This window comes from Mucilaginibacter sp. KACC 22063, from assembly GCF_028736115.1.
GTDB lineage: Bacteria > Bacteroidota > Bacteroidia > Sphingobacteriales > Sphingobacteriaceae > Mucilaginibacter.
The window spans coordinates 4,035,347-4,093,017 of the sequence record NZ_CP117877.1 but is presented as its reverse complement, the minus strand read 5'-3'; the positions used below and the strand labels follow the sequence as shown (position 1 = coordinate 4,093,017).

Here is a 57,671-nt window from a genome sequence, read left to right as displayed (position 1 = left end):
TATCGTAGCAGGCGCTTTAATTTTAACTCCTGCCCGTACTTTTAACCCTGCTGATTCTAACAACGGCATTCATGCTTCTGCTGCAATTTTCTTCACCGGTACTATTGTTTTTGGTGTAGGCGTGGTTTTGCTGGCTACTGCTGTTGCGCGCAACAAAGCGAGATAATATTATAAAAGAGATACGTAAGGCAATTACAGGCACGCCCATGCCATAGGCTGCCTTTTATTTTTCTGTTATTTTTATTCCTATCTTTTTAAGCAGCATGGATGCATTGAATGTTTTGCATTCTCCGGGCTTAATCTTGTAGTCAAAAATCATTTCGCCGTCCTGCACCTGTATGTCAAAATAAAAGTTGCGTACATAGTCGGGATATTGTTGCTCTAATTGGGATAGTTGCAAATCGTGCGTGGCAACAAGGCCCACGCCATGCTCACTGATCAGTTGCTCAATTACGGCTTTGCTGCCGATGTATTTATCGGCAGAGTTGGTGCCCCGCAACATCTCATCAATCAGGAAGAATATATTATCGCTGTCATTAACTGCTTTTAATAACATTTGCAGGCGGTCAAGTTCGGCCTTAAAGGTAGAAGTGCTTTCGTTAAGCGAGTCTTTGATGCGCATATAGGTAACTACCTGCATTACCGAAATTTCCATTGATTGTGCGCATACCGGTGCTCCGCTGAGCGCAAGTACGGCGTTTATACCCAGCGTACGCAGAAAGGTACTTTTACCCGCCATGTTAGAGCCGGTGATAATATCAATTTTAAACCCGTTAAGCGAGTAATCATTTTCAACACGTATGCCTGGTTTAATCAGCGGGTGGGCTAAATTTTCAGCCTGATATATATAGCCGTTATCTGAAGAAATCTGCGGGAAACACCATTCCGGATAGTTGATGTGTAAACTGGCCAGGCTGCAAAGCGCCTCAAACTCAAATAATACCACGAAAGCCTGTTCAATGCTATCGTGGTATTGCCGTTTCCAGTTTTCAATGGCTATCATTTGCCTGATATCCCATAAGAAAAAAGCATTCAGGAAAAAGCCAACCAGTATATTGTAACGATAGTTAAACTTATCGATCAGCTTGTGCAGCAAATTAATCTTTGCAGAAGTAGAAATGCCGCCAGAACTTGCCACCGCAACCGCCAACCTGATATTTAAATCGGCCTGCCATGTTTCACCCTCTATGGCTGCAAAAGCTTTAGCGTAATTACTTAATGCTGCGCCGGTTTTTTCAACTGCAACATTGGTTTTATTAATAAATTGGTTCTTAGAACCGGCTATCCCCACGTTTATCAAGCCTATTATTACAACGACACTTTTAATGGGAAAAACAAAAGAAAGCGCCAGCAAGCTAAACATTAAAAAAGGGGCTATCCGGGCACAAACAGCCAGCCATTTTTCGCCTGTAAGGTTAAGCGGTGTATGCAGATAACGGAACAACTGGCTTAACTGGCTGCCGTTGTTATCCTTGCTAAATAACAGATGGGCCTGTATATCAAGTTTCCAGTCGTTTTTGTCAGCCAGTTCTTTAACGGCATTTTGCCGGTCAATCACCCTGTTTTTATTTGCAGGGGCGGTTAGCCAGCCAGCCAATTTGTTATTGCCCTCAGCGGTAGCTGCCCTATTCAGTAACTGAAATAAAGAAGCATTGCCGAAGATATCCAGGTCGGCAGCATAATAATGTTTATCATCAGCAAACTCAGCCCCATTATTGTAAATGTTGCCGTGATTTAAAATGCTTTCGATCTCATTTTCATTTACAGCTTTTACAGCTTTATAGTATAGCTTCAAGGTTTCAAATTCGCTTTGGCGTTTTACCAGCCATGCAAACCCTAAACCCAATATGATAAAACTTATCCCAAAAATTACCAGGTCGGCTTGCTTTACAGCCCAGTAAATAGCTGCCACGAGCAGGAAAAATACCGTTAGCCGGATAATAGAGTAAGTATTAATCAGCCTTTCGTACTGCGCATGTTGCTTGTGCGCTTCCGCTGCATTAAGGCGGTATTGTTGTATAATCGGATTGTCCACAACACAAATAAAGGTAATTTGCTGCAGAGTGGACAGATTGCATTTACTTTGTACTATGAAAGTAACCCTGCTTACTGTTGGTAAAACTGAAGATGCTTATATCCGCGAAGGCATTGATAAGTATTTGAAGCGTTTAAAGCATTATCTGAAGGTAGAAATTGTTGACCTGCCCGAACTGAAAAATACCAAAGCGCTTACTGCTGATCAACAGAAAAACCGCGAAGCTGAAATGATATTAAAAAAAGTTGCTGCAACGGATTACCTGGTATTGCTGGACGAGCAGGGAAGCGAATTTACCTCGCAGCAGTTTGCTAACTATATCGATAAAAAAGCAGTTACCTCGGTACAGCACATGGTGTTTGTAGTGGGTGGGCCTTATGGGTTTGATCAAAGCGTATACCAGCGGGCAAATGATAAGGTCTCACTTTCGAGAATGACTTTTTCGCACCAAATGGTACGCCTGTTTTTCATCGAACAATTATACCGGGCATGTACTATTATCAAAGGCGAGCCATATCACCACCAATAAGTAATTATTACGTAAAAAAGAGGTTCATTATTATTGACAGTATTGTAGCAGCTACAGGCGTTAAATAAATTTGATTAACATCAACTTTTCGCCTATGCACGCTTTTGTACATGAACTTTTATCCGTTAAGTTCATCATCCTCTTTAGCCTTATTGCTGCGACCATAATTGTACACTACCGCGGTAAAGTACGTTACAAATTCTTCAGGCAGCTAACAGATCATTCTACCTTTATGGCGCCTATTAATGTGCCGATGTATGCTTTGTCCGGCGTGGAGAATAAGCCCTATATCAACTCATCATACTTCCCGCAGTTGGACCAGTTAAAACAACACTGGGAGACCATAAGGGATGAAGCCATATTACTTGAGCAGGAAGAACTGATCAAAGGTTCGGACAAATACAACGACGTTGGATTTAACTCCTTCTTTCGCCGTGGATGGAAACGTTTTTATTTAAAATGGTATGGCGATTTTCATCCTTCAGCTATAAAATACTGCCCGCAAACCGTTCAGTTTTTAAAGGACACACCTACCATAAAAGCGGCCATGTTTGCCGTATTACCTGCAGGCAGCCAGCTAATGCCCCACCGCGATCCGTATGCGGGTTCATTACGTTATCATCTGGGTTTGATAACACCTAACTCTGCCGATTGCCACATTGTAGTGGATGGGCAAAGTTATGCCTGGAAAGACGGCGAAGATGTGCTTTTTGACGAAACCTACATCCATTATGCGGAGAATAAAACCGATAAAGACAGGTTGATCTTGTTCTGCGATATCGAGCGCCCGGTAAAAACCTTTATAGGCCGCGGCTGGAACAAATTTTTCGGCTGGTTTATCATGGCGTCGGCAGCTTCGCCAAATATGGGAAACGATAAAACCGGTAACCTTAACAAGATATTTAAATATATATATTCGATAAGGCTGGTAGGTAAAAGGCTGAAAGCCTATAACGAACGCTTATATTATGCCGTGAAATACGCACTTATGTTGTTAATTATTTATGCGCTGTTTCTGAGGCATTTCATATAGTTTTAAGTATTCCTTTGCGATATAATAAGTAGTTTTGCGCCATGGGACACGATCACGCGCATCACCATGGGCATCATCACCATGACCATGCCCCCAAGCTTGACCATATTAATAAAGCTTTTATTTGGGGAATTATTTTAAACTCGGCCTTCGTAGTTATTGAGGCTGCGGTAGGCTTTTTGCAAGGATCGCTTTCCCTGCTTACCGATGCGGGCCACAACCTGAGCGACGTTGCCAGCCTTGCCCTTGCACTGCTTGCATTTAAACTGACTAAGGTTAGCTCGAACCAGCGCTATACATACGGCTATAAACGGTCTACCATTATCGTATCGTTGCTTAACGCGGTTATATTATTGGCGGCAATTGCCATTATTGCTTACGAGGCCATTATAAGGTTTATGCACCCACATCCGCTTGAAGGTGGTACCATTGCATGGGTGGCCCTGGTTGGTATCGGTATCAATGCCTTTACCGCTTACCTGTTTGTGAAAGACAAGGATAAAGACCTGAATATTAAAGGTGCCTATATGCACATGGCTGTTGATGCGCTGGTATCTTTAGGTGTAGTGATCTCCGGCGTTATTATCTACTTTACCCACTGGTATGTGATAGACAGTATCGTAAGCTTAATTATAGTAGTGGTAATTATAGCGGGTACATGGAGCCTGCTTACACATAGCATTCGCTTGGAAATGGATGGCGTACCTGTTGATATCGATCTTGATAAGATCAAACAGGAGCTTTTAAAAGCAAAAGGGATTGTGGATGTACATCATATCCATGTATGGGCTTTAAGCACTACCGAAAATGCACTTACAGCGCATTTGGTAATCAGCCCCGATGATATGCCTAAGTTTGATGCCATAAAGCATGACCTTCGACACCGGCTGGAACATATGGAAATTACCCACTGTACCTTTGAGCCTGAACTTTCCACGGAAGATTGTAAACAAGTGATCTGCAAATAAAAAAGGGTTGACTGATCAGTCAACCCTTTTTTGTGCTTTACTCACCGGCTTCTGTTGCAGGTGCTTCGGCTGCTGGCGCTGCCTCGTTAAATTCGGGTTTGTCTTTTAAGATATTGAACCAGGTAATTACCTTTTTAATGTCTGAGCTGTAAACGCGTTCTTCATCATGGTCGGGCGCTACTTCTCTGAAGTATTCGCGTAGTTTTTTACCATCAGCTTTAATGTCTGGCGCAGCTGAAGCCGATTTCATCGCTTCAAATACGTCTGTCAGTTTAATATCGTCTTCAGTACCAAAAATGGTGATCTCGTCTAAGGCAGCAAGTTTAGCAGTTGCTACGTTAACTACCAGCTTTGTTTTTTGCGCGTCAAGGCTTTCCAAAATAAAACCGGTTTTATTTTGAGCTAACGCTTTCCATAAGCCGGGCCTGCCTGATACAGCTACAATTCCGTGTAAGTTCATATGATTTAGTTATCAGTTTTATGATGTAGTTGCCGATTCAATTACCGCCGATTACATCAATAACCTTATTATTCTTCAATTACTTCTATACCGGTGATTTTATCACCCTGGCGGATCTGGTCAACCACGTCAACGTTTTCAACCACTTTACCAAAACAAGTGTGGTGACGGTCTAAGTGAGCAGTATTATCGCGGCTATGGCAGATAAAAAACTGAGAGCTGCCAGTATCGCGGCCAGCGTGTGCCATTGAAAGTACGCCACGGTCATGGTATTGGTTACCGCCGGTAAGCTCACATTTAATGCGTTTGCCTGAACCACCAGCACCGGTACCGGTTGGGTCGCCGCCTTGTACAACGAAGTTAGGGATTACGCGGTGAAAAGTAACGCCGTCGTAAAAACCAGATTTTGCCAATTCTAAAAAGTTGGCTACAGTATTTGGTGCATCCTGATCGTAGAACTGAACGGTCATGTCGCCTTTTTCAGTTTTGATTATTGCTTTGCTCATCTTTAACTTTCTTTTAAGGGATGGCAAATTTACATAATTGTAAGCACAATATTTAAGTGCAGGTTTGCAAATATGCAGATGGTGGAATGTGCCCTCGTTTTTGTAACCGTTTACATGTCTGATAGTAAGCAATAGCATTTCTTTTTATTCGTTACATTTGAACAAACCGCTTAATAAGTGAAGTATTTAAAGCTTACGTTATTCATTCTGTTATTTTCTTTGCCATCATTGCTGCGTGCCGCATCTATTTTGATCCCTATGGATGAAGCGCAAAAAGATCATCTGAAATCTTATGGTATTGCTTACTGGGTTTTAAAAAATGGGCAAAGTATAAACTGGTTGCTTAATTACCGCGGCGGAAGTTTTATGCTGCCTTATAGTAACAATACTGAACAAGAGTGCAAGATACGCGGCGTTAGTTACGAAGTATTGGCTGATGCCAAGGCAAATGCCATACTGGCAGAGATCAGCGACCCATCGGTAAATATGGATGTGGTAAAATTGGAAAAGGCACCGCACATGGCGGTGTATTCGCCTAAAAATAAGTTGCCATGGGACGATGCCGTTACTTTGGTGCTTAAATATGCCGAGATACCTTATGATGTTCTGTATGATGAAGAAGTGATAACCGGGGATCTGTCTAAATACGACTGGCTGCACCTGCACCACGAAGACTTTACCGGGCAGTTCAGTAAGTTTTACGGTGCTTACAAATATGCCCCTTGGTACATTGACGATGTAAAATCGCAGGAGGCATTGGCACATAAGCTTGGCTTTAAGAAAGTATCGCAAATGAAACTGGCAGTTGCCCAGCACATCCGTGATTTTTGTGCTAACGGTGGTTTCCTGTTTGCCATGTGTTCGGGAACAGATACGTTTGATATTGCGCTGGCTGCATCGGGTACGGATATTTGCGAAAGCATGTTCGACGGCGACCCTGCCGATCCGCAAGCGCAAAGCAAATTAGGTTTTAGTCAGACTTTTGCATTCAAAAACTTCAGGTTGGACATGAATCCGAATTCGCACTCGTTCAGCAATATTGATGTGACGACCACCCGCCAGGTAGACCGTACGAATGACTTTTTTACCCTATTTGATTTTTCTGCTAAGTGGGATGTGGTACCAAGTATGCTTACCCAGGATCATGACCGTGTTATCAAAGGCTTTATGGGATTAACCACTGCTTTTAATAAGAATATGTTGAAGCCTGATGTTACCGTAATGGGTGAAATGAAAACGGCTAATGAGGCAAGATACATACATGGCGAGTATGGCAAAGGTCAGTGGACATTTTACGGCGGCCACGACCCGGAAGATTATCAGCACGCCGTTGGCGACCCGCCCACAGATCTAAAACTACACCCTAATTCGCCAGGATATCGGTTGATCTTAAATAATGTACTGTTTCCCGCTGCCAAGAAAAAGAAGCAGAAGACGTAAATTTGAGGTGCGAGTTTCTGTGTTACCAGTTGCGGGTTTCTATGGTGTTTCTGTGTCGGAGTTCCGGGTGTGTGAGGTGTGTTTAAAAGTTGCGGTTTTTCAGTTACCAGGTTCGGGTTAGTTAGTTTGCGTGAAATTGGGAACGTGTTGCGTGTGATTAATTAGCTATACAATTATCTGACAATCCAGAAACAGAAAACCCAGAATCAAAACTAACTCGCAACTAAATTACCCGTACCTCACAACTCGTAACCCAGACACCCGGAACTAATATCAATTGTAGAACGTCCATGACACGCCAAAACGTAAACCAGCGTTAGGCATAGGGTAGCGGTTTACGGTGTAATATCCATTGCTGAATAAGCCCTGGTTTACATAATCATACAATACAAACAGATTAGTTTTATACAGCGTTGCTTTGGCAAATAAGGTTGCAACAGGGTAGGATGTAAATCTCACATCAGCACCGTTGTAAAACTGGCCAAGGCCAACCGCATAAGACGGGGCGGTATAACGCGTATTGTAACGTACGTTTATGCCCAGGTCAGAGTTAAGCACCGTGAAAAATAACTTGGCATAGTGCAAGCTGCTGTAAATGTAGAAGTCGGGGGTACGCAAAACATCCTGGTTGTCTGTTTTCTGATATACAGCAAAGTTGTCGAAGTGCCAGTGGCCTAAAGTAAGGTTCTTGCCAACGCTTATTTTTAGTAAACTGATAGGCGCACCAGCCTGTATAGGGTGCGCATCTATGCCGTTTGGCTGTGCCGCAAAGTACAGGTAATTATTCAGCAGGAAATACTCTGCTTTTACATCAAAACGCAGTTTTTCGTTGATGTAATTAAACGCCAGGCTGGTGGTGCGCTGCTTACTGAAATCGTTACCTGTAAATATAAAGTGGTTGGATATCCAATTGGTATAAATCAGCGGAGCCCGATTACTTTGAGTATATGCTTCTAAAAATAACTTGCCTGTAGCGCTGTTGCCCGATAGATTCAGTTTGGCATCATACAGATAATCGCCAAAATTATAACCCTGCACTATTTGCTGAAAATTGGTTTCAAGGCCGATCTTATCACTGAAACGATAGCCTAAACGCGCCTTAAGTGTAATATTCTGAAAGCTGTTTTTGTCTTTATTTATCCGTAGCGGAACTTTCTGGTTAAGGTTGTTAATCACAGAATCAAGCACATTCATACTATAACTATACAGGTCCTGGGTTAGGCCCAGGTCAACCTTTAACTCATTTTTAACAACAGTATTTGATTTTGCCCGGAGATAAAATGTATAGTTAAAGTCGTTTTGTAAATGACTAACCGCTAACGAGTCGCGCGAGTTTGTGGAACTGAAATACCAGTCGGGGAACACGCGGTAATTGTCTACGTCGTTCTGCAAAAACTTGTACTGGTCAACGTTGTAATAAAACGTGTAAGCAATACGGTTGGTAGGTAATACCTTTGATGAGTCAGATCCTTTTTTAAGGCTGTCTATCCGGCCTATGTAGTAAAACTGTTTTAGGTACAGCCCTTTGGTGATACGCGCATCTGATGATCCCTGCAACCTGACATTATAAGACGCATTATTTAAAACAGAACCAGACTGATTAGTACCAAAAATATTATCCTCTGTAATTGAACCATTTTCAGGTGCTTTAAGCGTGTTGAAAATCAGGTTCCCAAGCAAATTATAACGCTTGCTGCGGGACTCGTACCATGTAAAAAGCGCAGCATTAACATCGCTTACGTTTTGCCGGTTATAAGTACCTTTTGAGCCTATGGTATTAAAGTTAAACCCGACGTTTAACCTCGGGTTTATATTTTGCGAATGCACCGCTTTAAATATCTGCTCGGTTTTGCCCCCGGTGTATAAGGTAAGGTTGGTATAGGCCACCCTGGCACGGTAGTATTGTATATCTTCCGGCTTTAAAAGGTAAAGGTCAAGCGTGTGCTGGCCAACATCAAACCCAATGGATTTGGTCGGCTCAAAAAGCAATGGGTGCTGTGCCAAGCCGGTATTACCTAAGTTGATACGCGGGCTGCGGGGTTGTGTTAGCGGGTTGTAGTTTTCAAAGTTCCTGGTGGTGGTATCTATAGGGAAAACCTGTGTACTGTCATTCAGCAGGCTTTCTTTAGTAACCTTTATAAACTTTGATGAAAAAACTACCGTGTCCTTTTTATGCTCTTCACGCTTGCGCAGCGTGTCAATCATCTGGTCGTCTGTAAGCTTTGGTGCCGTCTTTACTGTATCGCGCGTGTTATATCCCCGCGTCGCCGGGCTGGCATAAGGGTTTTGTGCCATTGCAGCGGTAGCTGCAAGGCATATCAAAAAAGTAAAAAAGTATTTTAGCTTGTTACCCATTAAGGCCGGCAATCAATTCTTTAAGTATCAGGGTTAATTTGGGTTCTGCCGCTTGGGCAACTGCCAAAATATCTTCTATGTCAACAGGTTTTAGCGTTTCAGGGAAACCTTCGTCAGTTAATACAGACATTGCAAAAACAGGTAGGCCCATGTGGTTGGCTGCAATAACCTCTGGCACGGTACTCATGCCAACGGCATCGCCGCCAATAATGCGCAAATATTTGTATTCTGCTCTGGTTTCCAGGCTTGGGCCTGTTACGGCAACATAAACGCCCCGGTGGCAGGTAATATTATTAGCTGCGGCAATATCAAGCGCTTTTTCTATCAACCCCAGTTTGTAAGGCTCGCTCATGTCCGGGAAACGTGGGCCAAGCTCATCTTCATTACTGCCCACCAGTGGGTTAGGCTGTAAATTGATATGATCCTCAATGATCATCAGGTCCCCTTTAGCAAACGACGGATTTAAAGCACCGCTTGCATTTGAAACAAACAAGGTTTTAATGCCCAGCTGGCGCATTACCCTTACCGGGAAAATGATCTGTTCCATGCTATAGCCTTCATAATAATGCAAACGGCCCTGCATGGCAACTACCTTTTTACCGGCCAGTATGCCAAATATTAATTTACCCGAATGGAACTCAAGCGTTGAGATCGGAAAGTCGGGGATGTTTGCGTAAAGCAGTTGTTTCTCTACTTCAATTTCTTTAACAAGTCCGCCTAAGCCTGTACCCAAAATGATACCTGCCTCAGGCTCAAAATCGCCAATGCGGTTTTTAATGTACGCTGCTGTGCGTTGTATATTCTCTAACATAAGATGTAATCAATTGATCAAAATTGCTGCCGCCGTTGATAAATTTAACGCTGATAGGTAGTACCAGCACCGGCAAAGTTTGTAAAATGCTAAACAATGCAGGTTGTTTTAAACGTTCGGCATCTTTTTCTGTTGTAACAATCGCTTTATTTTTTGTTGTATCGGCAGAAAAAGCCTCAGCAAGTTTAGTAATATTTTTTAAGGTGTATTGATGATGGTCAGGATATTTATGATGTATGATATCCTTACTGATGCTTTTAAGATATTTCTCCAGCGGTTGTGTGCCCGCTAAACCTGTAAGCAAGTATATGCGTGTGTCGCTGTTAACCGTTGCGCTCTGGCCAAAAACCTCCAATGGCAGGTAATTAATTGATGTGAAAAGCAGGTGCTGATAGGGGTATGGGTTTAATTTTGCAGCTATGTTTTCCTGCTCATCAGTTGATAAGTTATCAGGGCATTTACTTACCACCATGATATCGGCACGCATCTTTCCGCTTATAGGTTCGCGCATGTTACCCGCAGGCAATAGGAAATCTATTTTGTTCAGCTTGTTGTAGTCAAACAGCAAAATGCTTAGTCCCGGTTTTACCGCCCGATGCTGATAAGCATCATCCATCAATATCAGGTTATGGTCGGCTTTCAATTTTTCAATACCTGCAACCCTGTCTTCACATACCGCCACGGTAATGTCTGGAAACTTCTGTTTAAACTGGGCAGGTTCATCGCCAACTTGCTGTGCTGTGGTAGTAGCATCTGCTACTAAAAAGCCTTTGGTTTCGCGGCCATATCCCCGGCTTAATGTTGCCACTTTATAATCCTGTTTTAACAGGCGGATCAGGTACTCCGTCATGGGTGATTTACCTGCACCACCAACTGCCAGGTTACCAACCGAAATTACGGGTAAGTTGAACGAGGTGCTTTTAAACCAGCCCACATCATAACACCAGTTGCGTATCAGCACAACCAAGCCGTATAAAAGCGAGAAGGGTAAAAGCAGCCAGCGCAAGTATTTCATCTGCCACAAAGATAGGAAACTATGTGAGCTTGAAGTTGCCGTAAATAAAGAAGCCCCATCATAAATGATGAGGCTTCCGGGTGTTATAATCAATCAAAATTTTAGTTTCTGCCACCACCGGCTGGGGCACCGCTGCCCATGCCGCCACCATTCTGATCGCCTTGCATTAAGTCGTCATTATTGATGGTTTTCTTTTGCTGCTGGCCATAAGTGATCTTACCAAAGTTATAGATAACTGATATACCGAATGAACGCAGAGGATATGATATTTTCTGAGATTGGGTGAAGCCGTTACCCGCGATATCTGAATTTAAGTGCAGGTATTTCTGGAACGGAGAAAGTGCGTTTAAGCCCAAAGTAAGTTTCTTAGGTAATACTTCTTTCTTCACACCAAAGCCAAACAGGTTGAATGATGGATTCTTACCCTGAATGGTACGGCGTGGCGAGTTGAATACACCAAAGCCTTCAATAGATAAGCCATGCTGTAATGCCAGTGATGCGCTCATGAAGGCATTGTACTGGAAGAATGTACCGTTGCTTGTTTGCTGTATAGATTGCAAACCTGCAGTAGGGTTGTAGGTATAGCCGTTGATACTACCGCGGATGGTAAGGATCTTGATCGGGTTAACCGAACCGAAGAAACTTGCGCCTACAGAGTTGTTGGTACCAATGTTCTGATAATCGGTACGGGTAATGTTACGGCCCAGATCCGGGTCGAAAATGTTGGTAGCTATACCCTCAATAAGGTCGGTGGTGTGTTTGTAATAAACCGAAAAGTTAATTACCGAACTTTTGATGAAGGTAGTATAGCCTAACTCGATGCTCTGTGTAATCTCAGGCGATAGGTTAGGGTTACCTTCCGACTGGTTATCAGGGTTGGCCTTGTTAATAAACGGATTTAAGAACTGAAGGCTTGGGCGCTGAATACGTTTGTTATAAGTAAGCTTTAAAGTTTGTGTAGCGGTAATCTGTTTTGACAAGATAAAGCTTGGAATAAATGTAGTGTATGAGTTGCTGAACGGTTTTAAGCTTGGCTGAGTAGCGTTGTTAGGATCGCCGTCAATCTGGGTGTTCTCCACACGTGCACCTACCTGTAACGAATAGTTTTTAGGTAAGGTGAAGCTTAATACAGTATAGCCTGCGTAAACGTCCTGGTTGTAATCATACAGGTATGATGCTGTATCATTCAATAAGAATGGGCCTGCATTTCCCGGCTGCCTGAAAACTTCTGAATTACTGTTCAGCCTGCGGAAAATGCTTTTGCCGCCTGCTTCCAGTTTAATGCTTTTACCAATTGGTAGGGCATAGTCAGCCTGGATGGTATACTCATCGTTTTTACCATCGTTGCTGCCCATTTGATTAGGGGTTTGGTTAAGATAAGCCGCTGCAACATTGCTATACATGGTATTGTAATCGCTGGTTACTGAGCTATGGCTCCATTGCCCTGCAAAGTCAAGTTCCTCATCTTTCTTTTTGAACTTATGGGTATAACCCGCATTCCAGTCGAAACCAGAGAAGGTACCTTTGCTGTAGTTGGTGCTGTTATAAGTAGGGCTGGTAGCAAAGCTGCTGTTGGTGTTGATCGAAGTACCATCATTACGCATACCACCGCCATTTAAACGGAAAGTAGTGTTGATGCTGTTAAACTCGTTAAAGTCATAATTACCATTTACAGAACCGATAGTACCGTAGCGTTTAGTTTTTGACTGTGACTCTTGTGTACGTACCAGCGAACCTGCTGTGCTGTTGAAATCAACCAGTGAAGTTTGCGGCCAAGAATAGTTGCTACCAACGTTGGCTGATAAGCTTAAACGGTTATGTTTATAGTTTAAGTTGACGTTACCGTTGTTTTGGCGTGTACCTACACCACCGCTTACAGAACCGTTAAGACCTGATACATCACGAGTTTTGGTGATGATGTTGATGATACCGCCTGAGCCTTCAGCATCATATTTTGCTGATGGCGAAGTGATCACCTCGATGTTTTTGATCTGATCGGCAGGGATAGTACGCAATACATCGGCAAGGCTGGTGGATAATGCACCCGATGGTTTACCATTGATTAATACGCGCACGTTTTGATCACCACGTAAAGATACGTTGCCATCTAAATCGACAGATACCAACGGTACTTTACGCAGCACGTCGGTTGCGTTACCGCCGGTTGTAGTAATGTCTTTTTCGGCATTGTAAACGATCTTGTCAATCTTGGTTTCAATAACTGGCGCCTGGCCTGTTACTACCACCTCTTTAAGGGCTTTTGCACTTGGCGATACCAACACAGTACCTACGTTTTTATCCGGTTTTGATGGGGTAGTAGTTACCGGGTCAATCGTTTTAGTAGGATAGCCAATATAAGTAATGGCTAACTTATAATTACCGGGTTTAATGTTATCCAGTTTAAAGTTACCCTTGCCATCGGTAAGCACACCGTTAAGCGGAACTTTACCGCCGCTGCGGAATAAGCTTACGGTAGCATAGTCAAGTGGTTTGCCTGAGAGGGAGTCGGTAACAGTACCCGAGATACGGCCTGTAACAGACGATCCGCCGCCCAAACCAACTTGTGCTTTGGCAGATATAACAGAACAGAATATTGCAAAAAGTAAAACTATACGTCTCATTTAGTAATGATTTTTCGAATTAGAGGGCGAAAGTAGGTAAATGTTACAACCAATTGTGAATAAATATTTAAATTATTGTATTGATTGTGTGAAGGTTACACTGTGTATAGGTGTTTGTTACAAAGCCGGAAATTAAAAAGGAAGCGATAAAAAGAAAGCCCTGCATTTGCAAGGCTTTCCGGAGCGATTATATTCCCATTTTTCGGAGATTGGTATAGCTTGTCTGGATGCTTTCAAAGGCATCTTTTGGCATGTCATGCTCAATAAAGAAATGCCTGGCGCCGCCAATGCTGGCGTTGGCAAAAATGCGTTTGAAATCTACAACGCCTGTACCGGCTGGCTGCAGGGTTTTAAAGTCGGCGCTGATATCTTTAATATGCAGCAGAGGGAAACGGCCGGGATGTTTCTTAAACATTTCAACCGGGTCAACACCGGCTTTGGTTACCCAAGCCAGGTCAAGCTCCATTTTGAGCAGGTCGGCAGGTACGCCGTCCAGCAGCATTTGATAGGGTAACTGGCCATCCTTCATTACAAACTCCATATCGTGGTTATGGTAGCAAAGTTGCAGGCCTGCTTTTTTGCAAAGCTCGCCGGCTTTATGCAGTACTTCTATCGATGCCTTTATCTCGTCGATAGTAGCAACAGGTGTAGTGGCACAAACCAGGTAAGGTATGCCGCCTTCAGCAGCTTCGTCAACAATTTGCTGTGCGTTTTCGCGCAGGTTTTTTACCGGCGGAAATGTTAGAGGTTTACCATCAGGGCCGTTAAGGGATTTGCCTTCGGGCATTTTAAAAGGTGCGCCAAGTACATGGTGCGATCTCCAGCTTAGTCCTTCACTTTTGCAAAGCGCTGCAAATCCTTTCGGTGTTTCGCCGTAGTAACCGGGTTTTAGGCTGTATGCCGATTCAATTTCGCGGTAACCAATAGCACTGATCTTCTTAAGTGTGCCGGGCACATCTTTGTCTATAATACCAAAAAAGGTGAACAATTGTACGCCAAGCGTGTGCTGGGGCGCAAGAAATGCAGAGGCCATTTTGGGCAAAGCCATGCTGCCAAGTGCAGCCATACCAGCCCCTTTGATAAAGTTTCTTCTGTTTAGCATTGTACTTAGGTTATAATGAGTGACTAAATATAATCATTCATTGTGTCGAAACAACGCATTTCGCTAAATTAATCGATTCCTAAATCCTGATGGATTCTTTGAGAAGGGTAGATTTCTGAGATCTCGAGACCGGATATATCGGAAATTAATTGATTCATCACTAATTCCATTTCGGCACGGTTTATACCGTTCTTGCTAAGTGTAGTTATGTTTAAAGCTAACGTCTTTTCTATAAATGCTCTGACTGATACTTCTTTTACAATTACCCGTAAAGAATCAAATATTTTAGATAATAATGATGTCAATGAAATGCCAACAAATGGCAGTAGCAGCCAAAATTTGGAATATCGATAACTAAAGCAAAAAATTATGGAAGTTATTAAGCAACTTATTATTAATAATGCACCTATAGAGTTTAATATCAACCTATGCTTTGATGATAATACGAATTTGGGTAATTGCAATGATGATTCCTCTTGTAATTGTCTCCATAATTTGCGCCTATTTCTGTGAGATATCAAATTATTAATATCTGCCTGTGGAATAAACGAAGTACGATCAATGTGGAATATTTCCACAAAATGAGATCTTAATTTGTAGAACAGAGGGGCGGTATGGCAGGCCGACTGTTGGTTGCTTTTAATTTTTTCCCAAACTACATTATGGAAATCGCCAACGGTGCTGATTCTCGAAGCCTCAATATCCGGAATAGAAATATTAAAAGCCTGTTCAACTAATACAACAAGTTCAACGCTATCTAAACCCATAAGTATTAAATGAAAGGAGCAGCTATTTAGCTGCTCCTCTATATGTTTATATCACCAGGTTGACAATCCGGCCTTTAACCACAATAACCTTTTTAGGGGCTTTGCCATCAAGGTATTTTTGAACGTCGGCATTGGCTAAAACAAAGGCCTCAACGTCTTTCGGTTCAAATGAAAGCGGGATGTTAAGGTTCATTTTAGTTTTACCGTTGATAGAGATCGGGTAAGCAAAATCGTCTTCGACCAAATACTCAGGATTAAATTTAGGGTAAGCCGCGTATGATAATGCACCTGCAGGGTTACCCAATAATGTCCAAAGTTCTTCGCAAATATGCGGTGCATAAGGCGAAAGGATAATCACCATTTCTTGCAAAATAGCGCGCTTATTACATTTAAGGTCGGTAAGCTCGTTAACGGCAATCATAAAGCTGGAAACTGAAGTGTTGAATGAAAAACGCTCAACATCTTCTTCTACCTTACGGATGATCTTATGTAGTGCTTTAAGTTCGGCTTTAGTTGGCGCCTCGTTACTTACGTTAAGTTCCCATGCATCATTATGGAATAAACGCCAAAACTTACGCAGGAATTTGAACACACCCTCAATGCCGTTGGTATTCCAAGGCTTGCTTTGCTCAAGCGGACCCAAAAACATCTCATACATTCGCAGCGTATCGGCGCCATAACGTTCTATAATGTCGTCCGGGTTAACAACGTTAAACTTGGATTTAGACATTTTCTCAACTTCGACACCGCAGATATAAGCCCCCTCCCGGCCTCCCCCAGAAGGGGAGGAGATAGTACCGTCTTCTAGAATTAGAATAGCATTCTCAAACTCCGGTCTCCATTTTCTGAATTTTTGAATATCAAGAATATCATTATCGACGATGTTTACGTCGACGTGAAGACCATTAAAATATCCGAACTCGGGAATTTGTACTTTTTCGGCTTCTTCCAAAGTGGGAAAATCATTGTCTATTTTCTTTAATAACTCGTACAATTCTTGTTTATTTTCCTTCTGAAGATATTTATTCAAAAGTCCTTTAGAAAGAAAAATTTGTTGGTCGCTTGGGGTTTTATCAGATTGAATAAAAAATAAATTTTTCTGCAAACGATAAACAAAGTTTGATCTGCCCTGAATCATGCCCTGGTTAATCAGCTTTTTAAACGGCTCTTCTTCAACCACCAGGTTCATGTCCTTCAAAAACTTGTTCCAGAAACGGCTATACAGCAAGTGGCCTGTGGCATGTTCAGAACCGCCAATGTATAAGTCTACATCTTTCCAGTAATCAATAGCCCGTTTCGATGCAAACTCATTCTCGTTTTTTGGGTCCATATAACGGTACCAGTACCAGCTGCTGCCAGCCCAACCCGGCATAGTGCTTAGTTCGTAAGGTAGAGCCTCATCCCGGCCCTCTCCAGTAGAGAGGGTATAATGCCAATCCGCTGCTCTGCCAAGTGGTGGTTCGCCGCTTTCGGTTGGTAAGTATTTATCAACTTCGGGTAGCAGTAAGGGTAGTTCGTTTTCGCCGATGAGGTATGGTAACTCATCTTTAAAGTAAACCGGAACAGGTTCGCCCCAGTAACGCTGGCGGCCAAAAATGGCATCGCGCATGCGGAAATTTACCCGTGCCTTGCCAGCGCCCAGTTGCTCAAGTTTTGCAATAACGGCTGCTGTAGCTTCTTTATAGCTTAGGCCGTTAATAAAGTCAGAATTAATGTATTTGCCTTCCTTGGTTGGGTCGGCCTCTTTTTCAATGTTCTGAATATCAATGATCGGAACGATCGGCAAATTGAAATGCTTGGCAAAAAGGTAATCGCGCTGGTCGCCCGATGGTACGGCCATTACCGCGCCTGTACCATAGCCTGCCAAAACATAGTCGGCAATCCACAGCGGGATACGCTCATTATTCAGCGGGTTTAATACATAGCTGCCCGTAAATACGCCCGATACTGTTTTGGTATCGGCCATACGGTCAAGCTCCGATTTCTTTTTGGTTTGTGCAATGTAAGCCTCAACCGCTTCTTTCTGCTCAGGTGTGGTTAACTGCTCAACCAGTTCATGTTCTGGTGCAATTACAACAAAGGTTACCCCGAAAATGGTATCAACACGGGTGGTGAAAACCTCTATATAGTTTTCAGTTGACTGTTGCGAGTTGCCAGAGGTCTGACCTCCTGCCTCAGCTAACGGGAACCTAACACTTGCTCCCACACTTTTGCCTATCCAGTTGCGCTGCATTTCTTTCAGCGGCTCTGGCCAATCAATGGTGTCAAGGCCTTGTAACAGGCGCTCGGCATAGGCGGTGATGCGCATGCTCCATTGCATCATTTTTTTCTGTTCAACAGGGTAGCCGCCGCGTTCAGAGAAGCCATCTTTTACTTCGTCGTTCGCTAAAACGGTACCCAAGGCAGGGCACCAGTTAACGGTGCTTTCGCGTAAGTAGGTAAGGCGGTATTTTAACAGTTCGGTTTGCTGCTCGGCATTAGATAAAGCCTTCCACTCGTCGGCAGTAAAGGTAAGTATGTCTTCGTCGCAAACGGCGTTGATGCCTTTTGATCCATGGTTTTCAAAGTGCTTCACCAGCGTTTCAACCGACTCCGCCTTTTCTTCGGCTTTATTATACCACGAGTTAAACAGCTGCATAAAGATCCACTGCGTCCACTTGTAATAGTCGGGCGAACTGGTGCGCACCTCGCGGCTCCAGTCGAACGAGAAACCGATCTGGTCTAACTGGCGGCGATAGGTGGCAATGTTATCTTCAGTGGTAATAGCAGGGTGCTGCCCGGTTTGTATAGCATATTGCTCGGCAGGTAAGCCAAACGAATCATACCCCATAGGATGCAACACGTTAAAGCCACGCAGCCTTTTGTAACGTGCAAAAATATCAGAAGCGATATAACCCAGCGGGTGGCCAACGTGTAAGCCCGCGCCTGATGGGTAAGGAAACATGTCGAGCACGTAGTACTTAGGTTTCGGCGAGTTATTGTCGGCTTTAAATGTTTGGTTTTCGGCCCAGAATTGCTGCCACTTCTTTTCGATATCTTTAAACTGATAATCCATATTTATGCACGCTAAAATTCCGCGAAATTAAGAAATAACCTTGATTATAACAGTAGTTATTCTATTGGCGGCCTTGTTTAGTAGTGATAGTTTTTAAGTATCATTGTGATAAATGAAACGCTTATTATCAAATCTTACCTTTCAGGTTGTCATTGCCATTGTGCTGGGCGTGGTGGTAGGTATCTACTTTAAATCTTTTGCACCTGCAGCGCAAACCATAAGTAAGGTATTTATCAGCATGATTACCATGCTGATCGCGCCCATCATATTTTTTGTAATAGTGCAGGGCATTGCCGGCATGAACGATATGAAAAAGGTGGGCAGGGTAGGCGGTAAAGCGATCTTATATTTCGAGATTGTTACCACGTTTGCGCTTGTACTGGGCGTAGTGCTGGCCAATGTGCTTAAACCCGGCGAAGGCATGGTGGTGGCTGCTGTTAATAAAGCTGCCGATGCCAAATTGGCGACTTACAAGGCGCAGGCTGCTGATATGCACTGGGGCGATTTCTTTGCACATATCGTTCCCGAGAATGTTATTGGGGCATTTGCCAAAGGCGATATTTTGCAGATTTTGTTCTTTGCCATTTTGTTCGGTTATGGTTTAAGCAAAATGGGGGATAGCGGAAAACCTGTAATAGAAGGTATTGAGCGGTTGTCGAAAGTGTTTTTTAACATCATGAACATTGTGATGAAGGTGGCGCCCATAGGGGCTTTCGGTGGGATGGCTTTTACGGTAGGCACTTATGGTATATCAACCTTGCTACCTATGCTTAAACTGCTTGGCGCTGTTTATCTGGCAATGCTGCTATTTATATTCGTTGTGTTGAATATCATCTGCCTTATCTATAAGATCAGTTTATGGCAGTATTTAAAATATATCCGTCAGGAAATACTGATCGTATTCGGTACCTCATCATCAGAGCCGGTATTACCCGCCATGATGGAGAAGATGGAAAAGTTCGGCTGTGCCAAGTCGGTTGTGGGCTTGGTGATTCCAGCCGGATATTCCTTCAACCTGGATGGTACCACTATCTATCTTTCCATGTCGGTTATATTTTTGGCGCAGGTATTTCATATCCCACTTTCATTAGGGCAGCAGTTAACCATCATCGGCATATTAATGGTTACTTCCAAAGGAGCGGCAGGGGTAACAGGCAGCGGTTTTATTGTATTGACATCTACATTAACGGCTATAAAAGTAATTCCTGTTGAAAGTGTGGCTATCTTGTTGGGAGTAGACAGGTTTATGTCGCTGGCACGGGCATTAACCAACGTGATTGGCAACGGACTGGCAAGCGTTGTAATAGCTAAAAGCGAAAAGGAATTTGATGAAGCGAAGTATCAAAATGTGATAGGTGCGGGGGAATGATATTAGAATTGGACTTACCGTCATGCCGAACTTGTTTCGGCATCTGACACGCTAATAAAAGCTGCATTTTGTTGTAAGTTATACTTATTATCTTTAAGTAATTTCTCAATCCGTCATGCCGAACTTGTTTCGGCATCTCACAAGTTAATCAAAAATGTTATTTAAGCAAGGTTACATTTATATCATGTCCAATAAACATCGCACATCGTTTTATATTGGTGTAACCAGCGATCTGCGTTCGCGGATTTGGCAGCATTTAAATAGCAATGAAGACTCGGCTCATGTAAGAAAATATAAACTATTTGACCTGGTATATTTCGAATGCTTTGACCGGATTACAGATGCCATTGACAGAGAGAAGCAGCTTAAACGCTGGCACCATGATTGGAAAGTTAATCTGATTAAGTCTACAAACCAAGAGATGCGTGATTTAAAGTCAGATATCGATATTTAGAACTTTTCTTGTGAGATGCCGAAACAAGTTCGGCGTGACATTATCCGAGTCAACAATTCCCCATTTTTCAGGTTATCGTTATAAACACAAAGCAATGAAACTGAAGCCATACTTTACTCAAGCATTTATAACATTAACACTTTTATTTGCATCAGCTACGCTATTTGCGCAGGAATATCTACCCGCAACCAATGCGGCTAAAACCGGTCGTTCGCCTGGTGTTAAAGTGAAGTTATTGAATGAGCAGGGCAGAGCTAAAACTTACGTGCTGGTGTTTGCCAAAGGCGATGAGGTATTATCAGGCCTTACAGAATTTGCGCAAAAATATAATGTAAGAAGCGCGTCTTTTACAGCCATTGGCGATGCTACGTCGTGCAAATTTGGCTGGTTCGATAAAGTGAAAAAGATGTTCAAGGTGATCTCTTTAAATGAACAGGCAGAGATCACATCTATGATAGGCGATATGTCAGTGATCAATGGCAAGCCATCTGTACATGCGCATATTAACGTGGCCGATCAAAATGGTAACGTACATGGCGGACATTTGATCGAAGCTTTTATTTATCCAACACTCGAGGTAATGGTAACTGTTTACCCTGCTACATTACAAAAGCAATACAACGCCGAATCAAATATCAACCTGCTGCATCCGGAGCTATGAACCTAACATAACAACATGTTTACAAGTAGTATATACTTATCTTTAAGGCGATTTGTCTAAACGCCTTTACATGAATAGAATTTTTTTATTATGCTCCTTATGTCTTATTATATTCTCATGCAAAAAGAGTAATCCCGAGCCTTCTCCAATTATTGATCAAACAAAATCTTACAGCAACAAAATAGTAATAGATAATGCAAAATTAGTTGGTGATTCAATATCATTATCGTGGTCCAAACTTGATACAAGTGAGTTTGTAGAATATCGCATCATGAGGCAAGACTACGACGGGATTATATTCAAAACTATAGCAGCATCAACAAATATTAACTCTGTTAAATTTGTTGATAAGAACATTCCGTACAATTATGTAATAAATTACCAAATAGAAGGAAGACTAAAATCTGGGGTTTATATTACAAGTAATACTGCCTCGGTTAATCGGTTAGATATAACCGGATTTGGCATTAACCCTTTCGATGCCATATTTGATAAAGATAATCGCCTCATTTATCTTTTTGAAAAATTAGGTACAATAAGCATATATGATTTACGAAGGAATGAGATTGTAAATAAAATTAGTCTTACTGGAACAAATGGTTATTCTGATTTTGGAATTTATAACACTAAAAAAGAATTATATGTGCCTGGAAATTTTGGTTTAGGTATTTATGACGCAGTCACTTTACAAAAAATAGATCAAATAGATATTAGTTTTAATGCAATAAGTGTTGTATCCAGTAATAGTAACCTTTATGTGGCAACAAATGCATGGCTGCAAAACCCACTCAAAGTTTATAGCAGAAAAACTAAAAAACTCATATCTCAAAATGGAAATTTTGATGACGCACGATTGAAAAAAATCCCTGATACAGATAGTGAAATTTTGGAGATATCGTTAAGATCTAATACAAATAATCTTAATTATTATAAATTTCTACAAAGCGGGGATTTGGTTAATCGCTTAAGTCAAAATAATAGCTATGTGACAAAAGCTGAAATCTTTGAGTTTTTCCCCGATGGGAAAAGTTATATCACATCATCAAATGGAGCGATTTATAATTCGGATATGACTTTTAAAGCAACTCTTTCTGATGGGCATCTAAGCTTTACCTCGTTCGATTTTAATAAAAACAGCAATGAAATTTATGCAGCTACTCAGAACAAAACTATTGAGGTTTATGATTTGAATAATTACCAACACAAGAGAACAATACAGACGAAAGCTTATCCTTTAAAAATATTTGATGATGGTAGTAAAATCATTTGCATTAGTAAACCATTTGAATCCAATGATGGATATAGTTATTATGGTGAAAGCGCCAGCCTAAGATTAGGCGGTATAATTATTGAAAACCTGAATAAATAGTTTAAAGGCGAATCGCCCTAATGATTCTTTGGTTAACTAACAAATGTGCGGGTCAATGTCACATTACCTAAAAATAATTTGATTGTATAGGCAATAACTTTAGCTTTGCCGTTGAAAAATTAAAAACCATGAGTGTTCTCGTAAATAAAGATTCAAAAGTAATTGTTCAGGGTTTTACCGGTAACGAAGGTACTTACCATGCCTCTCAGATGATCGAGTACGGAACCCAGGTTGTTGGTGGTGTTACACCGGGTAAAGGCGGTCAGCAACATCTTGACAGGCCTGTATTCAACACCGTTAAAGATGCGGTTGATCAAACCGGCGCTGATGTATCTATCATTTTTGTTCCGCCGGCTTTTGCTGCTGATGCAATTATGGAAGCTGCCGAAGCAGGTATTAAAGTTATTGTTTGTATCACTGAAGGTATTCCAACCAAGGATATGATCCAGGTGAAAGAATACCTGAAAGACAAAGATGCCCGTTTAATTGGCCCTAACTGCCCTGGTATTATTACTGCTGATGAGGCTAAAATTGGTATCATGCCTGGTTTTATCTTCAAAAAAGGTAACATCGGTGTGGTTTCTAAATCAGGTACACTTACTTACGAGGCAGTTGACCAGGTGGTTAAAGCTGGTATGGGTATCACTACGGCTATCGGTATCGGTGGCGACCCAATCATTGGTACACCAACCAAAGAAGCTGTTGAATTATTAATGAACGATCCGGAAACTCATGGTATCATCATGATCGGCGAAATTGGCGGTGGCATGGAAGCTGAAGCCGCACGCTGGATCAAAGAACATGGTACTAAACCTGTGGTAGGTTTCATCGCTGGTCAAACTGCGCCTCCGGGCCGTCGTATGGGCCATGCGGGTGCCATTGTTGGTGGTGCTGATGATACTGCTGCTGCTAAAATGAAAATCATGGAAGAGTGCGGTATCCGCGTAGTACAGTCGCCGGCTGAAATTGGCGCTGCTATGGCTGAAGAAATGGCGAAATTGTAATTAGAAGATAGAACAAGAAACAAGAGATAAGACTTGTTTCTTATAAATATAATCCCGTTCTGCAAAGAGCGGGATTTTTTATTTTGTGCCTAAACTATTGGTTAATGATATGTTGCTTTTAAAAAGCAGGCATGGAATTTTTAGACATTTTAGGTTTAGTAGCGGGCTTCTGTACATCGTCTTCCATTATACCGCAGATAGTTAAAACTGTTAAAACCAAACAGGCACAGGATGTTTCCATTTTCATGTTTATTGTAATGTTTACCGGTAATACGCTTTGGGTATATTATGGTGTCCAAAAATCAGATATAGCTATTATTGCGACTAACATATTGGCTATGGCCTTAAACATTACCATGTTTGTGTTGAAGTATATTTATAAAGAGAAAAGTAGTGCCAAGCTATAGCTACTTTGCCATAGCAGCAAAGTAGCGCAAAATGCCTAGCCGGCAAAAGGCTTTATACACATGCCATGCGCACAAGTAAAGCAGAACCACAGGCTGCTTGCCTGTTGCTCAACTGCGTTCGCGCTATGTCCTTGCTTCTGCAACATTCAAAATGCCTTATCCTGCCCGCAAGCCATTTGTTCTGCTTTTCTTTGCCAAAGCTGTTTGCCAGCAATTACTAAGTGGTGAACAGAACGTAAGCTAATAATGCCGCCTCAGCGCAGGCGGTAACTACAGGCTTTGCAGTAGTACTAACATTAAAAGACTGCGGTGCCAGCGGCGAGTTTTCTTTGTTACTTTCTTTTAACGGCTAAAAGAAAGTATACACATATTTATGTACTGCAAACATGTCAGTAAACTTACTCTGGCGCGGTTTTTATACATATATTGATGTGAGTACTATTTGAATTCTCTAACTCACCCATCTAATTAAACAATATGGAATACAATAAATTAACACCCGAAGAAGAAAGGGTGATCTTATACAAAGGCACAGAGCGCCCGTTCACAGGCGAACTGTTAAACAATAAAGCACAGGGCGTATATGTTTGTAAACGTTGCGATGCGCCGCTTTACCGTTCAGAAGATAAATTTGAATCATTTTGTGGCTGGCCAAGCTTTGATGATGAAATTCCGGGTGCAGTACGCCGCGAAACTGATGCCGACGGCCGCCGTACCGAAATACTTTGCGCTAACTGCGGTGCTCACTTAGGCCACGTATTTGAAGGGGAGATGTTTACCGCGAAAAATACACGCCACTGTGTAAACTCAGTTTCTATGAAGTTTGTGCCTTTGGCATAATCTGTTTTACATTTGTCATCCTGAGCAACGCGAAGGATCTGTTATCGAAGTTTTAATAATGATTCTTCACTTCGTTCAGAATGACAAATTATATAGTAATATTATACCCTATGCATGCCCACACCAAACACGAAATTATCAGTTGCGAACGCTGCGGCTCTGCTTTCGAGTGTAAGGCAAATTCATATACCAAATGCCAGTGTACTACGGTTCAGCTGAATATTAACGAAACGCAATACATCAGCGAAATGTATGATGGCTGTTTGTGTGCAAGCTGCTTAACCATCCTCCGCGACGAATACAGGCAGATGTGATATCGGGGGCGTACGCCGGATGCCCGAGTTCGGAATAGACCTAATTTAAAAGCTTTAAAACTAATGTCTTATAATATTCCGGTACCAGAAATCGGACATCAGATATCACAACTCCCATCTCCGCAATTAAGTTATCCTTTCAGATAAACTTCGCCTTTGTAAGGATGTATGGTAGAATGAAAATCATATCCGGCAACATGTACCAGGTAATAGGTCATTATGTCGCACCAGCAGATCTCATCGTGAAACATGGGCACTTTCGGGAATTTACCTTCCTGGCGGCTCTCTTCCTTGTTATAGTTGTACTCGCCGTCATGCTCGCTTATCCAGGCTTTAAAAAGGTCGAATTCGGCCGGGTCGCTGAAAACGATCTTAAAATGCGTTTCCTCTTTAACAGATTTCAGATCGTCGTTTAGGTAATGATGGTATTTATGTCTGTGCCTTATAATTTTTGCTGTTGTCATGTTTCAAATTTGTTAAAGGTTAACAACAACTGTTTGGAATAGTTCGGCAGCCGGTAATATCCTTTTACCGAAATTTCACCGAAGCCGTTTAAAGCAAGCATTTGTTAATAAACTGATAGTTTCCCTGTTTTCACCGATAAAATAAGGCGGCTTACCTAAAAGCAATAACGCCGGGGCGGCAATTGAGGCATCTTTGTATTGTAAACAAACCGACAGTTATTATGAAAACTTTACTTATCTCATTTATCATATACTACATAGAACGGGCAGAAATTCTCTTACACGTGTTCAGGGAATTGTTTAACTAATTCCCCGGGCCTCCATCATATATAATCAATCACTCTAAAAAAGATAGCCTCGCTTTAAACAGTGAGGCTATTTTATTTAAAAAACCGCCTGATGCATAAGCCGTTCTATAATAAAACAAATAGCTATGAAAAAAGGGGATGAAGTACATTGGGACTGGGGCAAAAGCCAGGCAGAAGGTAAAATTGAAAAGAAAGTAGAGAAACCTGTTACGAAAAAGATAAAAGATGCTACAGTAAAACGTAAAGCAAGCAAAGATGAGCCTGCTTACGAAATAAAAACAGATAAAGGCCAAAAGGTACTTAAATCTGAAAGCGAGCTGAAAAAGGGCGGCAAAAAGAAATAGTAAATTAAGGTTCATTTCTTGGTAAATAAGGAAAGGCGGTGGAACATGAAGTTTCACCGCCTTTTTAGTGCTGTTCACCGAAAACTATTTCTACATTAAGCGAGATTGCCTACATTCGGGTATGGCAAAATCCCCTATTATCACAGTCAGCAACCTGGTGAAAAAATATGACGATTTCACCGCGGTAAAGGGTATCAGCTTTGAAGTATACGAAGGTGAAATCTTTGGACTTCTTGGACCCAACGGCGCTGGCAAAACCACCACTCTTGAAATCATTGAAACGCTGCGCGATAAAACATCAGGCGATGTAATTGTAGACGGCTTTAATGTAGATAAAGATGCCGACAGTATTAAAAAACGAATCGGCGTACAATTACAGGCAGCCGGATACTATCCTAACCTTAATCTTTCAGAATTAATAGAACTGTTCTCGGGTTTGTACGGCATCAAAGTAAGTTCGGCAGAAATGCTGGAGAAGGTAAACCTTACCGAAAAAGCCAAGGCAAAATACAAGGATCTTTCCGGCGGACAAAAACAGCGTTTTTCTATTGCCACTACATTAATTAACAATCCGCGTATTGTTTTCCTGGACGAGCCGACAACCGGCCTCGATCCGCAGGCAAGGCGTAACCTTTGGGACCTGATAAAAGAAATACGTAACAACGGCACAACAGTAGTGATTACCACCCATTATATGGACGAAGCAGAAGTGCTTTGCGACCGTGTAGCTTTTGTTGACGGCGGCGAGGTAATTGGTATTGATACACCCGATAAATTTATTGATAAGCTGGTGGCTTCAGGGTTTGAACGTAAAAAGCAAGTGAAACAGGCCAACCTGGAAGACGTGTTCATTAACCTTACAGGTAAGGAGTGGCGGGAAGCGTGATAGCCCCACTCAACCCTCTCCAGAAGAGAGGGCTTTGTTATTAGCTCGTACATTAATTTTTATAAAATAATTTAATACTCCCTCTCCAGTTGGAGAGGGTTGGGGTGAGGCAAATCATCAATCACAAATTCAATGACAAATAATTACAGCAACTTTAACGCAACAATGGCTATTGCAAAAGCCAGTTTGCGCTCTATATTACGCAGCCCTTCGGCGGTGGTGTTCAGCTTACTTTTTCCGCTAATTTTTATTATTGTGTTTGCCAATATTGGCGGCGGCGGTGTTAAAGTAGATGTTGGCGTGGTTAAAGGCAGCGATACTATTAACCCTGTTTACCAGGCGCTTAAAAAGGTAAGCGTAGTTAACCTGATCACCAGCCAATCTGCCGCGGATATGCAAAAGAACCTAGAAAAAGGCAGTATTGATGCCGTGATCGATATCAAAAGGAACAATGCCCGACCGCCCTTTTCAGTCAATGTAAAATATACAAAGGCTTCTGCAGAGAAAGGCAATATTTTAAGGTCATTGCTGCAAAGTATTTTTTACCAGATCAATACCGCAGGTAACACTGCTCCGCCGCCTGTAGCCGAACTGCATGAGGCAACCATCAGTGGCCGCGAGTATAAATACATTGATTTTATACTGCCCGGACAACTGGGTTTTTCCCTCTTAAGCACTGGCGTGTTTGGCACGGCTTTCGTGTTTTTAAGCCTTCGCCAAACACTGGTGATCAAAAGATTTTTTGCTACACCGGTAAAAAAATACAGCATCGTACTGGGCGAAATGATAGCCCGTGTAACTTTTGCTATGGCAGGCGCTATTTTCATTATCGCTATTGGTCACTTTGCCTTTGGTTTTACACTGATACATGGCTGGGTAACGGTTATCAACATGCTGATACTGGCGTTGATAGGGCTTATAATTTTTATGGGCTTCGGATTTACAGTATCTGGCATCGCCAAAAACGAAAGCTCGGTGCCGCCATTGTCAAACATCATCACCCTGCCGCAGTTCTTATTGTCGGGTACGTTTTTCTCAGTCACTGCGTTTCCAAAATGGCTGCAGCCGGTAAGTAATTTTTTGCCATTAACGCACTTAAACAATGCCATGCGTCAGGTAGCATTTGAAGGTGCCGGACTAACCGACGTTACTCATCAACTGTTGATTTTGTTGGTTTGGGGTATTGGTATTTATGCAGTTGCCGTAAAAACTTTTAAATGGGAAGCTTAATGCTACTTCAATAATTTGTTAATAACAATATTATATTTGCGGCTAATGTTAATATTAATTTAACATTAGCCGCAAATGTTTTATACCAGATTTTTTGTCGTTGTATTCTTGATTTGCTTATCAGCAAAAGTCTTTTCGCAATCTAATAAAACCGGAACATGGGGACTGGCAACGCTTATACTGCCCGGCAGCACAGACCACCGTTGGGGTGGTTATGCCGAATTACAGGGTCGTACAGATGAAACGCTGTTCCGCAAGTTTTTCTATTATGAAGTTAAGGGTGGTGTTAGCTATAATTTCGATAATAATGCTTATGCGTTAATTGGAACTGGTCGGTATACCACATATGACTATCAGGATTTAGGCAAAGGACCTATAACAGGTGAAACACGGCTATGGGAGCAGTTTACTTCGGTGCAGTTTGTAAGCCGTGTAAAATTAGAGCACCGTTACCGTGCCGAGCAGCGCTGGCTAAGCGGTGTTTATCGCAACAGGTTCCGTTACAGGATAAATGCATTGCTGCCTATTAATCATCCCAAATTCGATCCTAATACTGTTTTCCTGTCTGTATTTGACGAGGTATTCTTTAACAATAAGGCGCCTAATTTCGAACGTAACCGTGTTTGCGCTTTATTAGGCTACCAGTTTACTAAAGCGCTGAACGTACAAGCGGGGTGGATCAATCAGTTTAATAACGGTACAACCATTTCTAATGATAAGAACAACATGATGCTGATGGTGATGTATTCTATACAGCGCAAAAAACCTGGCGCACAACTACCTACTATAAAAGACTAATTTAAAATTGCTGTAAACCTGCTTTGCCTAAAGTTGTTTTTAATGTAACAAACTTTACATTTTTCAATTTAAGTTTTTGACTTATCTTAGCACGCGAAATATTGTATCATATACACTTACATAAAAGTAATTAAAAATGAGCTTGATCATTGATGTCCATGCCCGCCAGATTTTAGACTCGCGCGGAAACCCTACCATTGAAGTAGAAGTATTAACCGAGAACGGTGCACTTGGCCGTGCTGCAGTACCATCTGGTGCTTCAACCGGTATACACGAGGCTGTTGAGCTGCGCGACAACGACAAATCTAAATACATGGGCAAAGGTGTTTTACAAGCCGTTGCTAACGTAAACGATATTATTGCTAAAGAACTTCAGGGTGTTGATGTGTTTGCACAAAACGCTATCGACAAGATCATGATCGACCTTGATGGTACAGCTAATAAAGGTAAATTAGGCGCTAACGCTATTTTAGGTGTTTCGCTTGCTGTAGCAAAAGCTGCTGCACAAGAAAGCCGCCAGCCTTTATACCGCTATATTGGTGGTGTAAACGCTAACACTTTACCAATCCCGATGATGAACATCGTAAACGGCGGTTCTCACTCTGATGCACCTATCGCATTCCAGGAGTTTATGATTATGCCGGTTGGCGCTCCATCATTCTCTGAAGCTTTACGTTGGGGTACAGAGGTATTCCATAATCTTAAAAAGATTTTGCATGACCGTGGCCTTTCAACTGCAGTAGGTGACGAAGGTGGTTTTGCTCCGACCTTTGAAGGTACTGAAGATGGTGTTGAAACCATTTTAAAAGCGATTGAAAAAGCAGGTTACAAACCAGGCGAAGATATTTACCTGGCATTTGACTGTGCTGCTTCTGAGTTTTACAAAGACGGTAAATATGATTATACCAAGTTTGAAGGCGAAAAAGGTGCTATACGTACCAGCGCTGAACAAGCTGAATACCTGGCTTCATTAGCTGCTAAATACCCGATCATTTCTATCGAAGATGGTATGGCTGAAGATGATTGGGATGGCTGGAAATTATTAACCGAAAAAATCGGTGATAAAGTACAGTTAGTAGGCGACGATTTATTTGTAACTAACGTTAAACGTTTACAACAAGGTATAGATAACCATACAGCTAACTCTATCCTGGTTAAGGTAAACCAAATTGGTTCATTAACCGAAACTATTGATGCGGTATCATTAGCACAAACACATGGTTATACCTCGGTAATGAGCCACCGTTCTGGCGAGACTGAAGATGCTACCATTGCTGATTTAGCTGTTGCATTAAATTGCGGACAAATTAAAACCGGTTCTGCATCACGTTCAGACAGGATCGCAAAATACAACCAGTTACTTCGTATAGAAGAAGAATTAGGCGAAAACGCAAAATTCATTGGTAAAAGCTTCAAATACGTTAAAAAGTAATTTAAGTCAAATATCAATACCAGTTGATAAGCTTAAACTGGTTAGTTTTTATCATAAATAAAATCCCCGATTTATCGGGGATTTTTCAGTTATTTTTAAATTGCAGTAAATTAATACCCTCCCCATGCACTGTTATACTCACAGCACTCAGCAAGCTAATGCCATTTGTAAAAATTGTAATAAAGGTGTTTGTTCGCTTTGCGCTATCGAAATTGAGGATGGTATCGTATGCTCTGAACACTGTGCCGAAAAGGTAAGAATGATTAATGGCATGATTAGCAGGAACAAAAATATCCCTGCAAAAGCCAAAGGTAGTTATTACCGTGCTGCATTTATTTATGTAACTATGGGTATGCTTTTTATTGCAAGTGCCTTTGTTTATCCTGATATGAAGTTATACGGTTTTGGAACAGGGATCATTTTTTTAATAGGTGCTGTATTAACAATCATAAGCGGCCGTAAGATTGGCCGTGCTAGTTGAATCATGCTTGTTTGTCTGATTTAATGCCCTGCATCTTTGTGACACACTACTTGTAAAACAAATGCGTATCTTTGCGGCAAGTCTGGAATCTGATTTTAACACATACCCTCCATTTAGCCAGATGCTTATATTACAAATCATTACATGTCATTTCAAGATCTTAATTTAATTGAGCCCATCCTCAAGGCTTTAAAAACAGAGGGATATACTACTCCAACCCCTATTCAGCAACAATCAATCCCGATCATTTTACAACGTAAAGACTTATTGGGTTGCGCGCAAACAGGGACGGGTAAAACTGCAGCATTTTCTATTCCGCTGTTACAAATATTGCATCAGGAACGGACTAATCATAAAGAGCCTAAAGCCATAAAGGCTTTGATACTTACACCTACAAGGGAATTGGCCATACAGATAGCCGATAGCTTAACAGCATACGGTAAGCACACCGGTTTAAAGCATACGGTAATATTTGGTGGAGTATCGCAAAATCCGCAAACAGAAATTTTGCGGAGAGGAGTTGATATCCTGGTAGCAACACCGGGTCGTTTGATCGACCTGATCAACCAAGGCTTTATTCATCTTGGCCACCTTAAAATTTTGGTGCTCGACGAAGCCGACCGGATGCTGGACATGGGCTTTGTGCACGATGTAAAAAGGATCATCGCAAAAATTCCTGCCAAAAGGCAAACGCTTTTCTTTTCGGCTACCATGCCAAAAGAAATTCAGGAGCTGGCCAACAGCATCCTTAATAAGCCCGAGAAGGTGGAGGTTACACCGGTGTCTTCTACGGCAGATACCATTAAGCAGGCCGTATACTTTGTGGCCAAAGGCGATAAAAGAGCATTGCTTGCCCATTTATTAAAGGATAGCAAGTCCATTGGCCGGGTGCTGGTGTTTACACGTACCAAACATGGCGCCGATAAAGTAGTGAAAGATCTGGCCAGGGTAGGCATTACCGCAGAAGCCATACATGGCAACAAATCGCAGAATGCACGCCAGCGCGCGCTTACTAATTTTAAAAACAGCGATACGCGCGTATTGGTAGCTACAGATATTGCTGCACGCGGTATTGATGTTGACGACCTGGCGCATGTGATACAATATGAGTTACCCGAAGTACCCGAAACTTATGTGCACCGCATTGGCCGTACAGGCAGGGCAGGGGCAAATGGGGTAGCTTTTGCTTTTTGCGATGAGGAAGAAAAAGATTTGTTAAAGGATATTCAGAAGCTGATTGCTAAAGAAATTCCGGTAATTGAGTCGCACCCTTTTCCATTAAAAGAGCTGACCAAACAGGAGCGCATTGCACTTGATTTGAAAAATAATCCGAATCATAACAAGCCATCTTCAAGTGAGCGAAACAAAAACAATAAACGCAGGTTTGGTAACAACAGGCGGGGCGAAAATAGACGTGGATAGGGTATTGCAATAGTTAAAGTTATTTCGTTAAATTTATGCTGAACATTTCTGAACCCAATATGAAACGCCTGCTTGATCTGCTGCGCAATAAGTTCTTCCTGGTTACAGTGGCATTTGTGGTATGGATGATCTTTTTTGATAAGAACGACATCTTTTCGCAATACCAATACCACGACCAGTTAAGTAAATTAAAACAGGAACGTGATTTTTATCTTAAAGAAACCGAGCGTGTTTCTAAAGACCTTCAGGAGCTTACCTCAGACAAAGCCCAGCTTGAAAAATTCGCCCGTGAAAAGTACCTTATGAAAAAAGATAATGAGGATGTTTTTGTGATTGTACGCGAAAAGAAAGCAGAGTAGTTTTTAAAAAAAATAGATAAGAAACGGAATAGTGTGGAATTATAATTTCTACGTTTATATAACTACTAATCCAACTAAATCAGTATTGTATATTGGTGTAACCAACGATCTTCAAAGAAGATTAATTGAACATCATACAAATAAAGGAAATCCCTCTACTTTCGCTGGCAAATATTATTGTTATCATCTTTTGTATTTTGAACGGCATACCCATATTGAGCATGCAATTGAAAGAGAAAAAGAGATTAAGAAATGGCGACGGGAAAAGAAGATCGCTTTGATCAAATCTTTAAATCCTGATATGGAATTTTTGAATGACACGATTTAATCAAGATGTCATCTCGAGCGTAGCGAGAGATCTTTCACGGGATGCTTGTCATTCTTAGATAGATTCCTCACATACGTTCTCCAAAGGAGTCCTTGGGACGAAATGACAATTGATTTTGATTTTGTCATCTCGAGCATAGCGAGAGATCTTTTAAGACATGCTTTATCACACTTAGATAGATTTCTCACGTACGTTCGAAATGACAACACCGTTTTTTATCAACTATGTCATCTCGAGCGTAACGAGAGATCTTTTATGCCATGCTTGTCTCACAATAGATTCCCCACATTCATTCCCAAATGAGTCCTTTGGACAGAATAACAAAAAACTTTTGTTTTAACCGGCAACCCGCAACAGGCACCTCACACCTCCGATTCACCCTACCGGCAATTTAATTTTATACCTCACAGCTAATATTCTGATGCTGCATACAATGGCTACGGCTATCAGCTTTGCTATATTAGGATCTATGACATGAAGCATTAAGATGTAGATACTGCCGCCGATGATGCAGGCTGTTGCATATATCTCCTGCCGGCGAAATATCATGGGTATAGCGTTAAGCGAAATGTCGCGGATAACACCGCCAAAGCAACCTGTTATGGTACCTAAGGCTACGCAAATACCCGGATGCAGGCCAACGTTGAGCCCCCGCTGTATACCGATAATGGTGAATAATCCCAGTCCAAGTGCATCGCATAAAAACAGCGTTACCTTAAAGCTTTTGATATGCTTTTTAAACAGAATGGTAACAAAGGCAGTAACCAGTATGATAAGCGGAGTATCAATGTTCCGCATCCAGCTTACAGGTGTGTAGCCAATTAATACATCTCTGATGGTACCGCCACCAATTGCTGTAATAAACCCAATGATGACTACGCCAAGCGCATCCAGCCTTTTTTGCATTGCCGAAAACACACCTGATATGGTAAACGCAACGGTACCGAGTATTTCAATAATGGTGCTTACGTTCAATGTCATATCTCTCCTTCGCGTTTGCGTAAAAACCATTCGGTTGTTATCAGGGCAAGTATGATTATAAACACCCATTTCATGTCAATCAGTTCTTTATACTGGCGGTCTTCGTTAACAACGGTCTTAATGTTCTCATTTTTACGGATCATCGCTGCAAGCTTGCTGATATCTGCAGGCAATACCATTGCACCGCCCGATTGCCTGGACATGTTAGCCAATAGCTGATGATTTGCGGTACTCTGCCTGGTTTCAAGCTCAAGCGGCCTCACGCTAAGTTGCCCTTGTGCCTTTAACTGTTGTTTACCTAATTGTGTGATGGCATTATAGGAATAATCGCCGGGTGTTAACAGGCCGGCATCCAATTGATAGCTTAGCCCTGTGCGGGTAAACAGATAACTATAGCTTTTACCCGACTGGTCTTTCAGTTCCAGCTTTACATCGGGTGTATTGGTTAAAGCTAAGGCATCATTATACAACTCTGCATTGAGGATGACATGTTCGCCTTCGTTAAACACATTTTTTGTGGTGTAAACCCTGAACCGCTGCTGGTTGGCATTAGCCGTTAAGTACTGTATACTTTGTGACAAAAGCTCTTCCAAAGCATGGTGGTTGCCATACGCCTGGTATTCGTTTAAGCCCCAACGCCACAGGCCTTCACCAGTAAAGATTGCTGTGCGTTTACCACGCTCATCGGCAAAGGCAAGCAAAGGATAATTTGTGGTAAGGCTGCCTATTTTCTGTTTAAATAAAACAGCAGCCGAATTATTTGGCGTGTAACTGCCATAAGGTGCCAGCAGTGGCGGAAACTGTGCGATGCGTTGCAGGGTAGAGTCGCTTAGCGTAAAGTTGGCAAAGCCGGTTTGCGGTGCTGCAAATACTTCCTGCAAATCCGGGCGGTTTGCTGCCAGCTGCGTGATCTTTTGTTGTTGATTAAAATCTGATATGGTGCTTTGTGCACCCGCCATTACCCATACCGGGGTTTTACTATCTGCAATAAACTTTTGCAATTGGGGGTAACGGGACGTTTCCACCTGGTGCAGCATAATCAGGCTATAATCGGCCAGTTTAACCTTAGCCAGGTCATCAACCGAAATAGTTTTGATCTCGTAATTGCGGTTTGTTTCAACGGCTTGTTTTATTACGCCAATGTCCGGGTTAGGGCTATTATAAATTAACAAGATCTTTTGGTGCGCATCCAGCACTTCTACATAAATAGTCTCTGTATTATTTCCTGTTGAAACCTCGTTTTTAACAGGTGATATATTGACAGTAAACTTTCGCAGACCCTTTTTATCGGCTGTAAGTTTTACAGGCAACAGTTTATGGAAGTTGTTGCTTTTGATAGCGGTGTTGCTGTTGTAAACCTGCCTGCCACCTTCGGTAATGGTTACATGCATGGTTTCGCCGTTGCTCATGTAAGCTTCGGTTAAAAGTTCAAGCTCAAAGTCGTTGCCTAAAAAAGCTGTTTTGTTGTAGTTTACATTACTGATCAGCAGATCGCGGCGGGGGGTAGTATCGCCCATAGCAACTGTATATATATTCGCTTTAAAGTTTTTAGCTTCGTATTGCGGGTTGCTGCCCTGGTTATAAATGCCATCTGTAGCCAATATTACGGCACCAATATTTTGATTAACAAACTGGTCGTTCAACTGGCGTATAGCCGCAGCAATGTTAGTTTGCCTGCCATTAAATTTTTTTGTCAGCCCGGGTTTGAGGGTTCCATCAAAATTAAACTCGCGTACATCATAATCGGCGCCTAATGTTTCCTTTAGTTTAGCCAGTCCGTTTACAGATAAACTGATATTGTCGGTATTAGAAGGTTCAAAGCGTGCAATGGATTCAGAATTATCCTGTGCAATCAGGATAAGTGGTTTTTGCGGTTGATAATTGACAGACTTTACGAGCGGTGAAAGCAATAAAAAACAGATCAGAAATACGGCTATCCCTCTCGCCGATGCCAATAAATAACGATAGGTCCTGTTCAGGCTTACCGGCTTGCGATACATTAACCAGGCATACAACAACCCTGCAGCCAGACAAGCTAACGTCCACCATCCGGAAATTGTACCCCATGTTATAGAAAATAGAAGCATTAAAGCGCTATGCGTGATTTATTACGACTGCAAAATGCAAAAAATATTGTGGAGATGGTTTATGGCAACCTAATATTAGCGGCTTTTATCAAGCCTCAACAATGCGTATCCTGATCGGGCCTTTAATGGTTGCAGTATCAATGGGTTCACCTTTTTGAGTGATTAATACCCTACCTTGTTGATTAAGCTTTACAGCTTCGGCCCTTATTTCGTCCATGTGCTTGCGCCAATCGGCAGGAAACAAAACCCTTGCAACGTCAGAGGGGCAGATACTTTTATCCGCCCCTCTTTCAGTAGCCATATTTATAATGGTTTCAGCAATCGAAGCTTCACCCATATTTTTAACAATTACATACCGCCGTCAACGCCAAGCACCTGCCCTGTAACGTATGATGACATGTCTGATGCCAGGAATACGCAAACATCGGCAACTTCGCCTGCTTCGCCGCCACGTTTAAGCGGGATACCTGCTTCCCAGCCTTCAACCACTTTAGGGTCTAAAACGTCGGTCATTTCAGTTTTGATAAAACCCGGAGTAACCACGTTGGTACGGATATTACGTGAACCTAATTCTTTAGCAATTGATTTGGAGAAACCGATGATACCAGCTTTAGATGCCGCGTAGTTTGCCTGGCCTGCATTGCCATTTACGCCAACAACAGAGCTGATGTTAATGAATGAACCACCACGATTTTTCATCATGATCTTAGATGCAGCTTTGGTAACGTTGAAAACCGATTTAAGGTTAACGCTGATTACATCGTCCCATGATTCTTCGTTCATACGCAGCAACAGGTTATCTTTAGTGATGCCCGCATTGTTCACTACTATATTCAGTGTGCCAAAGTCGGCAACAATATCATTGATTAGTTTTTCGGCTTCGTCAAATTTCGAAGCGTCAGAGCGGTAGCCTTTTACTTTAGTTCCATAAGCCTGCAATTCCTGCTCAAGCGCCTGGCCTTTTTCTACCGATGATAAATAGGTAAATGCCACATTAGCGCCATGCTCGGCAAATTTCTGAGCTATCATACGGCCAATGCCTTTTGAAGCACCGGTAACTAATGCAGTTTTTCCTTCTAAAAGTTTCATTTTGCAAAATTCTATTTGGGCGGTGAAGATAAGGAAATTTATTAGTTAGTTCATACTTAATGGCTAATGGATCAACCCATCAGCAGAAGAATATATCATTAACTATGAACTATTAACCACGAACCATTAACTTTAGGACATGCAATCTGTTGAAAGCTTTTATGACCAGCTAAGTTCGCGCTATACAGACCTGATCAGCCGCTGTGTGCCGCGTTACAATGAGATGTTCTATAACATCTTTCATTATATTCCTGATGATTTACAACCAAGAAATATCTTAGATTTAGGCTGCGGAACGGGCAATCTAACAGAAGCAGCTTTACAGCATTTTCCCGATGCACAAATCCATGCGCTTGACCTGTCGGCAGATATTTTAAACGAATGCCGCTTGCGCTTTAAAGACCATGACAATATCAGCTATCATCAGCAGGATTTTAATGATCTCGACTTCCCCGCACAAAGCTTTGACCTGGTGATTTCAAGCATTGCAATACATCACATTGCAGACAGCCAAAAGGCAGACTTATACAAAAAGATATTCCGGATGCTTAAACCGGGCGGTGTATTTGTTTTTGCCGACCAGACACGCGGAATAACCGAAGAGATTTACGAGAAGCACATTAGTCGCTGGAAGAACGAAGCTTTAAAACTGGGTTCGACCGAGGCCGACTGGGAGATGTGGATGGAGCACCAGGATGCGCATGATTATCATACGCCTGTAATATGTCATTTAAAGGAACTGGAGACTGCTGGTTTTGATGCGGTTGATGTGATCTGGAAGAACATCATGTGGGCGATATTATGGGCGCAAAAAACTACTGACTAACTATTAACTAAATAATGCAAAGAAGAAATTTCATTAAAACCGGCTCGTTAGCCGGATTAACTATTGGAGCTGTACTGAGCGGCGTATCTGCAAGCGAAGCGGCCGGACATACACCATCAACAGCTAAAGACACATTTGAGCTGAATGAAACAACGATAGATCAGTTGCAACAAAAAATGCGCGACAGAAAACTGACATCCCGTACCCTATGTGAGATGTACCTGAAACGTATTGCTGCCATTGATAAAAGCGGACCTAGGCTGAATGCAGTTATCGAACTGAATAAAGATGCCTTATCTATTGCCGATGCCCGGGATAAAGAGCGTGCCGCAGGTAAAGTGCGCGGGCCATTACATGGTATCCCGGTTTTAATAAAGGATAACATTGATACCGGCGATAAAATGCTGACTACAGCAGGTTCTATAGCACTAATGGACAACCATGCTAACAAAGATGCCTTTATCGTTAAAAAACTGAGAGAGGCTGGTGCTGTGATCTTGGGAAAAACAAACCTGAGCGAATGGGCCAACTTCCGTTCGGAGCATTCTACCAGCGGCTGGAGCAGCCGTGGCGGACAAACAAAAGACCCTTATGTGCTTGACCGTAACCCAAGCGGGTCGAGCTCGGGCTCGGGTGCAGCGGTTGCTGCCAATTTGTGTACGGTAGCCATAGGTACCGAAACAGATGGATCGGTAGTGTCGCCATCATCGGTTAATGGTATTGTCGGTATTAAACCTACCGTAGGTTTGTTAAGCCGCACAGGTATTATCCCGATTTCAAAAACACAGGACACTGCCGGGCCTATGGCACGTACTGTAAAGGATGCTGCGATACTATTGGGCGCCTTAGCCGGGTCAGATAGCGCAGACACTTATACCCAGGCTGCCAATGCAAAATTTGAAAAAGACTACTCCCGTTTTTGCGATGCCAACGGATTAAAAGGTAAACGTTTAGGGTTAGAGAAAACTGCGCTTAAAGCCAACGCACCAACCCTGGCACTTTTGCACCAGGCATTGGAAGTGCTGCGTAGCAAAGGGGCTACTATTGTTGAAATAGAGTTGAACAAAGAACTACAGCAAATTGGCCGTGCCGAGTACCAGGTTTTGCTTTACGAGTTTAAAGCCGGGTTAAATGCCTACCTAAGCACCTCGAACGCTAAATACAAAACACTGACAGAGCTGATTGCTTTTAACAAAAAGAATGAGGCTAAGGCGATGCCATTTTTTAAACAGGAGATATTTGAAGATGCCGAGCAAAAAGGCGATCTGAATACCCCTGCATATTTGGAAGCATTGAAAAAGTCGAACGGGTTATCGCGATCAATAATTGATAAGATGCTTCAGGAAAACCAGTTAGATGCCATTATTGGGCCTACAAATGGTTTCCCGATTTGCATTGACCTGGCCAATGGTGATTATGATAACGGCTTTTCCTTTTCATCGCCTGCGGCAATGGCTGGTTATCCGCATATCACGGTACCAATGGGACACTGGCATGATTTACCTATGGGATTGTCATTCTTCGGCACAGCATTTAACGAAGGCGAGCTAATAAGCCTTGCTTATGCTTATGAGCAGGCAAGCAAAAAACGCAAAGCGCCATCGTTTAAGCCTGTTTTGGTTTAAAGCCTCAACCCCAAGCGCCTGTATGGAAAAGACTAATAAAATCCCCCGGCTTATTAAAGTCCTCCCTTCTCCACAAGAGTCCTATGGACTGGGGAGGGTTCAGGTGGGGCTAAATGTCCATCAATACTCCGCTTGACTAAATTCCCTCCCCTGGGAGGGTTAGGGAGGGGTTATTGGTTTTGAAGCTCCCCTTATGTATACGTCATTGCGAGGAACGAAGCAATCCCAAGTAGAATGAGATTGCCACAGCTTACTATCGTTCGCCTCGCAATGACATTGTTTGTTTAAAATTTCAGATATTCGGTGAAACCATTATTTACCTCAATGAAAGTTCTTAAATCGCTTTTATTACTGATCGCGTTGACGCAATACGTTCATGCCCAAACGCCTTATCAGCCTACAGCTGTTAATCTTGCCGCAAGGGATAGTTTCCGTGCCGAGAAGTATGGATTATTTATTCACTGGGGGCCGTTCAGTATTCCCGGTGATGGTGAATGGGTAATGAATAACCGCAATATCACGGTTAAGAACTATACAAGGTTAGAGAAGTTTTTTAATCCGATTGATTTTGATGCACATGCCTGGGTAAGCCTGGCCAAACAGGGCGGCATGAAATATATTACGCTGATTACGCGTCACCATGACGGTTTTAGCATGTGGGACACCAAGTACAGCGATTTTAACATTATGCACACGCCTTATAAAAAGGATATTGTTAAAATGATGGCAGACGAATGCCATAAACAAGGGATCAAACTATTTCTATACTACTCATTGCTCGACTGGCGGCGTGACGATTACCAATACTGGACAGGCCGTACAGGTAAGGGAACCGGCCGCACCACCCGTGGCGACTGGAACAACTATATTCAGTTTATGAAAAACCAGCTGACTGAATTGTTGACCAATTATGGCGAAATAGGAGGGATATGGTTTGATGGTTACTGGGACCAGATGGAACCGGAAAGCAAAACAAGAAAAGAAACTGATGTGAATGCCGACTGGCACATTAGCGAGATTTATGACCTGATCCATAAACTGCAACCTCAATGCTTAATAGGCAATAATCACCACATGACGCCCATTGCCGGTGAGGACTTCCAGATGTTTGAGCAGGACCTGCCCGGTGAAAATACCAATGGCCTCAGCTTTCAAAAAATATCAGACCTGCCGCTGGAAACCTGTGCTACCATGAATAATAGCTGGGGCTTTAACTTAACAGATACTACTTATAAAACGCCTGCGCAAATTGTTAACCTGCTTGTACGCTCAGCAGGTAATGGTGGCAACTTGTTGTTAAATATCGGGCCAATGCCTAACGGCGAAATTCAGCCGGAGTTTGTTGATCGTATTAACTGGATGGGCGAATGGCTTAAAACTTATGGCAGCAGTATTTATCATACAACAGGCGGATATATTCGCCCGCAAAAATGGGGAGCGATAACGCAAAAAGGAAGCAATGTTTACATACACCCGCTTAAACCTGAAAACGGCACAGTTACATTAAGCCAGGTCCCGTATAAAAAGATTGTAAAAGCATATCTTTTAAAAACCGGTCAGTCGGTTAAAGCAGTATTGGCTAAAGGTATACTTACCATTCCTGTCGAGCAACCGGAAGCTGATGACCCTGATAAAGTGGTGGTGTTGGTGACGAAATAGTTTACAAAATGATATAAAAGAGTAGAGACACAAGATCTTGTGTCTCTACAGAAGTCGTTATCTTTTTATTGCTGTACCCGAGGTGACTATTGCTGTTCAAAGGTTGACAAATAGACTTTCAAAGGTTGTAAGCCAATTGTTTTTCTTCTTTTATCAACGTTTAACGAATCTTGTATAGGCATTGCTTTAGCGCGATGTGTTTTTAAATCAATGCGTACTTGAGTACCATATAACTGCTTTTGCCCCTGGTTGACTAAAACCCTGTCCTGAAGGAAGGCATAATCTTCACCCGAGGCATTGTGATTATCTACCTGTACTTTCATCAGTTGCAGCACATTTTTTTGAAAAGGAGGATCACTGTCGCAATGCTGAACGATTGCCCAAAATGCAGAGCTACCGTTTTCGCCAACTAACGAGTTACCAGGGAAACCGTATTTTCTGACTATACTTTTTGCTGCTAAAAGATTACTGCTGTCGGCCTCATTTATCTTCTTGTTTATTATATTCTCGTCAAATGGTACGCTGTCGTCTTTTTGTAGTTTGATTAATTCTTTACGCCATTTCTGGTCTTCCTTGTACATGGCAAGTATCTTCTTTTGCAGCGTAGAATCAATCTGTATGCTGAATGCATTACATACACAAAGAAGCAGGAACGTAATTGTTGGAAATGTCTTCATAAATAAGTTGCTACAAAGCTTAACAAAGTTCATATAAACAAGCAGAGACACAAAATTTGTGTCTCTGCTATAAATTATCGGCCTGTTCGCTGCTCACCGTTACGTGGATCAGTTTTCGATTTTAACAGGTATTCTTTGGGTGGTTCTGTACCAAGCAGGTTTTTCACAAAGTAGTCCCAGCGGCGGCGCATCATGTATGACGAATACGGGCCATAACCATGCGGACTGTTAGGAAATATTACCAGGTCGTAATCTTTGTTAGCTTTTTCTAAGGCTTCAACAACCAACAGGGTATTGTACGGTGGTACGTTATCATCCATCATGCCGTGGGCTAACATTAACTTACCTTTCAGGTTTTTAGCAAGTAATTGGTTGGCCTGTGCTTCGTAATCAGCGTTAGCCGCTAAACCATCGTAACGCTCGCCCCAATCGTCCTCATAGTTTCGGTTTTCGTGGTTGCCCGATTCTGAGATGCCTACCTTAAAGAAATCAGGATAACGGAACATGGCGCCTGCTGTAGCAAAGCCACCGCCCGAGTGCCCCCATATACCAACACGGCTGGTATCCATATATGAATAGCGTTTAGCTAATTGCTGTATTCCGGTGATCTGATCTGGCAGGGTGTTCTCAGCCATATTGCCGTAGCTCATGTCATGAAAGCTTTTTGAACGCAGCGGATTGCTGGTGCCCTCCAGTGCTATCACTACAAATCCAAGTTCGGCTAAGGCCTGGTTATCATTACGCGCAGAACCAAAAGACCAATTACCTATGCTGCCGCCTTGCGGACCCGGATAGATGTAATCAATTACCGGGTATTTTTTATTAGGATCGAGATTGGTCGGCACGAACATTAAACCGTAAAGATCGGTTTTACCATCGTGTGCTTTTACCGAGAAAGGCATTGCCGGTTTCCAGCCAGCGGCTTTAAGGCGCGATATATCTGTCTTTTCAAGGTCGGCAATCTTTTTGCCATCTGCACTGCGCAATACAGTTACCGGAGGTACATCTGGTTTTGAATAACTATCTACAAAGTATTTCCCGTCTGGTGCTAAGGTGATGTTATGATTACCAGCTTCAGGGGTAAGTACCGTGAAATGCTTCCCGCTGAAATCAGCCTTACATAACTGGCTGAAGTAAGGGTTTTCAGCTTCCAATCCGTCAGCGATGAAATAAACTACGCGGTTAGCTTCGTCAACCTTTAACAGTTTAGTTACTACAAAATTGCCTTTAGTGATCTGGTTTTTCAGCTTCCCGGTTTTGGCATCATATAAGTAAAGTTGTCCCCAGTTATCCCGTTCAGAAAACCAGATGATCTCATTTGAACGGTCGAGATAGCGCCAGTTGATACTGCCCCAGCCTGATTCATATTGAGTAGGTACAGTTTCCTGGAAGATTTCGCGAACGGCACCTGTATTGGCATCGGCAATGCGGATCTTTTCCTGTTTATGGTCGCGTGAGGTAGATACAAATGCTAGTTTAGAGGCATCAGGGCTCCAGTCTACATCGTCAAAAGTGCCGCTGCTGGCAATATCGTCGCTTAATGTAGCACGGTGCGGATCAGCAGCTACCTGTAGGGTAATTACCTTTGGCTCGTCTACATTAATAATTACCCGTTGAATGGTAGCAATTACACTGTCGCCGGGTAAAGGATATTTCCATTGTTTAAGGGTAGGGTGGCCAACGTTGGTTGTCACCAGGTACATGTCGCCAACATTACGCTGATCCTGTTTAAAGGTGGCTATCTTTTTTGAATCCGGCGACCAACGCAGTATCGGAGCATCGCTTGACTTCCATCCTGCATTATCAGTGGCGTAACCAAAATCTTTAACACCGTCAGTAGTTAACTGTGTTTGTTTGCCGGTATTCACATCCTTAACCCAAAGGTTCCAGTCTTTTATAAAAGCGGCCTTTGTGCCATCTGGCGATAAAACCTGGTTTCCGGCTGCACCACGGCCCATGCGCATACCCGGCATAGCCTTGGTGCGTGCAGGTGCTTCTGCAGGGCTTAGCTGCGCTGATTGTAAATCGTAACGCCAGTGCTTGCCATCTGCATCAAAAAGTATGGCTGTTTCATCAGTTGAAAAAGTGACTGACTGAAAGGGCAGCATGTTTGCCTGGTATTGTTTACCGTTAGCGTTTGAAAGTGCAGTAGCCAGTTTCTGCTGGTCAAATAATGGCGAGCGTGTGCCTTTGGCCGGGTCAACAACAATAAACTCGCTGCCTTGCGGGGTTAGTACACGGTACCAGAATCGGTCAGCTTTTAACCATCCCGGGCGAACGCTGCCACGGTCAACCAAGGGCTCGGTGTTATAACCAAGCATACTTTCGGCGCGGGCGTAATCTTTTTCGGTAAGGGTATTGTTCTGCTGGGCTTGTGCAGAGAGCACAAATGCTGTTAACACAGCAGTACTCAATAGTTTGTTCATGCAATAAATAAGTTAGCGCATGCAAATTACAGTTTTGCTAAATCAAATGCACAAGTAGCAAGTATTTGTTACAAAGCGGGTGGGGTTATTTAAGCGAATAGTTAAACGTTTCTGTTTTCCACTCGCCTTGCTTACCTTTTGTTTTGAGTAAGGCATCCATTGTTCGGGTTCCTGTTCGGTGATAGATCAATTGCGTTAAATGATCGGGTGATTCGAAAACTGCCATATTGGTATCAAGCGACATCAACGGGAAAGACAATGGGCTTCCTTTGTCTTCCGAAGCAATGTTTCCTGGCTTAAAGTGCCTTAGTTTCATTACAGGTACACCGTCTGTATCTTCTATCACAATAAACTCGTAAAATATAGCTTTATCGTCTTTTACACAACGAAAGCTGCATATCATGTTATTGCCCATAGGCGGCCCCCAAAACTCTTCCATGTCGCCCCATTCATGTTTTTGAGTCCAGGTACCGCTCATAAAACCCAGATCATTAATTGACGCTTTCTTTTGAGCGTAACCGCATAAAGTGATGCTTAACAGAAGAATTATGATTGCCGGCTTTTTCATGATACACCTTTTAGGAATGTAATATAATAAATGTTTGCAACAAAAAAGCCTTTCTGAATTTCAGAAAGGCTTTCTATTTATCCTTTGATCATCTCGACAAAGTCGTCGAAAAGATAGCGGCTATCATGCGGGCCTGGCGATGATTCCGGGTGATATTGTACCGAGAATGCGTTTTTGCCTTTCACACGGATACCTTCAATAGATTGATCATTCAGATTTACGTGGGTGATTTCTACTTTATCAGATTCGCGAACAGCTTCCTGCACTACACCGAAACCGTGGTTTTGTGAAGTTACTTCGCAGTGGTTCTTTATCACGTTTTTAACCGGGTGGTTTAAACCGCGGTGTCCGTTAAACATTTTTTTGGTTGGGATGCCGTTAGCCAGCGCCAATAACTGGTGGCCAAGGCAAATACCAAACATTGGTTTGTCGGCTTCTAAAATTTCTTTTACGGTATCAATAGCGTAAGGCATGGCAGATGGATCGCCAGGGCCATTGGAGATGAAGTAACCGTTTGGTTTAAAATCTTCCTCAATCTCTTTGAATGATGTTTTTGCCGGGTAAACTTTAGCAAATACGCCACGGTCTGAGAAATTGCGCAGGATGTTCTTTTTAACACCAAGGTCTAATACCGCAACGCGTAATGGTGCGCTTTCATCACCGAAAGTGTAAGTTTCGTTAGTTGAAACTTGTGATGATAGCTCAAGGCCATCCATTGATGGTACTGCGGCCAGTTTAGCTTTTAGTTCTTCAATGTCAGTGATCTCTGATGAGATAATTGCATTCATAGCTCCTTTATCGCGGATGTGGCGAACAAGTGCGCGGGTATCGATATCAGAGATACAAACTACATTTTGTTCCTGGAAATAATCCTGGATCGACTCATCGGCCTGTTTACGGCTGTAAGCAATGTTGTAGTTTTTACAAACCAGGCCGGCAATCTGAATTTTGTCAGATTCAACTTCCTGGTTACTGATGCCGTAATTACCAATGTGTGCATTGGTAGTTACCATGATCTGCCCGAAATAAGAAGGGTCGGTAAAGATCTCCTGATAACCGGTCATTCCGGTGTTAAAGCATATCTCGCCGGTAGTGGTGCCAATTTTGCCGGCAGCTTTACCATGAAAAACAGTTCCGTCGGCCAGTAATAATACAGCCGGCAACTTGGTGTAGTTGGTCATGTTTTAAAAAAGTTGAATGATTAAAAATGAGGCGGTTGGACCTATTTAAAGCGCCTTTAAGATTAGCAGGAAAACTGAAGTGACAAACCCCTGTATTCACGGCGCAAAGGTAAGTTATTTTAATGTTTCTGAGATGTAAAATTTAAATAATTTGTAAAAGTAGTTTATACCTTTGCTGCTGCACCTAAAATTTTACCCATGTCAGTAAATAAAGAGGTTAAACGTGTAACCACGCACAGTTTACAGGAAATGAAAAACCGTGGCGAAAAAATCGCCATGTTAACCGCATATGACTATTCAATGGCTACCATTGTTGATGATGCCGGTATAGATGTGATATTGGTAGGAGATTCTGCTTCAAACGTAATGGCAGGCCATGAAACTACCTTGCCCATCACGTTAGATCAAATGATCTATCATGCATCTTCGGTAGTTAGGGCAGCCAACAGGGCATTGGTTGTTGTCGACCTGCCTTTCGGTTCTTACCAGGGTAATTCAAAAGAAGCCTTAAACTCGGCTATCCGTATTATGAAAGAGGCTGGTGCACACGCTATTAAAATTGAAGGCGGTGCAGAAATTGCCGAGTCGGTAAGCCGTATCCTTACCGCGGGTATCCCGGTAATGGGGCATTTGGGTTTAACACCACAATCGATCTATAAATTCGGTACTTATACGGTACGTGCAAAAGAAGAAGCTGAAGCCCAAAAGCTAAAAGAAGATGCTTTGAAATTGCAGGAACTGGGCTGCTTTGCCATTGTACTTGAAAAAATTCCAGCCAAGCTGGCTAAAGAAGTAAGCGATAGTTTACAGATCCCTACTATAGGTATCGGCGCCGGGCACGACTGCGGCGGGCAGGTATTGGTGATACATGATATGCTGGGGATCAATAAAGGATTTCGTCCGCGTTTTCTGCGACAATATGCCGATCTATATGATATCATGAACAATGCTGTTAAAGGTTACATTAAAGATGTAAAAGCAGAAGATTTTCCTAACGAAAAGGAACAGTACTAAACTAAAGTATGTAGTTTATAGATGATGGTTAATGGTAAACAATGTGACTAAGCTACTTGTTGCTTTATGGCTATATCTATGAACAATTAACTATCAACCAACGCAATGAACCTACCCATCACTGACGACGATATATTATATGAAGACAATCACCTGATTGCCGTGAATAAACGCGCCGGTGATATTGTACAGGTAGATGATACCGGCGATGAGCCGCTGGATGAAAAAGTAAAGAAATACCTCGCAAAAAAATACAACAAACCCAATGGCGCTTTTTTAGGAGTAATCCATCGGCTTGACAGGCCAGTAAGCGGTGTTATTATGTTTGCCAAAACCAGTAAGGCGCTGGATAGGATGAACGAGTTGTTTAAAACACGCCAGATGCGTAAGACCTATTACGCTGTAGTGCGCAACAGGCCTAATCCGCCTTATGGTACGCTGATACACTGGCTGATAAAAAATCCTAAAAAGAATGTGACCACCGCACATGGCCATGAGGTGAAAGGAAGCTTGCGTTCTGAATTGCATTACCGCCTTGCCGGCGAGCTTAACGGGTATTACCTGGTGCAGGTTAACCCGGTTACCGGCAGGCCGCACCAGATACGTGTACAGCTTTCAACGCTTAACTGCCCGATTGTGGGCGACAATAAATATGGGTATCCGCGTGGCAGCCTTCGTAAAAGCATCAGTTTGCATGCACGCCGCCTGCAATTTATACACCCTGTAAAGCAGGAGCCGATTGATATAAAAGCGCCATTGCCTAAAGATGGTTTCTGGGATAAGTTTGCGCACCTGGTGCAGGATAGTGATGATGATGTAGTGATGAAAGGGGAGATATAAAGCCTCACCCCATGCCGCTTTCCAGTCCTTTGGACTAGGGGATATTTAAGTGGGGCTAAACCAGCAAAACAAAATAAGCCATCCGTTATTCCGTTAACTAAACTGATAATTGTTAATTTTGCCCAAATGGCATTTAAAAAGCGTTTACTGGCCCTGTTTTGCATTGGCACGTTAGCTATGGCGGCAAACTCATGTAAAAAAGACAATCAGGATTTTTTGTTCCACTATTTAACAGCGCAGCCCTGGGAACTTGCTTCCGTACAGGTTACTACTTATATAGGCTCTCAGCAAATATCCAGTGTTATATTAGATGATTGTGCGCTGTCGCAAAGCTTTGTCTTTAATGCGGATAATACCTGTTCTTATGCAAACTTTGCCTGTAAGTCAAACACGGCTAAAGGCTCATGGCAGTTTGGCGAAGGCCGTATTTATTTAAACAGCGATATTCAATGTGCCGATACCACTCTTGACGGCACAGCACGTGATACACTTAACCATCCGTTTACCAATGCCAAGATCCAAAACCTTGGAAGTTACTCTTTTGTGCTAACCTTAGGCGATGGTTACTACACTTCTACTACCCGCAGGGTGATACGCCAGTTAAGCTTTGTTCATCCGCAATAACTCATATTATCTGATTTGCCTTTAAAGTATGCTTCAAAATTTTATATTTGAAGGTGTTAATTAAACAATTATTAATTTGAAAAAGCGAATTGCCATTTTTGCTTCAGGCTCAGGATCTAATGCCCAGAAAATTATTGAGCATTTTAAACGCAGCTCAGTTGCCGAGGTGGTGCTGGTATTGAGCAATAATCCGCAGGCGTATGTATTGCAGCGTGCCGATAACTTCGAGATCCCGTCACATGTATTTAACCGGCACGAGTTTTACCATACCGATGATGTGATTAAACTGTTAAAGAACCTTCAGGTTGATCTTATTGTACTGGCAGGTTTCCTGTGGCTTGTACCGCAGTCATTATTGAAGGCATTTCCAAATCGTATTATAAATATACACCCTGCATTATTGCCAAAGTATGGCGGTAAAGGCATGTACGGAGATAAAGTACACCAGGCTATATTAGATAATGGGGAAGAAGAATCAGGCATTACTATTCATTTTGTAAATGAGCAATTTGATGAGGGCGAGATTATACACCAGTCTAAATTCAGGATTGAGCCGGGCGATACACTGGATGTTGTGAAATTTAAAGGTCAGCAGTTAGAGCATCATCATTTTCCGCGAGTGATTGAGCATTTGCTCAGTAAGATCAAAAGTTAATAGGTAGACTGTACTATTGTACGTATCATTTCATCTAATTCTTCGGTTACTTTTTGCAGCAATTGCAGGTCTTCGGGGTCGGCCTGGTAGTTATTGGTTTTAAACAGCTCCAAAAAACCAAGTATAGATGCCACCGGCCTGCGCAACTCGTGCGACTGTATATAGGCGATCTTTTCAAGTATCTTATTTTTGTCTGAGATCTGTTGCTCGCTTAATTTACGCTCTGTAATGTCTGTGGCGTTTATCGATACGCCTGATATTAAATTGTCTGGGCCATAAAATGGTTCGGCGGTTAAATGCCACCAGGCAACTTCGCCGGTATTGTATACCACCCTTCGTTCATATTTTACAGGCTTACCGCCAAGGGCGGTATAGCAATTAAACATAAACCTGCTTAAAGGCTCGCCTTTTAATATCCTGTTTATTTTAAGCCCACTGTGAACCTTTATATTATATATGCGCTCAACGGTATCATATGTTTTTTTATTAAAGGCCATTATTTCCATTTGCTTTCCAATAAGCAAGTGGCATGATGCCGAACTTTCAAAAAACGAGCGCAGCTTTGTTTCTAAACTTTTTGTTTCAGAAAATTGAGCTTTCATAATTTGCAGGCTCGATGAAAAGTCCATGATCTGCACAATACGTTTAGCCAATACCTTTAGCAAGTGAATTTGAGCAGGTGTTAGCCTGCGTGGTTGCGTATCTAATACATACAGGCTGCCAAAACATGGGTTGTTATGCGAGCTAAGCGGTAGCCCGGCATAAAAACGAATATCCTTAGTGCTTACATGTCTGTTGCCTTTAAAGATCTTATCGGTTAACGTATCATTTGAGATCAGCAGTTTACCATGCTCAATTGCATAATTGCAAAAGTTAGTACTAATTGCTTCTTTGGTAAAATCAAAGCCCGGCAAGATAGTAGCATACAGGTTATTATCATTTTTAAGGCCGATCACAGCTGCAGGAACATCGCACATTGCCGCAGTAAGCATAGTGATTTCTTGCAGCTCAAAAGCTTTGTCAATATTTAAATTTAAAAACCTTTCAATAGCTTGTAAACTATGTGGGTCTTGCTTAAACATAAGTGGGGTCGAAAACGCAATTAAACGTCATATATACAAATAATATAAGCATTAATATTTTAAAAATTGATACTTTTTTATTAATAATATTTAAACCTTGCAGATATATAAATTATTGTATGGGTATTTAACGTCCTGTGTTGCTGATAAAATCATAACCATAAGGTAAAATAATCGCTTAAAAATAACTACTTTTGCGGCTCGAAAATTCCTGTCAATGAGTCAGCCCGTAAAAATCAAAAACGCATTAATTTCAGTCTATTACAAAGACCATCTTGAACCGGTTATCAACGAGCTTAAACGCCTGGGTGTCACGATATACTCAACCGGCGGAACAGAAGCTTTTATACGTAGCCTTGGAGCCGAGGTAGTAGCGGTTGAAGACCTTACCTCATACCCATCAATTTTAGGTGGACGGGTGAAAACATTGCATCCCAAAGTTTTTGGTGGCATACTTGGCCGCCGCAGCCTGGAGCAGGATTTGCAGCAACTGGCTCAATACGAAATTCCGGAAATTGATCTGGTGATCGTTGATCTTTATCCGTTTGAAGAAACAGTAGAATCAGGCGCAGGTCATGATGATGTAATTGAGAAAATTGACATCGGCGGTATCTCATTGATCCGTGCAGCAGCTAAAAATTATAAAGACGTTGTCATCATATCTTCAAAAGACGATTACCAGGGCTTTGAAGCATTGCTTAAAGAAAAGAATGGCGAAACTGATATTGAAGACCGTAAAAAGTATGCTTTAAAAGCTTTTAATATCTCTTCAAATTACGATACGGCCATATTTCAATATTTTAACCAGGATGAGCAGATGCCTGTTTTTAAACAAAGCATTCAGCAAAGCCAGGTATTGCGTTATGGCGAAAACCCGCATCAGCAAGGTGTTTTTTATGGCAACCTTGATGCCATGTTCACCAAGCTTAACGGCAAAGAGCTTTCATACAATAATTTAGTTGATGTTGACGCAGCTGTAGCGCTGATTGACGAGTTTAATGATCCTACTGTAGCTATCTTAAAGCATACTAACGCTTGCGGCGTAGCTACGCGCCAGCATATTAAAGATGCCTGGATAGATGCATTAGCCTGCGACCCGGTATCGGCATTTGGTGGCGTAATCATCGCTAATGAAGAAATTGATGAAGCTACGGCTACAGAAATCAACAAACTATTTTTTGAGGTATTAATTGCACCGGCTTATACTGATGAGGCGCTTGCCGTGCTTACCGCTAAAAAGAACCGTATCATTTTAATTCGTAACCGCGTTGAGCTGCCGGTTAAGCAATTTAAAACATTATTGAACGGTGTTATAGAGCAGGATAAAGACAGCATTATTGAAGGCCCTGCCCAAATGACTGCTGTTACCGAACGCAAACCAACCGAAGAGCAATTGAAAGACCTGCACTTCGCCAATAAGATTGTAAAACACACCAAATCAAACACCATTGTTTTTGCTAAAAACGACCAGTTGCTGGCAAGCGGTGTTGGACAGACTTCGCGTGTTGATGCTTTAAAACAAGCGTTGGAGAAAGCTAAAAGCTTTGGCTTTGATGTAAACGGATCGGTAATGGCTTCTGATGCTTTTTTCCCTTTCCCGGATTGTGTTGAAATTGCAGGCAATGCCGGTGTTGCAGCTGTTTTGCAGCCAGGCGGCTCTATAAAAGACCAGGATTCGGTTAATATGGCTAACGAAAAAAATATGGTGATGGTGACTACAGGCGTAAGGCACTTTAAACACTAATTTTCATTTTAGCTACAATATTCTGTAACTTTTAACGCTTTTAAATGCAAGCGATTAGTGAGGGGTTATTGAGGATTTTTTTTAAACTTTGCAGATATTTCGAAAAAGACATTAAATGGGTTTATTTAACTTTTTTACGCAAGAAATTGCGATTGACTTAGGTACAGCAAACACCCTGATCATACATAACGATAAAGTGGTAGTGGACGAGCCATCAATAGTGGCTATGGACCGCCAGACAAATAAAGTAATAGCCATTGGCCGCCAGGCTATGCAGATGGAAGGTAAAACGCACGAAAAGATACGTACCGTCCGTCCGCTTAAAGATGGTGTAATTGCAGACTTTGATGCTGCCGAGCACATGATCCGCGGGATGATCAAAATGATCAACAAAGGCAAAAGCTGGTTTTTCCCTTCCTTGCGTATGGTGATCTGTATCCCTTCGGGCATTACAGAGGTTGAAAAACGTGCCGTTCGCGACTCTGCCGAGATTGCAGGCGCCAAAGAGGTTTACCTGATCTATGAGCCAATGGCAGCTGCAGTAGGTATCGGTATCGATGTGGAAGAGCCAATGGGTAACATGATCATCGATATTGGTGGTGGTACTACCGAGATTGCAGTTATTGCCTTATCAGGTATCGTTTGCGACCAGTCTATCCGTGTTGCGGGTGATAATTTTGATGCTGATATTGTACAATATATCCGCCGTCAGCATAACATTATGATCGGTGACCGTACTGCCGAAAAAATTAAAATTGAAGTTGGTGCAGCTTTGCCAGAGCTGGCAGATCCACCGGCTGATTTTGCCGTACAGGGCCGCGACCTGATGACAGGTGTGCCTAAGCAGATCACCGTTTCCTATACGGAAATTGCACATTGCCTGGATAAATCAATTTCAAAAATTGAAGAAGCGATATTGAAAGCATTGGAGATCACTCCGCCAGAGCTTTCGGCAGATATTTACCAAACCGGTATTTACCTTACAGGTGGTGGTGCGTTACTACGTGGTTTAGATAAACGTGTTGCTGCTAAAACCAAGCTGCCCGTACACGTAGCCGAAGACCCACTTCGCGCTGTAGTACGCGGTACCGGTACAGCCCTTAAAAATATTGGTAACTTTAAGTTCTTAATGCAATAATTTAATGACTGAATGAGTGAAGGATGGAATGATAGAATAGTTATTCAAACCTTCATTCATTCTATCACTCAATCCTTACAGAGACATGCGTAACCTTTTGATATTTATCAGCAAGTACAACGCATTCTTCCTGTTTCTGATTTTTGAGATAAGTTCACTGGTTATTTACATAAAGTACAACTCTTTTCAAAAAGCTACTTTCATCAATAGTTCAAACCAGGTTACGGGCAACATTTACGGCCGTGTAAATAAGTTGAACCAGTACCTTGCGCTAAGGGAAATAAATGACAGTCTGGTGAAGGAGAATGCCAAGTTGCACAACGAACTGGCATCATCATTCTATGCAGATACAGCAGCCAAACACGAGGTCACAGATACTGTATTCCATCAGCGTTATACTTATATTGCCGCCAAGGTGATCAACAACTCGGTGAACCGGGCTAACAACTACATTACCATTAACCGGGGCAGTAACGAAGGTATTGCTAAAGAAATGGGGGTAATATGCAGCTCGGGCTTAGTGGGCATTGTGGTAAATGTGTCGCCGCATTTTGCCACCATCAGGTCGTTTTTACACAAAGACTCTAAAGTGAGTGCGATGCTGGCAGATACACGGGATATTGGCTCAATGGTGTGGGATGATGAACTTGGCCCGCATACCGGTTTGCTGATAGATATCCCCAACCATGTTAAGCCGCATGTGGGCGAAGATGTAGTAACGTCAGGATTTTCGTTATGGCCTGCGGGTATTAAAATCGGCAAGATCAGTAACCTTAAAGCTAAAAGCGGCGGCTTTTTCCTGAATATGGAAGTGGCTTTATCTGTCGACTTTAGCCGGTTGGAATATGTTTACGTGATTAAAGATAAAATGGCTTTAGAACAGGCTACCCTGGAAGCACAGCAAAAGAAAGATGAGTAGAACGATATTTATAAATCTTCTGCGCTTTTTGGCGCTGGTATTTCTTCAGGTATTCCTGTTGAAAAACCTGACGCTGTACAATCTGTCAACGCCTTATCCGTATATTATCTTTATACTGCTGCTGCCGTTTGAAACGCCAAACCTGCTGTTATTCTTACTGTCATTTATATTAGGACTTACCATTGATGCTTTTTACGATACCCCGGGTTTACATGCATCAGCTTGTGTATTGCTGGCGATGGTTCGCGTTATGTTTATCAGTATCACTGTGCAAAAGGATGGCTTTGATAACGAACCCGAGCCCACACTAAGTGTAATGGGTTTTCGGTGGTTTTTTACCTACGCCACTATACTTACCCTTTTCCATCATTTTTTTCTGTTCAACCTCGAAGTTTTCAGGCTATCTGAAATACGTTACACCTTTATCCGTTTTATATTTAGTTCAATTTTTACTATATTTTTGATGTTGATATCAGGCTTCCTATTTTTTAGAAGCAGGGAACGGAAATGAATACTTTTTTTGCGCGCAGATATGTTATTGCCGGTATATTTATAACGCTTATCGTTGTATTGCTGGCCCGTCTTTTCTATATGCAGATTATGGACGATAAGTATTTACTTGCGTCTAAGAGCAATGTTATTCGCCGTTTTATACAATATCCTGCCCGCGGACCTATACTTGACCGCAACGGCAAGATACTCGTACAAAACGAGCCGGTTTATGACATCACCGTAATACCCAACGAAGTTAAAGCATTTGATACGCTGGAGTTTTGCCGGATGATAGGCATTGATAAAGCCGGTTTCGATAAGCGTTTTACCAAGGCGGTAAAATATTCACCTTACCGCGAATCAACTTTTGAGAAACAGCTGCCTGCCAGGCTCTGGGCTTCATTACAGGAGCGCATGTCAGAGTTTCCTGGCTTCAGTGTGCAGCCGCGTACCATACGCACTTACCCCGATTCATCTGCTGCGCAATTCTTAGGATATATTGGTGAGGTAACCGACCGGGATATCGAGCGTTCGCATGGGTATTACCGTCCGGGTGATTACATTGGCCGTACCGGTGTTGAAAAGGCTTACGAAGATCTTTTACGTGGGCAGCGCGGTGTCAGGAATATGATGGTGGATTCGCGTAATATCCCTAAAGGGTCATTTGCAAATGGGGCTTATGATACCGTTGCCGTTGCGGGTGAGCGTTTGATTTCGTCCTTAGATAGCAAAATACAAAAGCTTGGCGAAAGGCTGATGAAAAACAAGGTTGGTAGTATTGTAGCTATAGAGCCATCAACCGGCGAAATATTAGCTTTTGTAAGCAGCCCTACCTATGATCCAAACCTGATGGTTGGCCGTGAGCGTGGAAACAATGTAAGCAAGCTTTACGATGATCCTTACAACCCATTGTTCATTCGTCCGATACAGGCTTATTATCCGCCAGGCTCATCCTTTAAGCCGTTAAGTGCATTGATTGCTTTGCAGCAAGGTATATTAACCCCGCAGGACACCTATTTCTGTAACGGAGGATATTGGGCTGGTAATCACATGGTAAAGTGTACCCACCATCATGGCGTTACCGATCTGTCATTAGCCATAGCCGGTTCATGTAACGTTTACTTTTGTAGCGTGTTCAATAAGATTATGAACGAGCATGGGGGTAAAAACACCCGCAGTACTTTTGCCGATTGGAAAGAGAAAGTAAACCAGTTTGGTTTTGGTGTTAAGCTGGGTGTCGATCTACCGCACGAGGGGCGGGGTAATGTACCAACACCTTTGCATTATGACAACGTGTTTGGCGCTAACCACTGGCGTGCAACATCTATTATATCACTGGCTATTGGCCAGGGTGAGCTGGAAGCTACTCCGTTGCAGCTGGCAAATATTGAGTGTACCATAGCTAATCATGGTTATTATTATACGCCGCACCTGATCAAAGCTTTTGGCGATAAGAATGTCATTAAAAAAGAATTTACAGAAAAGCATTTTGTGGGTATTGATGCGCAATACTTTGAACCTGTTATCAATGGTATGCAGCAGGTGGTTGAACGTGGTACCGCTGCCGGGTCACGTATACCGGGCATTAATATGTGTGGTAAAACAGGTACGGCGCAAAATCCGCATGGTAAAAACCACTCGCTGTTTGTAGCCTTTGCCCCGCGCGAAAATCCAAAGATTGCCATTGCCTGTATCGTAGAAAACTCTGGCGATGGTGGTACCTGGGCAGCGCCGATTGCCAGTTTTATTGTTGAGCAATACCTGCGCGGCCAAATCACTGCAAGGCCATCAGGCATCCGCCCTGATTATTACGAGAATGCTAACCTGCTGCCGCCAACTCCGGCACAGATTAAAGCCATAAGGACTAAACAAGATAGCTTAAGGCGCATGGGTAAGGATACGTCTAAAAAGCAAAAAGGAGATACCTTGCGTGCTCCGGTTGGTTTAAAGTCGGCGGGTAAGAGAAATAAAAAGGATTCAATCGCACGGATTTACGCTGCCCAGTTTAAACGAAAGGAAGATGGCCAACTATAACAACAGCCCGGCTCAACAACGTGGTTTCTTTTTTAACGTCGACTGGCTAACGGTACTGTTGTACCTTATGCTTTGTGCTATAGGTTGGTTCAATATTCATTCGGCAGTGTATGATGCTAGGCATCCGGGATTTGTTGATTTTGACACCAATTACGGTAAGCAATTTATCTTCATCATGACGTCAATTGTACTTGGCATAGTGATATTACTGCTGGATAACCGCTTCTTTATTGCCTTTGCATCCGTCTTTTATGTCATAACCATCGTTTTATTGATAGCGGTGTTGGTTGTGGGGCGTAATGTAGGTGGTAACCAGGCCTGGATACCCATAGGCAGTTTCAGGCTGCAACCGTCGGAGTTTGCCAAGGTAACTACCTGTATACTACTTGCCCGCTATCTGAGCGGAACAAACATCCGTATTACCGAATGGCGTTCGATGCTTTCAGCAGCTGCTATTATTGGCTTACCCATGCTTTTAATTATGCTGCAGCCGGATACGGGTTCAACGCTGGTATTCTGCTCGCTCATATTTGTACTCTACCGCGAAGGCTTATCTCCCTGGTTTTTGATAAGCATTGGCATGGGGATACTATTGTTTGTACTTGCCTTGTTATTTAATCAGTTGTACCTGGTTATCGGGCTGATAGCCATAGGTGTGCTCATTGTATTATTGTTTAGAAGGCACCGTAATGTTTTAATAACAGTGCTGATAGGTCTGGCTATCTCCATTAGCTTTATATTCAGCGTTAAATACATATACCTGCATGTATTAAAGCAGCATCAGAAAGAACGGATCGATATCTTGCTTGGGCTGACTAATGATTTACGTAAGAAAGGATATAA

At 42.4% G+C, this 57,671-nt stretch carries 56 protein-coding genes (2 of these 56 running past the window's edge); 36 read left to right on the top strand and 20 right to left on the bottom strand.

The genetic code is table 11. The features are described from left to right. A protein-coding gene (locus tag PQ461_RS17775) for a hypothetical protein (protein ID WP_274206883.1) crosses the window boundary here: on the top strand, positions 1-166 show its 3' portion. Its footprint begins 41 nt before the window's first position; 166 of the gene's 207 nt are visible here — the last part of the coding sequence; its start codon lies off the left edge, out of view; it ends in the stop codon at positions 164-166. Positions 167-223: 57 nt separating this feature from the next. Here the strand turns inward: PQ461_RS17775 and PQ461_RS17770 are convergent, their stop codons facing one another. After that, positions 224-2,035: a MutS-related protein gene (locus PQ461_RS17770; protein WP_274206882.1), complete on the bottom strand. Its 1,812-nt coding sequence runs from the start codon at positions 2,033-2,035 to the stop codon at positions 224-226. 55 nt (positions 2,036-2,090) lie between these two features. Here PQ461_RS17770 and rlmH point away from each other — a divergent pair, with 55 nt between their 5' ends. The 3 genes from rlmH (at position 2,091) to PQ461_RS17755 (ending at position 4,565) form a co-directional block, all read left to right on the top strand. Further along, entirely contained in the window at positions 2,091-2,564 is a 474-nt protein-coding gene (gene rlmH, locus PQ461_RS17765) for a 23S rRNA (pseudouridine(1915)-N(3))-methyltransferase RlmH (protein ID WP_274206881.1), read from the top strand. A gap of 94 nt (positions 2,565-2,658) precedes the next feature. After that, on the top strand, positions 2,659-3,597 hold the full coding sequence (locus PQ461_RS17760; RefSeq protein WP_274206880.1) for an aspartyl/asparaginyl beta-hydroxylase domain-containing protein: 939 nt from the start codon (positions 2,659-2,661) through the stop codon (positions 3,595-3,597). Positions 3,598-3,638: 41 nt separating this feature from the next. Continuing rightward, a complete protein-coding gene (locus tag PQ461_RS17755) occupies positions 3,639-4,565 on the top strand; it encodes a cation diffusion facilitator family transporter (protein ID WP_274206879.1) in 927 nt (308 codons plus the stop codon). A 37-nt stretch (positions 4,566-4,602) separates the two neighbouring features. Here PQ461_RS17755 and PQ461_RS17750 read toward each other — a convergent pair whose 3' ends face one another. Together PQ461_RS17750 and PQ461_RS17745 are read right to left on the bottom strand one after the other, a co-directional pair. Beyond that, the gene (locus tag PQ461_RS17750; RefSeq protein WP_274206878.1) at positions 4,603-5,025 is read right to left on the bottom strand and encodes a DUF5606 family protein; all 423 of its coding nucleotides are present in this window, start codon (positions 5,023-5,025) and stop codon (positions 4,603-4,605) included. A gap of 68 nt (positions 5,026-5,093) precedes the next feature. Next, positions 5,094-5,531: a peptidylprolyl isomerase gene (locus PQ461_RS17745; RefSeq protein WP_274206877.1), complete on the bottom strand. Its 438-nt coding sequence runs from the start codon at positions 5,529-5,531 to the stop codon at positions 5,094-5,096. A 258-nt stretch (positions 5,532-5,789) separates the two neighbouring features. Between PQ461_RS17745 and PQ461_RS17740 the strand changes: the two genes are divergently transcribed. Continuing rightward, entirely contained in the window at positions 5,790-6,971 is a 1,182-nt protein-coding gene (locus tag PQ461_RS17740; protein WP_274304031.1) for an asparagine synthetase B, read from the top strand. Positions 6,972-7,244: 273 nt separating this feature from the next. On the opposite strand, the gene PQ461_RS17735 is transcribed toward PQ461_RS17740, so the two are convergent. From PQ461_RS17735 to PQ461_RS17705, 7 genes are all read right to left on the bottom strand, one after another. Next, complete coding sequence (locus PQ461_RS17735; RefSeq protein WP_274206876.1) at positions 7,245-9,326, bottom strand: putative porin; 2,082 nt, start codon at positions 9,324-9,326, stop codon at positions 7,245-7,247. After that, on the bottom strand, positions 9,319-10,137 hold the full coding sequence (locus PQ461_RS17730; RefSeq protein WP_274206875.1) for a purine-nucleoside phosphorylase: 819 nt from the start codon (positions 10,135-10,137) through the stop codon (positions 9,319-9,321). The genes PQ461_RS17735 and PQ461_RS17730 overlap by 8 nt, the downstream gene beginning before the upstream one ends. Further along, positions 10,100-11,152 (bottom strand): tetraacyldisaccharide 4'-kinase, encoded by a 1,053-nt coding sequence (gene lpxK / locus PQ461_RS17725; protein WP_274206874.1) that lies wholly within the window; start codon positions 11,150-11,152, stop codon positions 10,100-10,102. Before lpxK ends, PQ461_RS17730 begins: the two co-directional genes overlap by 38 nt. A 101-nt stretch (positions 11,153-11,253) precedes the next feature. Further along, complete coding sequence (locus tag PQ461_RS17720) at positions 11,254-13,773, bottom strand: TonB-dependent receptor (protein WP_274206873.1); 2,520 nt, start codon at positions 13,771-13,773, stop codon at positions 11,254-11,256. A 187-nt stretch (positions 13,774-13,960) separates the two neighbouring features. Then, a complete protein-coding gene (locus PQ461_RS17715; protein ID WP_274206872.1) occupies positions 13,961-14,875 on the bottom strand; it encodes a sugar phosphate isomerase/epimerase family protein in 915 nt (304 codons plus the stop codon). Between the two features lie 68 nt (positions 14,876-14,943). Then, a complete protein-coding gene (locus PQ461_RS17710) occupies positions 14,944-15,642 on the bottom strand; it encodes an acyl carrier protein (protein ID WP_274206871.1) in 699 nt (232 codons plus the stop codon). A gap of 46 nt (positions 15,643-15,688) precedes the next feature. Beyond that, positions 15,689-18,697: a leucine--tRNA ligase gene (locus PQ461_RS17705; RefSeq protein ID WP_274206870.1), complete on the bottom strand. Its 3,009-nt coding sequence runs from the start codon at positions 18,695-18,697 to the stop codon at positions 15,689-15,691. Positions 18,698-18,809: 112 nt separating this feature from the next. Here PQ461_RS17705 and dctA point away from each other — a divergent pair, with 112 nt between their 5' ends. From dctA to PQ461_RS17660, 9 genes are all read left to right on the top strand, one after another. Next, positions 18,810-20,066, top strand: coding sequence for a C4-dicarboxylate transporter DctA (dctA, locus tag PQ461_RS17700; protein WP_274206869.1), 1,257 nt, complete (start codon positions 18,810-18,812; stop codon positions 20,064-20,066). A 184-nt stretch (positions 20,067-20,250) separates the two neighbouring features. Beyond that, complete coding sequence (locus PQ461_RS17695; protein WP_274206868.1) at positions 20,251-20,520, top strand: GIY-YIG nuclease family protein; 270 nt, start codon at positions 20,251-20,253, stop codon at positions 20,518-20,520. A 94-nt stretch (positions 20,521-20,614) separates the two neighbouring features. Further along, on the top strand, positions 20,615-21,181 hold the full coding sequence (locus PQ461_RS17690; RefSeq protein ID WP_274206867.1) for a PPC domain-containing DNA-binding protein: 567 nt from the start codon (positions 20,615-20,617) through the stop codon (positions 21,179-21,181). Positions 21,182-21,251: 70 nt separating this feature from the next. Then, a complete protein-coding gene (locus PQ461_RS17685; protein ID WP_274206866.1) occupies positions 21,252-22,550 on the top strand; it encodes a WD40 repeat domain-containing protein in 1,299 nt (432 codons plus the stop codon). A gap of 128 nt (positions 22,551-22,678) precedes the next feature. Next, the gene (gene sucD / locus PQ461_RS17680) at positions 22,679-23,554 is read left to right on the top strand and encodes a succinate--CoA ligase subunit alpha (RefSeq protein WP_274206865.1); all 876 of its coding nucleotides are present in this window, start codon (positions 22,679-22,681) and stop codon (positions 23,552-23,554) included. Between the two features lie 131 nt (positions 23,555-23,685). Continuing rightward, positions 23,686-23,961, top strand: coding sequence for a SemiSWEET family sugar transporter (locus PQ461_RS17675; RefSeq protein ID WP_274206864.1), 276 nt, complete (start codon positions 23,686-23,688; stop codon positions 23,959-23,961). 97 nt (positions 23,962-24,058) lie between these two features. Further along, positions 24,059-24,205, top strand: a complete 147-nt coding sequence (locus tag PQ461_RS17670) for a hypothetical protein (protein ID WP_274206863.1) — start codon at positions 24,059-24,061, stop codon at positions 24,203-24,205. Positions 24,206-24,438: 233 nt separating this feature from the next. Then, the gene (locus tag PQ461_RS17665) at positions 24,439-24,801 is read left to right on the top strand and encodes a methionine-R-sulfoxide reductase (protein ID WP_274206862.1); all 363 of its coding nucleotides are present in this window, start codon (positions 24,439-24,441) and stop codon (positions 24,799-24,801) included. A gap of 110 nt (positions 24,802-24,911) precedes the next feature. Next, complete coding sequence (locus PQ461_RS17660) at positions 24,912-25,115, top strand: cysteine-rich CWC family protein (RefSeq protein WP_274206861.1); 204 nt, start codon at positions 24,912-24,914, stop codon at positions 25,113-25,115. A 131-nt stretch (positions 25,116-25,246) separates the two neighbouring features. Here PQ461_RS17660 and PQ461_RS17655 read toward each other — a convergent pair whose 3' ends face one another. After that, a complete protein-coding gene (locus PQ461_RS17655) occupies positions 25,247-25,579 on the bottom strand; it encodes a hypothetical protein (RefSeq protein ID WP_274206860.1) in 333 nt (110 codons plus the stop codon). A gap of 433 nt (positions 25,580-26,012) precedes the next feature. Between PQ461_RS17655 and PQ461_RS17650 the strand changes: the two genes are divergently transcribed. The 9 genes from PQ461_RS17650 to PQ461_RS17610 all read left to right on the top strand — a co-directional run bounded on the left by PQ461_RS17650 (position 26,013) and on the right by PQ461_RS17610 (position 33,167). Beyond that, on the top strand, positions 26,013-26,231 hold the full coding sequence (locus tag PQ461_RS17650) for a hypervirulence associated TUDOR domain-containing protein (protein ID WP_274206859.1): 219 nt from the start codon (positions 26,013-26,015) through the stop codon (positions 26,229-26,231). 121 nt (positions 26,232-26,352) lie between these two features. Next, positions 26,353-27,117 (top strand): ABC transporter ATP-binding protein, encoded by a 765-nt coding sequence (locus PQ461_RS17645; RefSeq protein ID WP_274206858.1) that lies wholly within the window; start codon positions 26,353-26,355, stop codon positions 27,115-27,117. A 132-nt stretch (positions 27,118-27,249) separates the two neighbouring features. After that, positions 27,250-28,347, top strand: a complete 1,098-nt coding sequence (locus PQ461_RS17640; RefSeq protein WP_274206857.1) for an ABC transporter permease — start codon at positions 27,250-27,252, stop codon at positions 28,345-28,347. A gap of 75 nt (positions 28,348-28,422) precedes the next feature. Further along, on the top strand, positions 28,423-29,145 hold the full coding sequence (locus tag PQ461_RS17635; protein WP_274206856.1) for a DUF2490 domain-containing protein: 723 nt from the start codon (positions 28,423-28,425) through the stop codon (positions 29,143-29,145). Positions 29,146-29,281: 136 nt separating this feature from the next. Beyond that, a complete protein-coding gene (gene eno / locus PQ461_RS17630; RefSeq protein ID WP_274206855.1) occupies positions 29,282-30,577 on the top strand; it encodes a phosphopyruvate hydratase in 1,296 nt (431 codons plus the stop codon). 124 nt (positions 30,578-30,701) lie between these two features. Further along, on the top strand, positions 30,702-31,058 hold the full coding sequence (locus PQ461_RS17625) for a hypothetical protein (protein WP_274206854.1): 357 nt from the start codon (positions 30,702-30,704) through the stop codon (positions 31,056-31,058). A gap of 144 nt (positions 31,059-31,202) precedes the next feature. Beyond that, positions 31,203-32,480 carry a DEAD/DEAH box helicase gene (locus PQ461_RS17620; protein WP_274206853.1) on the top strand — a complete coding sequence of 426 codons (1,278 nt, stop codon included), beginning with the start codon at positions 31,203-31,205 and terminating at the stop codon, positions 32,478-32,480. A 35-nt stretch (positions 32,481-32,515) separates the two neighbouring features. Further along, complete coding sequence (locus PQ461_RS17615; RefSeq protein WP_337993476.1) at positions 32,516-32,839, top strand: FtsB family cell division protein; 324 nt, start codon at positions 32,516-32,518, stop codon at positions 32,837-32,839. 31 nt (positions 32,840-32,870) lie between these two features. Further along, complete coding sequence (locus PQ461_RS17610; protein ID WP_274206852.1) at positions 32,871-33,167, top strand: GIY-YIG nuclease family protein; 297 nt, start codon at positions 32,871-32,873, stop codon at positions 33,165-33,167. A gap of 375 nt (positions 33,168-33,542) precedes the next feature. Here PQ461_RS17610 and PQ461_RS17605 read toward each other — a convergent pair whose 3' ends face one another. The 4 genes from PQ461_RS17605 to fabG all read right to left on the bottom strand — a co-directional run bounded on the left by PQ461_RS17605 (position 33,543) and on the right by fabG (position 37,324). Then, on the bottom strand, positions 33,543-34,148 hold the full coding sequence (locus tag PQ461_RS17605; RefSeq protein WP_274206851.1) for a trimeric intracellular cation channel family protein: 606 nt from the start codon (positions 34,146-34,148) through the stop codon (positions 33,543-33,545). After that, a complete protein-coding gene (locus PQ461_RS17600; protein ID WP_274206850.1) occupies positions 34,145-36,235 on the bottom strand; it encodes a vWA domain-containing protein in 2,091 nt (696 codons plus the stop codon). The genes PQ461_RS17605 and PQ461_RS17600 overlap by 4 nt, the downstream gene beginning before the upstream one ends. Before the next feature lie 88 nt (positions 36,236-36,323). Further along, positions 36,324-36,572, bottom strand: coding sequence for a DUF3253 domain-containing protein (locus tag PQ461_RS17595; protein WP_274206849.1), 249 nt, complete (start codon positions 36,570-36,572; stop codon positions 36,324-36,326). Positions 36,573-36,583: 11 nt separating this feature from the next. Beyond that, positions 36,584-37,324 carry a 3-oxoacyl-[acyl-carrier-protein] reductase gene (gene fabG / locus PQ461_RS17590; RefSeq protein ID WP_274206848.1) on the bottom strand — a complete coding sequence of 247 codons (741 nt, stop codon included), beginning with the start codon at positions 37,322-37,324 and terminating at the stop codon, positions 36,584-36,586. Positions 37,325-37,463: 139 nt separating this feature from the next. On the opposite strand from fabG, the gene PQ461_RS17585 reads away from it, so the two are divergent. From PQ461_RS17585 to PQ461_RS17575, 3 genes are all read left to right on the top strand, one after another. After that, positions 37,464-38,150 carry a class I SAM-dependent methyltransferase gene (locus tag PQ461_RS17585; protein WP_274206847.1) on the top strand — a complete coding sequence of 229 codons (687 nt, stop codon included), beginning with the start codon at positions 37,464-37,466 and terminating at the stop codon, positions 38,148-38,150. 14 nt (positions 38,151-38,164) lie between these two features. Beyond that, positions 38,165-39,775, top strand: coding sequence for an amidase (locus PQ461_RS17580; protein WP_274206846.1), 1,611 nt, complete (start codon positions 38,165-38,167; stop codon positions 39,773-39,775). 324 nt (positions 39,776-40,099) lie between these two features. Beyond that, positions 40,100-41,434, top strand: a complete 1,335-nt coding sequence (locus PQ461_RS17575) for an alpha-L-fucosidase (RefSeq protein WP_274206845.1) — start codon at positions 40,100-40,102, stop codon at positions 41,432-41,434. An 86-nt stretch (positions 41,435-41,520) separates the two neighbouring features. Here the strand turns inward: PQ461_RS17575 and PQ461_RS17570 are convergent, their stop codons facing one another. From PQ461_RS17570 to carA, 4 genes are all read right to left on the bottom strand, one after another. Further along, positions 41,521-42,111: a DUF6624 domain-containing protein gene (locus tag PQ461_RS17570; protein WP_274206844.1), complete on the bottom strand. Its 591-nt coding sequence runs from the start codon at positions 42,109-42,111 to the stop codon at positions 41,521-41,523. Between the two features lie 74 nt (positions 42,112-42,185). Further along, entirely contained in the window at positions 42,186-44,537 is a 2,352-nt protein-coding gene (locus PQ461_RS17565) for a S9 family peptidase (RefSeq protein ID WP_274206843.1), read from the bottom strand. Between the two features lie 85 nt (positions 44,538-44,622). Then, a complete protein-coding gene (locus tag PQ461_RS17560; protein ID WP_274206842.1) occupies positions 44,623-45,105 on the bottom strand; it encodes a DUF6265 family protein in 483 nt (160 codons plus the stop codon). A 77-nt stretch (positions 45,106-45,182) separates the two neighbouring features. Continuing rightward, complete coding sequence (gene carA, locus PQ461_RS17555; protein WP_274206841.1) at positions 45,183-46,286, bottom strand: glutamine-hydrolyzing carbamoyl-phosphate synthase small subunit; 1,104 nt, start codon at positions 46,284-46,286, stop codon at positions 45,183-45,185. A 198-nt stretch (positions 46,287-46,484) separates the two neighbouring features. Between carA and panB the strand changes: the two genes are divergently transcribed. From panB to purN, 4 genes are all read left to right on the top strand, one after another. Next, positions 46,485-47,300, top strand: coding sequence for a 3-methyl-2-oxobutanoate hydroxymethyltransferase (gene panB, locus PQ461_RS17550; RefSeq protein ID WP_274206840.1), 816 nt, complete (start codon positions 46,485-46,487; stop codon positions 47,298-47,300). Between the two features lie 105 nt (positions 47,301-47,405). Beyond that, entirely contained in the window at positions 47,406-48,140 is a 735-nt protein-coding gene (locus tag PQ461_RS17545) for an RluA family pseudouridine synthase (RefSeq protein ID WP_274206839.1), read from the top strand. 126 nt (positions 48,141-48,266) lie between these two features. Continuing rightward, positions 48,267-48,764, top strand: a complete 498-nt coding sequence (locus PQ461_RS17540) for a hypothetical protein (protein ID WP_274206838.1) — start codon at positions 48,267-48,269, stop codon at positions 48,762-48,764. 76 nt (positions 48,765-48,840) lie between these two features. Next, complete coding sequence (gene purN / locus PQ461_RS17535) at positions 48,841-49,419, top strand: phosphoribosylglycinamide formyltransferase (RefSeq protein ID WP_274206837.1); 579 nt, start codon at positions 48,841-48,843, stop codon at positions 49,417-49,419. Here the strand turns inward: purN and PQ461_RS17530 are convergent. Next, positions 49,416-50,501 (bottom strand): GAF domain-containing protein, encoded by a 1,086-nt coding sequence (locus tag PQ461_RS17530; protein WP_274206836.1) that lies wholly within the window; start codon positions 50,499-50,501, stop codon positions 49,416-49,418. The genes purN and PQ461_RS17530 overlap by 4 nt on opposite strands. A 217-nt stretch (positions 50,502-50,718) precedes the next feature. Between PQ461_RS17530 and purH the strand changes: the two genes are divergently transcribed. From purH to rodA, 6 genes are all read left to right on the top strand, one after another. Further along, a complete protein-coding gene (gene purH, locus PQ461_RS17525) occupies positions 50,719-52,245 on the top strand; it encodes a bifunctional phosphoribosylaminoimidazolecarboxamide formyltransferase/IMP cyclohydrolase (protein WP_274206835.1) in 1,527 nt (508 codons plus the stop codon). Between the two features lie 115 nt (positions 52,246-52,360). Then, entirely contained in the window at positions 52,361-53,383 is a 1,023-nt protein-coding gene (locus tag PQ461_RS17520; protein WP_274206834.1) for a rod shape-determining protein, read from the top strand. 85 nt (positions 53,384-53,468) lie between these two features. Further along, positions 53,469-54,302 (top strand): rod shape-determining protein MreC, encoded by an 834-nt coding sequence (gene mreC, locus PQ461_RS17515; RefSeq protein ID WP_274206833.1) that lies wholly within the window; start codon positions 53,469-53,471, stop codon positions 54,300-54,302. Then, the gene (locus PQ461_RS17510; protein ID WP_274206832.1) at positions 54,295-54,813 is read left to right on the top strand and encodes a rod shape-determining protein MreD; all 519 of its coding nucleotides are present in this window, start codon (positions 54,295-54,297) and stop codon (positions 54,811-54,813) included. Before mreC ends, PQ461_RS17510 begins: the two co-directional genes overlap by 8 nt. Continuing rightward, positions 54,810-56,828: a penicillin-binding protein 2 gene (gene mrdA, locus PQ461_RS17505; RefSeq protein ID WP_274206831.1), complete on the top strand. Its 2,019-nt coding sequence runs from the start codon at positions 54,810-54,812 to the stop codon at positions 56,826-56,828. Before PQ461_RS17510 ends, mrdA begins: the two co-directional genes overlap by 4 nt. Continuing rightward, on the top strand, positions 56,815-57,671 hold the 5' portion of the coding sequence (gene rodA, locus PQ461_RS17500; protein ID WP_274206830.1) for a rod shape-determining protein RodA. Its footprint extends 427 nt past the window's final position; the window shows 857 of its 1,284 coding nt (coding positions 1-857); its start codon is at positions 56,815-56,817; its stop codon lies off the right edge, out of view. Before mrdA ends, rodA begins: the two co-directional genes overlap by 14 nt.

Bases quoted from the DNA above. Each gene is read 5' to 3' on its own strand.
- rlmH (WP_274206881.1), top strand. From the start codon at position 2,091: ATGAAAGTAACCCTGCTTACTGTTGGTAAAACTGAAGATGCTTATATC.
- PQ461_RS17760 (WP_274206880.1), top strand. From the start codon at position 2,659: ATGCACGCTTTTGTACATGAACTTTTATCCGTTAAGTTCATCATCCTC.
- PQ461_RS17755 (WP_274206879.1), top strand. From the start codon at position 3,639: ATGGGACACGATCACGCGCATCACCATGGGCATCATCACCATGACCAT.
- PQ461_RS17750 (WP_274206878.1), bottom strand. From the start codon at position 5,025: ATGAACTTACACGGAATTGTAGCTGTATCAGGCAGGCCCGGCTTATGG.
- PQ461_RS17745 (WP_274206877.1), bottom strand. From the start codon at position 5,531: ATGAGCAAAGCAATAATCAAAACTGAAAAAGGCGACATGACCGTTCAG.
- PQ461_RS17740 (WP_274304031.1), top strand. From the start codon at position 5,790: ATGGATGAAGCGCAAAAAGATCATCTGAAATCTTATGGTATTGCTTAC.
- PQ461_RS17735 (WP_274206876.1), bottom strand. From the start codon at position 9,326: ATGGGTAACAAGCTAAAATACTTTTTTACTTTTTTGATATGCCTTGCA.
- PQ461_RS17730 (WP_274206875.1), bottom strand. From the start codon at position 10,137: ATGTTAGAGAATATACAACGCACAGCAGCGTACATTAAAAACCGCATT.
- lpxK (WP_274206874.1), bottom strand. From the start codon at position 11,152: ATGAAATACTTGCGCTGGCTGCTTTTACCCTTCTCGCTTTTATACGGC.
- PQ461_RS17720 (WP_274206873.1), bottom strand. From the start codon at position 13,773: ATGAGACGTATAGTTTTACTTTTTGCAATATTCTGTTCTGTTATATCT.
- PQ461_RS17715 (WP_274206872.1), bottom strand. From the start codon at position 14,875: ATGCTAAACAGAAGAAACTTTATCAAAGGGGCTGGTATGGCTGCACTT.
- PQ461_RS17710 (WP_274206871.1), bottom strand. From the start codon at position 15,642: ATGGGTTTAGATAGCGTTGAACTTGTTGTATTAGTTGAACAGGCTTTT.
- PQ461_RS17705 (WP_274206870.1), bottom strand. From the start codon at position 18,697: ATGGATTATCAGTTTAAAGATATCGAAAAGAAGTGGCAGCAATTCTGG.
- dctA (WP_274206869.1), top strand. From the start codon at position 18,810: ATGAAACGCTTATTATCAAATCTTACCTTTCAGGTTGTCATTGCCATT.
- PQ461_RS17695 (WP_274206868.1), top strand. From the start codon at position 20,251: ATGTCCAATAAACATCGCACATCGTTTTATATTGGTGTAACCAGCGAT.
- PQ461_RS17690 (WP_274206867.1), top strand. From the start codon at position 20,615: ATGAAACTGAAGCCATACTTTACTCAAGCATTTATAACATTAACACTT.
- PQ461_RS17685 (WP_274206866.1), top strand. From the start codon at position 21,252: ATGAATAGAATTTTTTTATTATGCTCCTTATGTCTTATTATATTCTCA.
- sucD (WP_274206865.1), top strand. From the start codon at position 22,679: ATGAGTGTTCTCGTAAATAAAGATTCAAAAGTAATTGTTCAGGGTTTT.
- PQ461_RS17675 (WP_274206864.1), top strand. From the start codon at position 23,686: ATGGAATTTTTAGACATTTTAGGTTTAGTAGCGGGCTTCTGTACATCG.
- PQ461_RS17665 (WP_274206862.1), top strand. From the start codon at position 24,439: ATGGAATACAATAAATTAACACCCGAAGAAGAAAGGGTGATCTTATAC.
- PQ461_RS17660 (WP_274206861.1), top strand. From the start codon at position 24,912: ATGCATGCCCACACCAAACACGAAATTATCAGTTGCGAACGCTGCGGC.
- PQ461_RS17655 (WP_274206860.1), bottom strand. From the start codon at position 25,579: ATGACAACAGCAAAAATTATAAGGCACAGACATAAATACCATCATTAC.
- PQ461_RS17650 (WP_274206859.1), top strand. From the start codon at position 26,013: ATGAAAAAAGGGGATGAAGTACATTGGGACTGGGGCAAAAGCCAGGCA.
- PQ461_RS17645 (WP_274206858.1), top strand. From the start codon at position 26,353: ATGGCAAAATCCCCTATTATCACAGTCAGCAACCTGGTGAAAAAATAT.
- PQ461_RS17640 (WP_274206857.1), top strand. From the start codon at position 27,250: ATGACAAATAATTACAGCAACTTTAACGCAACAATGGCTATTGCAAAA.
- PQ461_RS17635 (WP_274206856.1), top strand. From the start codon at position 28,423: ATGTTTTATACCAGATTTTTTGTCGTTGTATTCTTGATTTGCTTATCA.
- eno (WP_274206855.1), top strand. From the start codon at position 29,282: ATGAGCTTGATCATTGATGTCCATGCCCGCCAGATTTTAGACTCGCGC.
- PQ461_RS17625 (WP_274206854.1), top strand. From the start codon at position 30,702: ATGCACTGTTATACTCACAGCACTCAGCAAGCTAATGCCATTTGTAAA.
- PQ461_RS17620 (WP_274206853.1), top strand. From the start codon at position 31,203: ATGTCATTTCAAGATCTTAATTTAATTGAGCCCATCCTCAAGGCTTTA.
- PQ461_RS17615 (WP_337993476.1), top strand. From the start codon at position 32,516: ATGCTGAACATTTCTGAACCCAATATGAAACGCCTGCTTGATCTGCTG.
- PQ461_RS17605 (WP_274206851.1), bottom strand. From the start codon at position 34,148: ATGACATTGAACGTAAGCACCATTATTGAAATACTCGGTACCGTTGCG.
- PQ461_RS17600 (WP_274206850.1), bottom strand. From the start codon at position 36,235: ATGCTTCTATTTTCTATAACATGGGGTACAATTTCCGGATGGTGGACG.
- PQ461_RS17595 (WP_274206849.1), bottom strand. From the start codon at position 36,572: ATGGGTGAAGCTTCGATTGCTGAAACCATTATAAATATGGCTACTGAA.
- fabG (WP_274206848.1), bottom strand. From the start codon at position 37,324: ATGAAACTTTTAGAAGGAAAAACTGCATTAGTTACCGGTGCTTCAAAA.
- PQ461_RS17585 (WP_274206847.1), top strand. From the start codon at position 37,464: ATGCAATCTGTTGAAAGCTTTTATGACCAGCTAAGTTCGCGCTATACA.
- PQ461_RS17580 (WP_274206846.1), top strand. From the start codon at position 38,165: ATGCAAAGAAGAAATTTCATTAAAACCGGCTCGTTAGCCGGATTAACT.
- PQ461_RS17575 (WP_274206845.1), top strand. From the start codon at position 40,100: ATGAAAGTTCTTAAATCGCTTTTATTACTGATCGCGTTGACGCAATAC.
- PQ461_RS17570 (WP_274206844.1), bottom strand. From the start codon at position 42,111: ATGAAGACATTTCCAACAATTACGTTCCTGCTTCTTTGTGTATGTAAT.
- PQ461_RS17565 (WP_274206843.1), bottom strand. From the start codon at position 44,537: ATGAACAAACTATTGAGTACTGCTGTGTTAACAGCATTTGTGCTCTCT.
- PQ461_RS17560 (WP_274206842.1), bottom strand. From the start codon at position 45,105: ATGAAAAAGCCGGCAATCATAATTCTTCTGTTAAGCATCACTTTATGC.
- carA (WP_274206841.1), bottom strand. From the start codon at position 46,286: ATGACCAACTACACCAAGTTGCCGGCTGTATTATTACTGGCCGACGGA.
- panB (WP_274206840.1), top strand. From the start codon at position 46,485: ATGTCAGTAAATAAAGAGGTTAAACGTGTAACCACGCACAGTTTACAG.
- PQ461_RS17545 (WP_274206839.1), top strand. From the start codon at position 47,406: ATGAACCTACCCATCACTGACGACGATATATTATATGAAGACAATCAC.
- PQ461_RS17540 (WP_274206838.1), top strand. From the start codon at position 48,267: ATGGCATTTAAAAAGCGTTTACTGGCCCTGTTTTGCATTGGCACGTTA.
- PQ461_RS17530 (WP_274206836.1), bottom strand. From the start codon at position 50,501: ATGTTTAAGCAAGACCCACATAGTTTACAAGCTATTGAAAGGTTTTTA.
- purH (WP_274206835.1), top strand. From the start codon at position 50,719: ATGAGTCAGCCCGTAAAAATCAAAAACGCATTAATTTCAGTCTATTAC.
- PQ461_RS17520 (WP_274206834.1), top strand. From the start codon at position 52,361: ATGGGTTTATTTAACTTTTTTACGCAAGAAATTGCGATTGACTTAGGT.
- mreC (WP_274206833.1), top strand. From the start codon at position 53,469: ATGCGTAACCTTTTGATATTTATCAGCAAGTACAACGCATTCTTCCTG.
- PQ461_RS17510 (WP_274206832.1), top strand. From the start codon at position 54,295: ATGAGTAGAACGATATTTATAAATCTTCTGCGCTTTTTGGCGCTGGTA.
- mrdA (WP_274206831.1), top strand. From the start codon at position 54,810: ATGAATACTTTTTTTGCGCGCAGATATGTTATTGCCGGTATATTTATA.